Here is a 53148-nt window from a genome sequence, read left to right as displayed (position 1 = left end):
CCCCTGCAACGGCGTGCTGCTGCCGCCGCCGACCGGCGATCAGGGCATGGCCGCACCGCCGCCGGACCAAGGCAGGACACCGGTGCTCAAGCCCGGCGAGGTCCCGGCGCAGCCGCCGAAACCATAGATTGGGGGCATTTGCCGGTCTCGCGCCTGACGTGCCGGCGCCGGCAGGGATTTTTTGCCGTAGGGAGCGGAACATTAGTTATCGCTGAATGTTCATTTCGAAGCAGTCGATATCACCCCCCTCCGGTATCGCTGCTGATCGGGCAAAACCGATCGGCCCGCGCGCTTGGGCGACCAAGATCGCGGGCCACTGCCAGCCAACGCGGCGATCAATTAGTCGCCGCTCACGGAACAAGACGGTTTCGTCAAACGTTGGCTTTTGGGCTGAGTCGTCCCGACTGTGGACAGCAGAGCCCGCAAACCAGACAGGAGAAGACGATGAAAATCCACCTTGTTCCTGCCGCCGCCGGGCTGGCTTTGCTGGCCGGTGTCGGCGTCGCCACCGCAGACCAGGTGATTATCACGCCCGAGCAGCAGACGGTCGTCCGCCAATATGTGGAGAGGCACCCGCTGGCGTCGATCAGCCTCCTGGGCGTGGAACTCAACGTCGGTTCCACCTTGCCCGACACGGTTGAACTTCACGAGGTTCCCGACGTCGAATACAGATATGTAGTCGTCGACGATCGCACCGTGCTGGTCGATCCCGGCACCCGCAGGATCGTGCAGGTCATCGACTGACCTTCACCCGCCGCTCTCCCGGGAAGACGCGGGAAGAGCGGCGGCTCGCCGGCAGGCAGCCGGCTGTGGATCGTCTTCGTGGCGGGACGGAAGGAGCCATTCCATGTTGCCGCATGTCGAATCACGCGATGTGGCCGCATCCGTCGACAAGCTGCTTGCCGAACGGGGCTCTGCCCTGTTGTCGATGAAGGCGTTGATTGCAGCCGTGCGTGAGCAAACCGGAACCGAGCGCTCGGACGCGGATCTGGCGGGGCTGATCACCAAGAAGGCGGCACTCCTCGGGGTCGCGGTCCTGTCCGATTTGGGTGGGCCAGACGCAGGCCGACCTGACCTGGGCCGACCCGACTCTGGCCGACCCGATCTGGGCCGAAGCCCCCAAGACGCCGGTCGAAAATTCAGCTAGAAGTTGTCGCTCACCGATTTGAGCCGAGGAGGCAACAGTGACTGATAACAGGCAGGAACGCATTCGCCGGCGGGCTCACGCGATCTGGGAGCAGGCCGGCCGGCCCGACGGCGCGCATCAGCAGCACTGGGACCAGGCCGCGGCCGAGATCGACGGTGGGGAAAGCCGGCCCAAAGCCAAGACTGCTCGGCCGAAGGCGCCGGTTCGGCCGAAGGCGCCGGCGGCCGGCAAGGTGACCAGTTCAAAGACTGCCCGGCCGCGCAAGGGCTAGCCGCCATCTGATGTAGTGCTCTACGGCGCCCCCCTCTGTCCTGCCGGACACAGGACAGAGGGGCGCGCCTCGCTCTGCCATCAAAAGTTTCGCACATAACGCTTCGGCCGCGGGACGAAGCACTGTCCCGCGGCCGAAGCGCTGGTCCCGAAATCGATTTCGGCTACTGGCCGCAGTGCCTGTCGTTGACGGTGGGTGAAACCGTGCCGGGAGCCTTGTGCGTGGCATCAGGCATCGCGCCCTGCGGGCTTGGCGGGCAGTTCCGGTCGGCATTGGAATTCGTGCCGTCGGGGCCCGCAATGATGCTGCCGGTAATCCCGGTATCGACCGTATCCGGCTCAGCCAGGGTCGGATCGACCGGGGCCGGGTCGATGACGACGCTCCTGCCGCTGCCGGGAGCCATGCCAGCCTCTGTGTCGGCTGGGTCGGCTGTGCTCTGGGCCATCGCAGAGGTGGCCAAGCCGGCGGCGAGCACGCACGCCGCGAGTAACTTCGTAAGCATGGTTTGCCTCCATTTGTCTCCATTTTTTCGGTCGTCGCCGCATCGCGACTACAGAAAAAACCGCTCGGGGGTGGTGAAGGTTCCCATAAAATTCCAGCCTGCGACCAACCGTCGTGATCAGGAGGGGCCGTCGTGATCAGCAGGGCCCGTCGTGATCGGGGAGGCCGTCGCGACCAGCAGGGCAATCTTGCCCGGGATGCCGGGAACCCAAAAGCGTGCCGGCCGCGAGCCGTTGACATGACTTGGCCTATCGCGCTATTGAACAGGACTATACAGGTTTACTGAACAGGTATTCCATGGCGCGTCGCACGACCCTCTCGTCTCCCGGAACCGGCAAGCCCGAACGGATCGCCACTGTCCTCGAGCACGAGATCCGCTCCGGCGTGCTCGGCTTCGGCGACCGCCTGCAGAGCGAGAACGAGCTTGGCCAGCGCTTCTCCGTCAGCCGCAACACCATCCGCAAGGGTCTCGAGGAACTGTCGAGCCGCGGGCTGATCACCACCAAGGTCGGCATCGGCTCGTTCGTCACCTTCGACGGCATGCCGGTCGACGATGCCGTCGGCTGGTCGCGGGCGCTGGCCAATGCCGGCGCCAATGCCGAGACGCGCACGCTCAGGCTCGAAGTCATGCAGGATGGCGAGCTCGCCGCCAGGCTCGGCGTCGAAAGCCCGTTCTTCATCGCCGTCGACCGGGTGCGCTCAAACGCCGATGACGGCCACGCCATCTCGATCGAGCGCAGCCGCCTGCCGCTGTCGCCCGAACTGGAGGACGTGCCGCTGCGCGGCCTGCGCGAGGGATCGCTGCACCAGACGTTGCGCGGCGCGGGGCTTGTCCCCGATCACGGCGAGGAGTGGGTCGATATCGAGATGCTGAGCGCTAAGGACGCGGCCATTCTCGACTGCGCGCCGGGCGCGCCGTTCCTGCGCACGCGGCGCCTGACGCGCACCGCCGACGGCCGCGCCATCGAATATGTCACCAGCCTGCTCAATCCGACGCATTTCGCGCTTCACCTGGAGTTCTGAGCATGGAGATGGCCGCGGCGATCGACCGGGCGATGGGTGCGCTTGTCGGCGGGGCGCTGGGCGATGCGCTCGGCATGCCGACGCAGCTTTTGTCGCCGGCCCGCATCGCCGAGCTCTACGGTCCTGTCGAGGGTTTCGTCGCGCCCGCCGCCGACCATCCGGTGTCGAAGGGCCTGGCTGCCGGCACCGTCACCGACGACACCGAACAGGCGCTGCTGCTCGGCCGCATCCTGGTTGCTTCAGGCGACGGCTTCGACCACACGCGCTGGGTCAAGGCGCTGCTCGACTGGGAGCGCGAGGTCAAGGCGCGCGGCAGCTACGATCTGCTCGGACCGTCGACCAAGCGCGCCATCGACGCCATCAATGACGGCGTGCCGGCCGAGGAGGCAGGGCGCAGCGGCGACACCAATGGCGCGGCGATGCGCATCGCGCCGGTCGGCATCATGATGCCGCTGGAGCCGCTCGACGCGCTGGTCGCCAAGGTTGCGGAAACCTGCCGGGCGACGCACAACACCTCGATCGCCATTGCCGCGGCGGCTGCCGTTGCCGCTGCCGTCAGCTGTGGCGTTGCCGGCGGCGATTGGCGCGCCGCCTCGGATCGCGCGGTCGTGGCGGCAAGGCAGGGCGCAGAACGCGGTCACTGGACGACCGGCGGCGATATCGCCGCGCGCATCGACTGGGCGAGGGGCCTGGTTCGCGGCAAGGCCGTCACCGACGGCATCCGGCTGATCGTCGACCTGATCGGCACCGGCGTCGCCAGCCAGGAATCGGTTCCGGCGGCCTTCGCGGTGCTGGAAATCGCCGGCGGCGATCCCTGGCAGGCGGCCGTCATCAGCGCCAATCTCGGCGGCGACACCGACACGATCGGCGCCATCGCGGCCGGCATGGCAGGCGCCTGCGCCGGCTTTCGCCGATTGCCAAGGGAATACATCGCCCGGCTCAAGGGCCTCGACATTGCGCAGGTGCGCGCGCTCGCCGCCGACCTGGTCGCGGCGCGGATGGCGAAAAGTGGTTCAGGCAAGGACGCGGCGGCATGAGCGGAGCTCAGCCTGACATGAGCGGAGCTCAGCCCGACATGAGCGGAGCTCAGCCTGACATGAGCGGAGCTCAGACTGACATGAGCGGAGCTCAGCCTGACATGAGCCGGCGTCTTGTCCATGTCGGCAGCGCGGTGGTCGACCACGTCTACCGCATCGACGCCCTGCCTGAGCCCGGCACCGAAAAGACCGCATCGAGTTATGCCCAGGTCGCCGGCGGCGGCTTCAACATGATGGTCGCGGCCAGCCGCACCGGCATGAAGGTCGTCTTCGGCGGCCAGCTCGGCAGTGGACCGAATGGCGACTTCCTGCGCACCGCTTTTGCCGCCGAGGGCATCGCAACGCTGACCCCGCCATCACCTGATATGGACAGCGGCAATTGCGTCGCCATGATCAGCGGTGACGCTGAGCGCACCTTCGTGTCATGGCCTGGCACCGAGAGTGTGCTCAGCCTTGGCATGATGGCGCCTGTCCGGGTTGCGCCTGATGATTGGGTGTTCGCCTCCGGCTACACGCTGAGCTATCCCGGCAGCCGCGACGCGCTGGCCGACTGGATCGAGGCGCTGCCGGCGGAGATCCCCCTGGTCTTCGATCCGACGCCGGTCGTCTCGGACATTCCGCGCGTCATTCTCGACCGGGTGCTGGCGCGCACGAACTGGCTGAGCTGCAACACAACGGAAGCGGGCGAGATCGCCGGCCCCGGCGCTGTCGAAGCCATCGCCGCCCGGCTTCTTTCCAATCACTGCCCGACCGCCGAGGCGGTCGTCATCCGCGCCGGAGCAAAAGGTTGTTTCGTGCGGCTGGCGGATGGCGGCGCCAAGGCCATACAAGGTTTCAACGTCGCCGCCGTCGATACCAACGGCGCCGGCGACACCCATATCGGCGCCTTCGTCAGCGCGCTGTCGCGCGGCGTGCCGCCGTTCGAAGCGGCGAACTACGCCAATGCGGCGGCAGCGCTCTCGGTCACCCGCCATGGCGGGTCGTCGGCGCCGACCGCCCACGAGATCCAGGCGTTCCTCAGCCATGACGATCGATCCGCGCATGGCGGCAAGCAAGAGGCCCATTTCCGACAGCAAAAATGACTTAAACAAGCTCGCCAACCGGGCAAACAATGAGAGGAACGAACATGCGCATGCCCAAACTGACTGCTTTTCTGACGGCAACCGCCGTCTTCGCTTCCGCACTGGTCGCCAGCGCCGACGAGGTGCATGTGCTCAACTGGAAGGGCTACGGCGCCGACGAGCCTTGGGCCATTGCCGCTTTCGAGAAGGCGACCGGCAACAAGGTCGTCAACGACTTTTTCAATTCCGAACAGGAAATGCTGACCAAGCTCAGGACCAATCCCGGGCTCTACGACGTTGTCATGATCAACGCCGCCTTCAACGACCAGGCGATGGCGGAAAAGCTGATCCAGCCGATCGACGTCTCGAAAATCCCCAACTATGCCGACATCAGCGCGGACAAGGCAGGCTCGCCGATGCTCGCCCGCGACGGCAAGGTCTATGGCGTGCCATGGGTGTGGGGCTTGACCGCGCTCGCCATCAACGAGAAAGCCTTCGAGACGCCGCCGACCAGCATCGCCGAGATGTGGAACGAGGCGCATAAGGGCCGCGTCACCATCCGCGACGACGCGGTCGAGGCGGTCCAGTTCGGCGCCATCGCCACCGGCCAGAACATCAACGACATCAAGGATATGGAAGCTGTCAAGGCGAAGCTGACCTCGCTGATGCCGCAGATCAAGACGTTCTGGAGCTCGGAAAACGACTGGAACCAGATGGTCGCCTCCAATCAGATCGACATCGGCACTTATTGGAGCGGCTCGGCCGACCGCGCCAAGACGCATTTCAAGCTGCCGGTCTCGCTGGTCATCCCCAGGGAAGGCGCCGTCGCCTGGCTCGACGCCTTTTCCATTCCGGTCGGCGCCAAGAATGTCGCCGGCGCCGAGGCCTTCATCAACACCATGATCGACCCGAAATTCTACGTCGAATGGGTCACCAAGGTCGGCGCGCCGGTGTCGGCCAACGCCAAGGCGGTCGCCGCCCTTCCCGAAGACGCCTTCAACCGCAAGGTGATGGGCGACCCCGACGTCGCCAAGCGCATCCAGTTCCAGGCGCCGATCAGCGACGCGCAGCGCGAGGCTTATCTGGCGCTATGGCAGGAACTGAAGGTCAATGTGAAATAGCGGAAAGCTTTTCGGGAGGAACATATGGCAGGACAGGTCGCGACCGGTGCGAGGAGCGGATTGCGATCGGCTTTGCCCCTGCTTGTGCCCGCCTATCTCTGGTTGACGGTGGCGATCTTCTTGCCGCTGTCGGCCATGGTGTTCTTCTCCTTCATGACCGAGCTGCCGCTGTCGAGAAAGGCGTGGTCGTTCACGCTGGACAATTACGCCAGCTTCTTTGCGCAAGGCCTCTACCGGACGCTGCTGCTGGCCTCGCTCAGGCTCGGGCTCGAGGTGACGCTGTGGTGCGTCGTCATCGGCTATCCCGCGGCCTATGTGCTGGCCAAGGTGTTTAGGGGACGCAGCCGCGAGGCGATCTTCCTGCTCGTCATCCTGCCGTTCTGGTCGAACGGGCTGGTGCGCATCTTCTCCTGGGCGATGGTGCTGCGCGAAGGCGGCATTCTCGACACCGCACTCAACGCCGTGCTGCCGTTCAAGATCAACATCGACCTGATGTATTCCTATCCGGCCGTCATCATCGGCCTGGTCCACTCCTACGTGCCCTACATGGTGCTGACCTGTTATCTGACGCTGCAGGCCATCGACGATTCGCTGATCGAGGCGGGCCGCTCGCTCGGCGCCTCGCGGCTGCAGATGCTGAAACGGGTGATCATTCCGCTGTCGATGCCGGGGCTGGTCGCCGGAGCGGCGCTGATCTTCGTTCCCGTCGTCGGCTCCTTCATGGAACCGCGTATCCTCGGTGGCCGCACCGGCACTTTCTACGGCACGATCATCGAGGACCAGTTCGTCGCCGTGTTCAACTGGCCGCTGGGTGCGGCGCTGTCCTTCATCCTGCTGGCCGTCGTGCTGGTCATCCTGGCATTGGCGTCGCCGGTGTTGAAGAGGGCCGCGTGATGGCGACGACGCGTATCCTGGAATGGTGTGGGCGCCTCTACATCTGGCTGCTGCTCGCCTTCCTCTACCTCCCGATCATCATCATGGCGCTGATGTCGTTCAACGTCTCGCCCTTCTACCAGTTGCCGTTCGAAGGGACGACCGAGTGGTACGCGTCGTTGTGGCAGAACGACCAGCTGATCTCGGCCACCTGGAACAGCATGGAGATCGCCATCATCACCACCATCATCGCCACGGTGCTCGGCTCGGCGGCATCGCTGGCGCTCTATCGCCATGAATTTCGCGGCAAGAAAGTCCTGCAAGCGCTGCTGTTTCCACCGATCGCCATTCCGTGGCTGATCACCGGCACGGCGATGCTGATCTTCTTCTTCGGCGTCGGCATCGGGCGGGGGCTGTTCGCGATCCTGCTCGGCCATGTGGCGCTGGCGCTGCCCTATGTCATCGTCGTCGTCTCGGCCCGGCTGCAGACCTTTGCACCGGAGCTGGAAGAGGCGGCGCGATCGCTCGGCGCCAACCAGTGGCAGGTGACTTCGCGGGTGACGCTGCCCTGGATCATGCCGGGCGTCATCGCCGGCGGGCTGTTCGCCTTCGCCGTGTCGTTCGACCAGTTCGTGGTCTCGTACTTCCTGTCGACGCCGGGCCAGACGACCTTGCCGGTCGAGATCTACGCCGCGATCCGCAAGGGTTTCACGCCGGAGATCAATGCCGTCTCGACGATCATCATCGTCGTCTCGATGGCGCTGATGCTGCTCACGGCAAAATTCTTCAAATTCGGCGGAGAGAAATAATGGCCGGCGTGCAGGTAGCGAATTTGTCGCGCAGTTTTGGCGCGCACAAGGCGCTGGACGATGTCTCGATCGATTTCGCCGACGGCGATTTCTACGCGCTGCTCGGGCCGTCGGGCAGCGGCAAGACCACGCTCCTGCGCCAGATCGCCGGCTTCGATTTCCCCGACTCCGGCCGCATCGCCATCGGCGGCGAGAGCGTCGAGCGGGTGCCGGTCGAGAAGCGGCGCATCGGCATGGTGTTCCAGAACTATGCGCTGTTTCCCAATATGAGCGTCGCCGACAATGTCGCCTTCGGCCTGTCGGTGCGCGGGCAAGCCAAGCCAACGATAGTCAGCGAGGTGCAGCGCGCGCTCGACCTGGTGCAGCTCGGCAAGCTCGGCGACCGCCGCCCGCACCAGCTGTCGGGCGGCCAGCGCCAGCGCGTCGCGCTGGCCCGCGCCATCGTCACCGAACCGCGCGTGCTTTTGCTCGACGAGCCGCTCGGGGCGCTCGACAAGGCGCTGCGCGTCGACATGCAGATCGAGCTGAAACGCATCCAGCGCGAGATCGGCATCACCACCATCTTCGTCACCCACGACCAGGAAGAAGCGCTGACGATGAGCGACCGCATCGGCATCCTGCGTGACGGCAGGCTGGTGCAGGAGGGGCCGCCCGAGGAGATCTACGACAGGCCGAAGAGCGAGTTCGCCGCCACCTTCCTCGGCGACGCCAACATTTTTCGCGGCGAGACCACCGGCGCCGGCATCCGGCTACCGGACGGCACGGCGATCGCCGCCGCGGCAGGCGCGACGCTTGCCGCAGGCGCCAGGGCCAGCTGCGCGGTGCGGCCCGAACGCATCCGCATTGCTACCGATTCGGGGACGTCCGATCCGAACGCCAATATGCTCCGCGGCCAGGTATCCAAGCGCATCTTCGCCGGCAACAACAGCACCTATTTCGTCGATCGCGATGGGCAAACGCTCAAGGTCATCGTGCAGAACACCGGCGTTGAAAGGTTGGCGGAGGGGCAAGAAGTGGTGCTGCGCTGGTCGCCGGAGAGCACGGTGCTGATCGCGGCAAACTGATCTTGCCAGGCGGACCGCAATCAGTGAGAGCATGGTCGGGCATAGTGCGGGAAAGCGGAACACCCGATGACGCTTGAACTCAGTGCGGGCGACCAGTCGATGCTCGACGGCGAGCACGGCCGGGCCGTGGCCGCAGCGATGAAGATACTGGTCGCCTTTTCCAACGCCGTCGGCGCGCGCAAATTGTTGGACATTGCCGGGGCGCATATCGACGGCTGCCTCTATCACGGCCAGGCCAGCCTCGATTTCGTCGAAAGGCTGGTCGAGGGCGGCGGCCGCGTTCGGGTGCCGACGACACTCAATGTCGGTTCCTTCGACCTCATCCATCCCGGGCTGGTGAAGATGCCGCCGGCGCAAGAAGTGCCGGCGCGGCGGCTGATGAAGGCGCATCTAAAACTCGGCTGCCAGGCGACCTTCACCTGCGCGCCCTATCAGACGCGGTTCCGGCCGGGCTTTGGCGAGCAGATCGCCTGGGGCGAGTCCAACGCCATCGTCTTTGCCAATTCGGTGATCGGCGCGCGCACCAATCGCTATGGCGATTTCATCGATCTGTGCTGCGCGATGACCGGGCGCGCGCCGGCCTGGGGACTGCATCTCAGCGAAAACCGGCGCGGCCAGATCCTGTTCGAGCTGAGCGGTTCTTTCGAACCTGCCGATGCCCTGTTCGTCGGCGTCGGGCTTATTGTCGGTCAAAGGAGCGGCGACCGTATTCCTGCGATATCGGGCCTGCCGCAGCCGCGCGACGAGGATCAGTTGAAGGCGCTTGGCGCGGCGGCGGCAACGACGGGTGCAGTGGCGCTGTTTCATGCGGTCGGCATCACGCCGGAAGCAAGGACGCTCGACGAGGCATTTCGCGGCGTGGCGCCGGAAGCGACGATCCGGATCTGTCGTGCCGACATCGACCAGGCGCTGGCGAAACTGTCGAGCGTCCCCGACGGCGCGCCGCTTGCAGCGGTGTCGCTCGGCACGCCGCATTTTTCCCATGACGAGTGGATGCGCCTGCTGGCGATGCTGCGCGAGGTGGTACCGGGCAGGGGCATCCCGATCTACGTCAACACCGGGCGCGCCACTTTCAAGAGATTGCAGGACGAGGGCGAGCTGAATGATGCGCAAAAGTTCAACCTCATTCCGGTTACGGATACCTGCACCTATGTCACCTCTGTGCTCGAGCGTCTCGACGGCGTGGTGATGACCAATTCCGGCAAATGGGCGCATTACGCGCCGGGCAATATCGGCGTGTCGGTGGCCTTCGGCGACCTGGAAGACTGCGTTCGCTCGGCCGCTGCCGGGCGCGTCGTGCGAGGCGCGCGATGAGCCAACAGGACAGTCGAGCCCTGAACAGAGTTGGCACGTTCCAGCTTGCCGGCGAGGCGCAGGGATCGGCGCTGGTGCTGTCGCATGCGCTCAGCTTCTGGGGCGGCGTCGATGCCGAAACGGGCGACATCATCGACCGTTCGCACCCGGGCGGCAACGTCGCCGGCAAGATCCTGGTGATGGCATCCGGGCGCGGGTCGTCGTCCTCGTCGTCGGTCCTGGCGGAGGCGATCCGCAGGGGCACTGCGCCGGCCGGCATCATCCTGCAGCGGCCCGATCCGATACTGGCCGTCGGCGCCATCGTCGCCGAGTTCCTCTACGAAATCAGCATGCCGCTGGTCGTCTGCGACATATCGGGCATTATCTCCGGCGACCGGATCGCGATCGGCATGGCTGAGGGCGCGCAAGCGATGGTGAGCAAGCTCTAGCCAGCCATCAGTCCGCACGGCATCCAGCTCAAGATTACCCTGATCGCCGGCGGCGCCGCAGGCCGCACTTGATGGCGCGGCCTCTGATATCCCTGAGCTTCCGTTCAGATCTCCGGGATGCTTTCCCTGAAGATCACCTGCAGCCTCGGCTGGTGCAATTCGTAGGGCAAGCCCCTGATCGCGTGGGTCAAGGTGTTGAGCGCTTCGCGGGCCTCGACGCGCGGGTTCTGGTCGATCACTGCATCGAGCGTGCCGTCGAGCAAAAGCTCCTTGGTGCCTTCCGTCACTTCATGGCCGAGAAACACGGTCGACAGCGCCCGCCCTCGCTCCTTGAGCGCGCGGGCGATGCCGGTGTTGCCGGCGCCGACATTGTAGATCGCGGCCAGGTCCGGATGCCGGTCCAGCAGGGCGGAGGCCTCCGCATAGGCCTTTTCCCGGTCGTCGAGCATCTCGCGCATCTCGACGATCTGCAGATTGGGCGATTCTTCCGTCAATATGTGGCGGAACCCCATCTCGCGTTCCTCATGGCCGCGATAGGAGAGCGAGCCGGCGAACAGCGCGACCTTGCCCGGACGACCGGCGCCCATGAAGCGGTTGAGCAGATAGCCGGCGAGCCGGCCGGCGGCGCGGTTGTCGATGCCGATATAGGCGACCCTCGGCACGTGCAGGATGTCGGACGCTATGGTGACGACCTTGACGCCGCTGGCCGACAGCGAGCGGATCGCCTCGCGGACCGTCGGGTGATCGAGCGCGATGACGCCGACGCCCTGCGTCTGGCCGCGCAATTCCTGCAGCAGGCGGGCAAGCCGGTCGGGATTGAAGCCTTCGATCGTGGCGACGCGAACATCGAGGTCTGGCCGGGATTGCGCCTGCGCCTCGATGTGCCGGTGCAGCATCTTGATGAAGGAATTGGTGCCGGCGGGCAGGGCGAAGTCGAGCCGTATCACATCGCCGGGCGGTGCGTGGCGCGGGGTCGGGCTGTTCGAATTCTCAGCGATGTAGCCAAGCCGCTGCGCCGTCTCCAGCACGACCTCGCGGGTGCGCGCCCTGACCCCAGCGCGGTTGTTTAGCACACGATCGACCGTCGCGGCTGAAACGCCGGCTTCCCGGGCTATGTCTGTCAGGGTGGACCGCACAGTCGATCACCTCACTGCTTGCGCGCTACCGCGCATCAAAATCGCGCGCTCAATGGTTCGAATGCCGGACGACCGCTTCATGCCATCCGCGATTCTGATGGGAAATGATGTATCCGGCCTTAGCCGCTGCGCAAGCCGGCGCTACACCAAATCGTCGAGCCGCGCTGCCCCTCAAATTCACGCCCCTCAAAATCCAGCAGCGAGTGCGATGGGGCGATGATGATCGACTGCATTTTTCCTCCATTTGCGATGTTGTGATTTGTTTTGATTATTTATGATGTTGACAGCCTTCCCCAGTGCCGTCAATATCCATCATGAGGGCCGTGGAGGAACAAGGCCCCCGAGGGAGGAGTTCCAATGTCTGATATGATCCGCATGTCGCGGCGCCGTCTGCTGGCGTCCGGTGGAAAGGCGGCCGTGTTTGTTGCCGCCGCAGGTATCGCGCCGAAATTCATCCGCCCCAGCCGCGCCTATGCGGCCGATGCGCTGGCGCCGGGCATGACCGGCGGCCCGACCGGCTTCGACGGCTCGGAGCGCTATCAGTATGGTCCCGACACGCCGGAAGGCCGCGCCATCGAGGCGGCCAAAGCGATGAAGGGGGCCGGCAAGGCGCCGGCCAAGATCGTGCTTGGCCTGTCCGACGGCTCGATCGGCCAGCTGACGCAGCCATTTCCCGCCGGCGCGCCCTCGATCAAGGATCTGTGGGAGAAAGAAACCGGCATTCCGCTCGAGATCGTCGGCGTGCCGAACGGCCAGGAATTCACCAAGACGATGCAGGACATCTCCACCAAGGGTGGGGCCTATGACATCTACGCGGTGGAATGGAACCGTCTCGGCGATCTCGCCGAAACCGGCGGCATCCTGAAGCTCGACGACTTCGTCGCCCAGTACAAGCCGGAATGGGACGACCCCGAGCGCGGCTATGTCGACGGCGCCAAGGGCGTCTCGCTGCTCAACCAGTATCGCGGCTCAACCTATGGCGTGTCGCTGGACGGCGATTTCCAGACCTGGGTCTATCGCACCGATCTGTTCGGCGACGCGGCCGAGAAGAAAGCCTTCTCCGACAAGCATGGCTATGAACTGGCGCCGCCGAAGACCTGGAAGCAGCATGACGAGATCGCCGCCTTCTTCCATCGCCCGGACAAGGGTCTGTTCGGTTCGACCGATCTGCGCAACCAGGGCTGGGGCTACACCAATTGGTATCAGCGTTATGTTTCAATGGCTTCGCCCAATCAGTTCCTGTTCGACGATACCGGCAGGCCGCTGATCAATTCGCAGCAAGGCATTGCCGCTGTTAACGAGTACATCGCCTCGCTGGCCCATCATTCGCCGGATGCGATCTCTTGGGGCTGGCCGGAGCAGTACGGCAATTTTGCCAAGGGCGGCGCCGCGATGACCTGCGCCTTCTCCAACCTGCCGAAATTTTTGGACAATGCCGGCAACAAGGATTCAGCCGTCACCGGCAAGATCGGCTCGATGCTGCCGCCCGGCCGCGAGATCGACGGCAAGCTGATCAGCCGCTCGGTGCTGTGGCTCAATCTGTCGGCCTCGGTCTCGTCGCAGGCCAAGAATCCGGAGGCCTGCTACCTGTTCCTGCAGTGGCTGGGTTCGAGCCGTATCTATGCCTGGATGACCGCCAATCCGGGCGGCTATTTCGATCCGTTCCGGTTGTCGGATTTCTCCGACCCGCTGGTCCGCCAGACCTATCACGCCTACCACATGGATGTGGTGCGCGAGACGGTCGCCCGCACCGTGCCGACCATCAACTATCCCGGCGCCACCGCCTTCCACAACGCGCTGGACGAGAACCTCGTCGCCGCACTGACCAAGGCCAAGACCGCCGAGCAGGCGATGGCCGACACCGAGGCGGAATGGAAGAAGATCGCCCGCCGCACCGGCGAGGAGAAGCTTCTCGAAGCCATCAAGACCAACAAGGAGGCCTGGCCCACGGTTCTCGACCCGGTCAGCTGATCCTCCTCCCAGGATCCGAATGGAGGCGAGGAGTTTGCGCTTCGCCCCCGCAAACGACGGTACCAGCAAAGCTGCAAGATGAAGCGTTCCGTTCCCTTCGAAATATTCCGCTATGCAGCGATCCTTGCCGCCATCGCGGTGACGCTGGTGCCGATCCTGTGGATGGTGTCGATGGCCTTCAAGCCGATCGCCGAATGGTCGGCGACCGGCGCCGAGCTGACCTGGTGGCCGAAGGATCCGACACTCAGCAATTTCCGCTTCGTCTTCGGTGAATCGACCAACAACCTGATCGTCGCGCTCGACCGCACCGCCCTGAAGCCGATCCTGTCGTCGCTGCTGTCGGCCTCCTTCGGAACGGCGATCGCCATGTCGGCGGGCACCGCGGCGGCCTACGGGCTGTCGCGCTTCGGCTCGGGCCAGAACCTGCCACTGGCGCTGATCCAGCTCCGCCTGTTTCCGCCGATGGCGGTGATGACCCCGGTGATGATCATGTGGGCCTTCCTCAACTTCACCGACAGCTGGTGGGGGCTGTCGCTGATCTACGGCATCGTCACGCTGCCCTTTGCGTTCTGGCTGATGAAGACCTTCTTCGACGACATGCCGCGCGAGATCGAGGAAGCGGCGCTGGTCGAGGGCTGCTCGCGGCTGCGCGTCTTCACCCGCATCACGCTGCCGATGATGCGCGCGCCGCTGGCCAGTGCAGCGCTGTTCGTCTTCATCCTCAACTGGTCGGACTATCTGATCGCGCTGCTCCTGACGACGCGCGAATGGGTGACGGTACCGGTCTACATGGCCTCGCTGTCGTCCTCGATGACCGGGCAGCTCTATGGCGCCAAGGCAGCTCTCGGCCTGATCGCGGCGGTGCCGCCTGTGATCATGGGCATCGCCATCCAGCGTCATCTGGTGCGCGGGCTGACCTTCGGGGCGCTCAAGCAATGAGCGCCGCGACTGCCGCAATTTCGGAGCAGGCCCCCATCCCGGAAGACAACAGTCACCCGGCCAAGGCAAAGTCGGCATTGCGTGACGAAGGGGCAAAGCTCGGTTTCCGGCTGACCTTGCCGGCGCAGATCCTGGTGCTGTTCATCGCGGTCTTCCCGCTCTTGATGCAGCTCTATATCAGCCTGACCGACTGGTCGCCGCTGTCGGGACTCGGCTGGTGGAGCGCCTGGTCGCTGTGGAACAATTTTGCCAACTACACCGACCTTGCCGCCGACGCTCGGTTCTGGAGCGCGTTGAACCGCACCGTCATCGTGATGATCGTCTGCGTGCCGGCGGAATTCCTGCTCGGCCTGGCGCTCGCCACGCTGTTTGCCGACGAGTTTCCAGGCAAGCGGATCTTTTATTCGATCCTGCTGATGCCGATGATGGTGGTGCCGGCGGTGGCCGGCTACATGTTCTTCATGCTGTTCCAGTCGGGCGGACCGGTCAACGACATCCTGTCGGCGCTATCAGGCTTTCCCGTCACCATCGCCTGGCTGTCGGACCCGACGCTGGCGCTCATCGCCGTCATGGTCGCCGATATCTGGCAGTGGACGCCGCTGATGTTCCTCATCCTGCTTGCCGGCCTGGTCGGCGTGCCCGAAGACCAGATCAAGGCGGCGACGCTGCTCGGCGCCAATCCCTGGCAACGCTTCGTCACCATCGTGCTGCCGAAGATGAAGACGATCATCATCATCGCGCTGGCGATCCGGGTGATCGAGAACTTCAAGATATTCGACACGCTCTACATCATGACCGGCGGCGGCCCCGGCGTCGCCACCGAAACCATCTCGGTCTATATCTACAAGCTCACCACCCAGGACCTGATCTGGGGCTATGTCGCGGCGATCGCGCTGGCCATCCTGATCGTGCTGTCCATCGCCGCGGTGTTTGCCATGAAGCGCATGGCCCGGGCACGCGAGGTGACGGCATGAGCGCCATCCACCTGCAGAACCTGGTCAAGAAGTTCGGCGACTTTACCGCCTTGAAGACGATGGATCTTGCCATCGCCGACGGCGAGTTCATGGCGCTGCTTGGGCCGTCGGGCTGCGGCAAGTCGACGACGATGAACATGATCGCCGGCATGGAAGTGCCGACCAGCGGCAAGATCGTGTTCGGCGAGCGCGACATGGCGGGCGTGCCGATGGGGCGGCGCGGCGTCGGCTTCGTCTTCCAGAACTATGCGATCTTCACCCATATGAGCGTGCGGCAGAACCTCGCCTACGGCCCAAAAATGCGCGGCGCGCCGAGGGCAGAGATCGACCGCCGCGTGGGCGCGATCGCCGAGATGCTGCAACTGACTCCGCTGCTCGACCGCAAGGCCGACAGGCTGTCGGTCAACATATTGCAGCGCGTGGCGATCGGCCGTTCGGCGATCATGGAGCCGGCGATTTTCCTGCTGGACGAGCCGCTGTCCAATGTCGATGCCGCCTTCCGGGCGGTGATGCGGACCGAGCTGAAGCAGCTGCAGCGGCAGTTCCGACAGACCATGGTCTATGTCACCCACGACCAGCTTGAAGCGATGACCATGGCCGACCGCATCACGGTGATGGACCACGGCGTGCTGCAGCAAGTCGGCACGCCGTTAGAGGTCTACAACAATCCGGCCAACGTTTTCGTCGCCGGCTTCATCGGCGCACCGGGCATGAACCTGCTGAGGGGCAGGCCGGCGGAAAGCGACCGGGGCCTGGTCATCGACCTCGGCCCGCTCGGTGTCACGCCGCCGCTGCCGGACAATCTCGCCGCGGCGGTGAGGGCCGCGCGCGGAGATGTGCTCTACGGCTTTCGGCCGGAGCAGGTGATTCTCTCAGACCGCGGCCTGTTGATGCCGGTAACGTTCGTCGAGCGCATCGGCGCGCGCACCATCGTCCATCTCGGCCAGGGCGAGAGCGCGGTGAAGGCGGTGTTCGACAATGATGTCGGGCTGGCGATCGGGCAGACAGCGGTTGTCGCGCCGGCCCAGGCGTCCGTGCGTGTGTTCGACGCCGCCACCGGCCTTGCCATGAAGGCGGGCTGAGACCATGGCCGATATCGTCTTCCGCAATGTGACGAAACGCTATGGCGACACGCTCGCCGTCGATGACGCCTCGTTCACTGTCAATGACAATGAGTTCTTCTGCTTCTTCGGCCCGCCGCTATCCGGCAAATCGACGATACTTCGCCTGGTGCTCGGACTGGAAACCCCCGATAGTGGCGAGATCCTGATCGGCGGCCGGCCGGTCAATACGGTGTCGCCAGCCGAGCGCAATGTCGCCATGGTGTTCCAGAACCTTGCGCTGTTTCCGCATATGAGCGCGCGCGACAATGTCCGCTTTCCCCTGGTCGAACGCCGGGTCGCCGAGGCCGATATCGTAAAACGTGTCGATGACGTCGCGGCCAAGCTGCATATCGGCCACATCCTGCACAAGCCGCCGGCGCAGCTTTCGGGCGGCGAGCGGCAGCGCGTGGCGATTGCCCGGGCGCTGGTGCGCGACCCCAATGCCTATCTGATGGACGATCCGATCTCGGCGCTCGACGCCAGGCTGCGCGAGCAGACTCGCGTCGAGCTGAAGCGCATCCAGCGCGAGCTTGGCAAGACGCTGATTTATGTCACGCACGACCAGGAAGAGGCGATGTCTGTCGCCGACCGCATCGCCATTCTGGAAAACGGCAGGATCAGGCAAACCGGCGCGCCGGCGGAGATCTATGATCGGCCGGCCAGCACCTATGTCGCGCGGCTGCTCGGTTCGCCGATGATGAACATCTTGAAGTCGGTGCGTAGCGCGGAAGGCGTCGAGGCGGCCGAAGGCGCGATCCGTATTGCGGACAAGGCCGCGCCGGCCGATGCCGTCGAGATCGGGCTCAGGCCGGAAGATATCAAGGTCCGGCCCTGGCTGGATGGGGAAATATCGGATGATGGAATGTCGGTTGGGCGCGCGGGCCGCCCGGCGCGAGTGTTCGAGGTCGAGCCGCTCGGCGGCTACACCGTGGTGACACTCGCTGCCGGGCAGGCGCGTCTGCGGGCACTGCTGCGCGGCCAGCCCGATATCAGGCCGGACGCGATGGTGGCGATATCCTGCGAGCCGGGCAGGGTGCATTATTTCGGGCAAAGCGGGGGAGCGCTGGCACGATGACAGCGGTTCTAAGAAACGAGCTTCGGGAGGATCAGATGGCAAGCGGAGTAATGGCGGGCAACGGCTTCGAGCCGGACGTTAAAGTCCGCACCAGGGAATACAGGATCGGCTGCGTCGGCGCCGGCATGATCATAGCCGAATGTCACCTTGCCGCCTACAAGGAAGCTGGTTTTCCCGTGGTGGCGATCGCCTCGCGGACCAAGGCCAGCGCCGAGAAAGTCGCCAGGCGCTGGGATATCCCGACCGTCCACGACACGCCGGAAAAATTGATCGAGAACAAAAACGTCGAGATCATCGACCTTGCGTTTCCGCCGGACCAACAGCCGGCGCTGATCCGCCATGCGCTGAAGCAGCAGCATATCAAGGCGGTCCTGGCGCAGAAGCCGCTGGCGCTGTCGCTCAAGGATGCGATCGAGTTGCGCGACGAGGCAGCCAGGGCCGGCAAGATCCTCTCGGTCAACCAGAACATGCGCTACGACCAGTCGATGCGCGTGCTGAAGCAGATCATCGACAGCGGCGCGCTCGGCGACATCGTCTTCGCGCAGATCGACATGCATGCGATCCCGCACTGGCAGACATTCCTCGAAGACTATGACCGGCTGACGCTCGCCAATATGAGCGTCCACCATCTAGACGTGCTGCGCTTCCTATTCGGCGATCCCGACGAGATCACAACGCTGACCCGCAAGGATCCGCGCACGCGCTTCGACCATTCCGACGGCATCACAGTTTCGACGCTGCGGTTTCCGTCCGGCGTGCTCGCCGTGTCGCTGGAGGATGTCTGGTCCGGCCCGCGCCAGGACGGCTACAAGGACGACCAGCACATCAACTGGCGCGTCGACGGCACCAAGGGCGTCGCCAAGGGCACGATAGGCTGGCCGACGGGTTCGGCCTCGACGCTGACCTATGCCTCGACCGAGACCACCGGCGGTGAATGGGTCACCCCTAGCTGGAGCACGATGTGGTTCCCGCACGCCTTCATCGGCGTGATGGAGCAACTCCAGCATGCGGTCAAGACGGGTGAGCGGCCGGCACTTTCCGTCGCCGACAACGTTAAGACCATGGCGCTGATCGAAGCCGGCTATCGCTCGATCGATGAGGGCCGCACGGTCAAGCTGTCCGAAATCTCGATAAACCCAATCAACTGAATCGCTTACAGGGAGGATTTCATATCATGATGCAGGCAGGTATCTTCACGGGCTATTTCCCGTACGGCCTCAAGGAAACCGCGCAGAAGATCCGCGCGCTCGATTTCAACACGGTGCAGCTCGACCTGCATTTCAGGGATATCGACCTGTCGGTCGGGCAGATCACCAAGGAAAAGGCCAGGACAGTTCGCGACACGTTTCGCGACCATAACCTGCCGGTGTGCTGCGTGTCGGGCTACACCAACATCATTCATCCGGACATGCGCGAGCGCGAGAGGCGCGTCGGCTATCTCAAGGAGATCATCCGCAATGCGCGCGAATTCGGCACCCCTTACGTGATCTCGGAGACCGGCACCTACAACACCGAATCCGACTGGGTGCACCATCCCAAGAACAAGACCGAGGAAGGTTTTGAGGAATGCCGCAAGGTCATCGCCGATCTTGCCCAGACCGCCTACGACCACGGCGCGGTCTTCCTGCTCGAAACCTATGTCAACAATGTCGTCGGCTCGGTCGAGGAGACGGTGAAGATGTTCGCGCAGGTCGACCATCCCGGCCTCGGCCTGTTGATGGATCCGACCAACTATTTCGAGACCCATAACATCGACAGGATGGACCAGATCCTGAACCAGGTATTCGACACCTTGACCGACAAGATCAAAATAGCCCACGCCAAGGACGTCAAGCGCTCGGGCGGCGACAAGTCGGAGAAGCACGCCGATATCGGCGACGAGGACGCGCTTGAAAGCCACACTTTTCGCGGTGTTGGCGAGATCGAGCTGCCGGCGCCCGGCCTCGGTTCGCTGAACTACGACCGCTATCTCAAGCGGCTGTCCGAAAAGCACCCGAACATCCCGGTCATCATCGAGCACCTTTCGGAGGACGACGTGCCGCGCGCCAAGAAATTCCTCGACGAGAAATTCCGCGCCAACGGACTGTGACGGCCACAAAAAAGGGAGGAAGAGAATGTTGAGATTCGTATCGAAAATCGCGGCTGCGGCGACCGTGTTCGCCGGTGTTGCACTGGCTGCACCGGCGCTGGCGCAGGATGCTCAGAAGACGTTCTATCTGCTGTCGCATGGCGGCCCGTCGGACGCCTTCTGGATCGACTGGAATGCCGGCGCGACCAAGGCCTGCGACCAGCTCAAGGTGACCTGCAAGATCTCGTTCAGCGGTGGCGACATGGCGGCGCAGAAGGAGGCCTTCAACTCCGCACTTGCCGCCAAGCCGGACGGCATTGCCACCACCTCGGCGCAGCCCGGCCTGTGGACCGAGGAGGTCAAGGCAGCCAAGGCGGCTGGCATCCCGATCGTGTTCTTCAACACCGACGATCCGGCAACCGGCCGGCAGGCCTATGTCGGCGCCGACCTCAGGCAAGCCGGCGTCATCTGGGCGAAATATCTGGTCGACCACAAGATGGTGAAGCAGGGCGACAAGGTGTTCCTGCCGGTCGAGGTGCCGGGCGCCAGCTATCAGCAGCTCGAGACCGAAGGCATCGCCAGCGTCTTCGATCCGCTCGGCATCAAGTACGACGTGGTCGATTGCGGCACCGATCCGGCCGGCATCATCGCCAAGATGACCGACTACATGGTCGCCAACAATCCGCCGGCAATCATCGCGCTCGGCGATTCCGTGGCGGCCAGCGTCAAGCGGGTGTTCGACGGCGCCGGCGTGCCGGCTGGTAAGATCCCGGTCGTCGGCTGGGGCAATTCCAGGGAAACCGCCGAAGCCGTCAAGACCGGCTTCGTCAACGCGGCTGCCTGGCAGTTCCCGTCGGCGCAGGGCTTCATGCCGGTGGCGCTGCTCGGGCTTGCCGCCGCGGGCGAACCGATCGGCTACGATATCCACACTTTCAGCCTCTACGACGCATCGAGCGTCGAACCGATCCTGAAACTCTACGACAAGTGATTGAAACTGACGCCCGCTGCGCAGGCGGCGGGCGTCAAGCTGAGATATGGTCCAAGCAGTCATGACTATCGCCGCAGAACAGGAAATGCCGCGCTCCAAACGCAGGTCGAGCCTGATCCGCTCGCCGCAATTCTCTTCGCTCGTCATCCTGATTGTCCTGCTGGCGGTGTTCGCGATCGCCGATGCGAACTTCCTGTCGCCGCTCAACATCTCCAACATGATGGCGTTCCTGCCCGAACTCGGCATCATCGCGCTCGGCATGACGCTGCTTCTGACGGCGGGCGAGTTCGACCTTTCGGTCGGCGCCGTGTTCGGCCTTGCGCCGGTCGTCGTCATGCTTTTGGTGCAGAACGGCGGCTTCGATATCGGCATCGCGCTGCTTGCCGGGCTATTGCTGTGCGTGGCGATCGGCGCCATCAACGGGCTGATCGTCACCAAGATCGGTATCTCCTCCTTCCTGGTGACGCTGTCGATGCTGCTCGTCGTGCGAGGGGCGGCGCTCTACATCACGCAAGGCTTTCCGCTGAAATCCTGGGACCAGCCTGGCTTTTTCGTGACACTGCTGGCCGGCAGCTTCAATATCGGAACGTTCCGTTTCTATACCTCGCTGTGGTGGTTCATCGGCCTGTCGCTGCTGGCGATCTACGTGCTGCACTACGCCAAGCTCGGCAACTGGATCAGCGCCATCGGTTCGAACCGCAACGCTGCGGTTGCGCGCGGCGTGCCGGCCGATGCGGTCAAGGTCTGGCTGTTCATCCTGACCTCAGTGCTGGCGGGCCTGGCCGGCATGATCAGTGCGTTCCGCATCTCGGCCGCCTCGCCGGTAGCCGGCACCGGATACGAGCTCGAAGTGATCGCCATGGTGGTGGTCGGAGGCACGGCGCTGACCGGCGGGCGCGGCACCATCCTGGGCACCATCGTCGGCGCGCTGATGCTGCGCAGCATCCGCAACGGCATCGTGCTGATCGGCGTGCCCGGCCTCGCCTACAATATCTTCGTCGGCGTCATCATCCTAGCCATGCTCATCCTGCACGCTTTGCTGCAGAAGAACGCCGCCAGGAGCTGACCATGGGAGTGCTTCGGCTGCACAATCTGCAAAAATCCTTCGGCAGCGTCCGCGCGCTGAAGAGCGCCTCCTTCACGCTCAACGAGGGCGAGGTGGTGGCCTTGCTCGGCGACAACGGCGCCGGCAAATCGACGCTGATCAAGGCGATCTCCGGCGTCTTCCCCGTCGACCGCGGCGAGATCTATGTGCGCGGCCTAAAAGTCTCGATCCGCTCGACGCGCGACGCCATGGATCTCGGCATTGAGACCATTCACCAGGACACGTCGCTGGCGCCGGACCTGAGCATCGCGCGCAACCTCTTTCTCGGTCGCGAGCCGGTCAATCTGAAATGGCTGGGCGTGTTCGCGCCGCTCGACCTCGCCAAATTGCGCGATGCCGCGTCGGCGCTGTTGAAGCGCGTCGGCATCTCGAAAAAACTCGACGCCGATGCGCTGGTCAGCACATTGTCGGGCGGTGAGCGCCAGTCGATCGCCATTTCGCGGGCCATGCAGTTCGCCGCCAAGGTCATCATCCTCGACGAGCCGACCAACAATCTCGGCGTCGAGGAAACGCACGGCGTGCTGCGCTTCGTCAAGGAGGTGCGCGCCGCCGGCCATTCGGTTCTGCTGATCACCCACAACATCCATCACGTCTTCCAGGTCGCCGACCGCATCATCGTCATGCGCCGCGGCGAGATCGTCGCCGAGCTGACAGTCGCTGATACCGACCTGCTGACGGTGGAGAGCATCATCACCGGCGCCGACATGTCGGCCCTGCTCAAGGAGACGAGGGCGAAGTGAAGGAACTGGCCGTCAGATGGTAGAGCTTTACGGCAAGACGCTTTCGCGCAGGCAGGTCTCGGAGCGGTCCGGCATGCTGTCGCAATTCGCCGGCGTGCGGCTGATGACGCTCGGCGACGGGGTGGAGCGCGGCATCCGCATGCTCGAATTCCGCACCGGCTCCGGCCTGCGCTTCACCGCGCTGGTCGACCGGGCGCTCGACATCGCCGATTGCGATTTTAGGGGCCAGGCGATCGGCTGGCATTCGCCGAGCGGCTTTCGCCATCCCGGCCTGCACGAATATGAAGGCGAGGAGGGGCTGGCCTGGGCGCGGTCGTTTTCCGGCCTGCTGCTGACCTGCGGCCTCGACCATATATTGTTCATGAACGAGGTCCCCGCCGACAGCTACAATTATCCGCCGAAGAAGACGGTGCGCCATTCGCTGCATGGCCGCGTCAGCACCATCCCGGCGCGATTGACCGGCTATGGCGAGACATGGGACGGCGACCGCTGCGTGCTGTGGGCCGAAGGTATCGTCCAGCAGTCGACGGTGTTCGGCGAGGATCTGCATCTGCTGCGGCGGATCGAGGCCGATGTCGGCGGCAACGAGATCCGGCTTTCGGACCGCGTCGTCAATCACGGTTTTAGCCGCACGCCGCATATGTACTTTTATCACATCAATGTCAGCCATCCGGTGCTCGACGAGGGCTCCCGCTACCTGGCGCCGATCCGCGACGTCGTCTGGGCGGGCCATGCCGGCGAGCGCTATGAAGCGCAGAAGGTCGGCTACCGCACGGCGCCGGCACCGCAACTGGGCTTCACGGAACAGGTCTGGCAGCACGAACTCGGCGCCGACGCCAACGGCGACGTGCCGGTGGCGGTGGTCAACGACCGTCTCGGCCTCGGTCTCGAAGTCGTCACGCGCAAGCACCAGTTGCCTTGCGCCTATGAGTGGCAGAATTTCCAGGCTGGGCATTATGCGCTCGGCATCGAGCCGTCGACGCATCATGTGCTGGGCAATCTGGCAGCGCGCGAGCGCGGCGAGATGATCTGGCTGGAGCACGGCGAAAGCCGTTCGTACGAAGCGGTGTTCCGGGTTCTCGACGGCGCCGGCGAGATCGCCGCCGCCGAGAGCCGGATCGCAGCGATTGCCAGGCAGCCGCGGGAGGATTATCCGCGGCCATCGGGTCGTTTTCCTGTTCTCGGAGGCAGGTCGTGACAATGGCGAAGGCGATGCGAAACATCAGTTGGAAGGCTGGCCTTGGCCGGAGTGGAGAGGGCTCGCGGCCGTTCGGAAGTTGGAGGTCACAATGGCTGGCAAGGTGAAGCGCGATTACAGCCTGGTCGGCGAAAGCACGCGGATTGCGATCGAGACCGGGCTAGCCTCGGCGGAGTGGTACCATACCGATGTGCCGCGCAAGACGATGAAGGAGCTGATGCAACGCTCCGACAGTCCGGCAATCCGCGACACGGCCATCTGGCTGGGCGCCATCCTGGTCTCCGCCGCCGGCGGCGTTTACTTCTGGGGCACCTGGTGGTGCGTGCCGTTGTTCTTCGTCTATGGCGTGCTCTATGCCTCGGCCAGTGATTCGCGCTGGCACGAATGCGGCCACGGCACGGCTTTCCGCACGCGCTGGATGAATGATGTCGTCTACCAGATTGCCAGCTTCATGCTGATGCGCAATCCGGTGACCTGGCGCTGGAGCCATGCCCGCCACCACACCGACACCATCATCGTCGGACGCGATGCCGAGATCGCCGTGATGCGCCCGCCGGACCTGCTGCGCACCGCACTCGCCTTCACCGGTATCCTCGACTTTCGCTATTCGCTTCCGGCACTGGCACGCCAGGCGTTCGGCAAGCTGACGCCGGACGAGAAAAGCTACGTGCCCGAGATGGAACAGCACAAGGCCGTCATCGCCGCGCGCTGGCATGTCGCCATCTACATCGCCACGATCGCGCTCGCGGTTTTCATGCAGTCATGGATACCGCTGGTGCTGATCGGCGGGCCGCGCCTCTACGGCACCTGGCACATGGTGCTGACCGGCCTGCTGCAGCACATCGGCTTGGCCGACAATGTCATCGATCACCGGCTCAATTCCAGGACCGTCTATATGAACCCGATCAGCCGGTTCATCTACTGGAACATGAACTACCACGTCGAGCATCACATGTTCCCGATGGTGCCCTATCACGCGCTGCCCAGGCTGCACGATTTGATCAAGCACGATCTGCCGGAGCCGAACCCATCGATGTGGCATGCCTATCGCGAGGTTTGGCCGGTCCTGCTCAGGCAGCTCAAATATGAGGACTATTTCCTCAAGCGCGAACTGCCGCCGACGGCACGGCCCTATCGTGGCGAGTTCCACGAAGGGAACATGTCGGCAGCAGCTGAATAGCACTGTGCAGCACAGCAAGGCGAAATTTCGGGAGAAATAGAGATGGCCGATTGGGTCGAGGCGTGCGCTGTGGACGGTGTCGACGAAGAGGATGTCATCCGCTTCGATCATGACGGCCGCAGCTTCGCGATCTACCGTTCGCCGGATGACGAATTCTTCGCCACCGACGGCTTTTGCACACATGAAAAGGCGCATCTGGCCGATGGGCTTGTCATGGACGACATCATCGAATGCCCCAAGCACAATGGCCGCTTCAACTACAAGACCGGCCAGGCCAAGGGCGCTCCGGTCTGCGTCAATCTGCAGACCTATCCGGTGAAGGTCGAAGCTGGCAAGGTGATGATCCAGATCTAAAGCATGATCCCGAAAAGTGGGAACTGGTTTTTGCTGCGCTGACCTTCGGTTCGGAAAAGATCATGCAAATTGAATCATGACCGGCCTTCCATTCACGTAGCATAGGGGACCAGAATCGATGAGCCGGAAAAGACCGACGGTGGCAGACCTGCGCGCCATGAAGGGCAAGCGGCAATTGACCATGCTGCGGGTGCTGACGATGGACGAGGCCGAGGCCGCCGAACGAGCCGGGGTCGACATAGTCTCGGTGCCGCCGGAACTGGTGCTCGATCCGCAATACCGCGATGCCGCACCCAGCCTGTTTACCATGCCGGGCGACAATTTCTACGAGATCGGCACAGCCGACGATTTCGTCCGCTGGGCGTTCCGGCTCTACAAGGCGAGCGCCGACGCGGTTTATTGCAGCGCCGGCTTTGCCACTGTCAAACGGCTGGCCGATGACAATATCCCGGTGATCGGCCATGTCGGCCTGATTCCGTCGCGCGCCACCTGGACCGGCGGCTTCAAGGCTGTCGGCAAAACCGCCGACAGCGCCATGCAGATTTTCGAGGCAGTCAAGCAATACGAAGCGGCCGGCGCGATCGGCGCCGAGATCGAAGTGGTGCCGGTCGAGGTGGCCAAGGCGATTTCGGAGCGAACCTCGCTGATCATGCTGTCGATGGGGGCCGGCACCGGCTGCGACGCGCAATATCTGTTCGCCGACGACATTCTTGGCCAGAACCGTGGCCACATACCGCGCCATTCCAAGGTCTATCGCAATTTTGCCGCCGAATATGACCGCCTGCAGGCGGAACGCATCGCTGCTTTTTCCGAATATGTCGCCGACGTCAACAGCCTGGCCTATCCCGAAGACAAGCATGTGGTGCATATGGACCCGGATCAGCTCGGCCAGTTCATGGAGAAGATCGACGCCGGATGAGATGTGCCGGCCAAGACCTGCTGTGACCTTCTCCCACAACAAGGGGAGAAGGAAAGGGCGCTGCTCGCTACACCGGCCGATAAACCTTCTCTGCCGTGACTGGTCGCGAAACGACACGAAAGTTTGTTGGGCCGTGTCTGGACGTCGTCACCCAAATGCTGTTCAAACCGGTGCGTCATCGATTTGCCGGACAATCGCCTGGTTCCCAGTGGCGCGGGAAAAACTTTCGTACAGTTCTGCGCATGACCGCCATTCCCGAAAACAAAGCCTTGCCCGAAACCGCGACGGCGGCGCGGCAGGCGCGGCGCGTGGCATTGATCGTCGCCGTCGCCTTCTTCATGCAGCTTCTGGATTCGACGATCATCTCGACATCGCTGCCGCAGATGGGAGAATCCTTCGGCGTGCCGGCAATGGCGATGAGCATCGGCATCACCGTCTATATGCTGACCATGGCGGTGTTCGTGCCGCTGTCCGGCTGGCTCGCCGACCGCTTCGGCGCGCGCAACATCTTCCTCGTGGCGATCGCCCTGTTCACGCTGGCCTCGATCGCCTGCGGCATCTCGCAGAACCTGACCCAGTTCGTCGCCGCGCGTGCCGTGGAGGGCCTGGGCAGTGCGTTAATGACACCGGTCGGCCGCATCCTGGTGCTGCGCAACGCCTCGAAGTCCGAGCTTCTCAACGCCACCGCGCTGATCACATGGCCGGCGCTGTTTGCGCCGGTGATCGGGCCGGTGCTTGGCGGCTTCATCACCACCTATCTGTCCTGGCACTGGAATTTCTTCATCAACATTCCGCTCGGCGCGGCCGGCCTGGCGCTGGTCGCCCGCTTCATTCCCGGCGACCGCGCTTCCGAAACCAGGCCGCTCGACTGGCCAGGCTTCCTTGTGACCTCGGTCGGGCTCGCCTCGATGCTCTACGGCCTCGAGCGCATCGCCCATCCGCAAGACGGCGCATTGCCGACCGTGGCGCTGCTTGGCGCGGGCGTCCTGATCGGCTGGCTGGCCGTGCGGCACCTGGCGCGCGCCAAAAATCCGCTGCTCGACCTTGCTGCATTCAAGGTGCAGACTTTCGCCATATCGACGCTGTCGGCCGGCACCATTTTCCGGGTCTCCATCAACGCCACGCCGTTCCTGCTGCCGCTGCTGTTCCAGGTCGGATTCGGCCTGAGACCCGTCGATGCCGGCATGCTGATCCTAGCTTATTTCCTCGGCAATCTCGGCATGAAGACGGTGACGACGCCGACGCTGAAGCGCTTCGGTTTCCGTTCGGTGCTGGTCGTCAACGGCGTGATCGCATCGCTATCGATCATGGCCTGCGCCGCGATATCGCCGCAGACCTCGCAAGCGCTGGTGGTGGCGCTGATGCTGATTGCCGGACTGACGCGGTCGATGCAGTTCACCGCGCTCAACACGCTGGCCTTCGCCGATATCGCTTCGGCGCAGCGCAGCTCCGCGGCGACGCTGTCCAGCATGCTGCAGCAGGTGGCGATGCTGTTCGGCGTGGCGGTCGCCGCGGCGCTGCTCAACCTGTCGCAGATCGCCAGGGCCGGGGCGGCGCCCGACCTCGTCGATTTCCGCCTCGCCTTCCTGGCGATCGGCGCCATCGGGCTCGTGGCCTCGTTCCGCTTCCTGGCGCTGCCGCGGGCCGCCGGCGCCGAGGTTTCGGGCCATCGGCGTGACCTTCTCCCACAAGGGTGTTTGGAAGGGGGGCAGCGCGTCACACCGGCCGATATACCTTCTCCGCTGTGTTCCAAAAAATGTCCGCCTCTGCCGCCGCACCATGCCTGGCCACCGCCTCCCGGTGCTTCTTGATCAGTTCGGCGTGGCTGGTCCACAGCTTTTCGATCGGGAAGTTGGAGCCGAACATCAGGCGGTCGCTGCCGAGGATGTCGATTGCGTTGTCGACGATGTAGGCGGTCAGCGCCGGGTCGTTGCGGTGGACGAAGGTGCCGAGGCCGGACAGCTTGGCGTAGAGGTTTGGCGCTGCTGAAAGCGTGCGCAGGCCGGCCTTCCAGGCTTGCGTGGTTTCCTCCGACATGTCGGTCAGCATGCCGGCATGGGTGAGGATGAAATTGGTTTCAGGATTTTCGCCGACAAGCGTCAGCCCGTCCTTCATCTGAGCCGGGAAAAGCTGCAGGTCGAAGGTCAGACCATAGTCCTTCAGCCGCGCCACATTGGCCCGCACCTTCGGGTCGACGACCTGGTCGGCGGAGGCGGCAAAGCGGAAGGCCGGCGTTTCATGCCAGTGGAGCTGCATGCGCACGCCGCGCAGCAGGGGGTATTTGATCAGACGGTCGACCTGATGGCGCACATCGCCCACCGTCATGTCGGCATAGCCGACGATGGCATGCGGCCAACCGGTTTCGTTAGCCGTCGTCTGCAGGAAGGCGACTTCTTTCTCGAAATCCTCCTTGGCCCAGTTGGTCTGGACGTAGACCGCCTTCTCGACGCCAGAGCCTTGCTGGTCGGCGAGGAATTCCTCGATCGGGTAGTCGCGGCGGATCGGCTCGTAGGGCCCAAAAATGCGCGGCACCATCGGCCCGCGCAGCCAGGGCTGGTCCTTTCGGCGCCAGATGTGGAAATGCGCGTCTATCGCCTTCTGCATCATGAAACCCTTTTCCAGATTGCTACTGCCGCCGGAGCGGGGCGGGCGAGCGACAGGATGAAATCGCTGAGACCCGAGATCGATGAGCCGTCGACGAGATCGTCGAGCACCGGCAGGATGGCGCGAAGTGCTGCCGTGGCCGGCTGAAAGCGCGGGTCGCCGGCCAGCGGCGTCGCCAGCGAAAGCCGGAAGGCGCGTGCGCTCAGCCGGCGCATCGCCATTTCCAGCTCGGCATGATCGCCGCGCTCCAGCGCATCCGACAGGATGATGACCGCCGCCCCGCGCGCGAATGCGGAAAAGCGCGGCACCGACAGGAAGGCGAGCAGCGTCGGTCCCATTCGGGTGCCGCCGTCCCAGTCGTCGACCAGTGCTGCCACCCGCGCCAGCGCCTGGTCGCGGTCGCGAATGCGCAGCGCCGCGGTGATGCGGGTCAGCCGCGTGCCGAAGGTGAAAATTTCGGCCCGGTCCGCGCCTTGCACCGCTGCATGCGCCAGCTTGAGATAGTCCGATGTGTAGAGCTTCATCGAGCCGGACACGTCGATCAGCAGCAAAAGCTTGCGCGGCACGGTCTGCCGGCGGCGCAGCAGCGGCGACGGTATATCGCCGTCGGCACTGACGATTTCGCGCAGTGAGCGGCGCAGATCGAGCTTGCCGCGCGCGTGCGTGCGCACAGTGCGGAAGGAGCGGCGGGCGGGCAGGGCGGTAGCGAGCTTGCGGCGGAAAGCGGCAAGCCCGTCGCCGTCGCGCTCGAAGACGCGGGCGCTCAACTGTTCGGCGCCGGACGATAGCGCACCACCTTCCTCCTGGCGCGCCACCTCGTTCTCCTCGTGGCTGGCGCCGCCGTCATCCTTGATGCGGGTTGCCTCGTCGGCCTCGCCTCCGACTACGGCAACCGTGTTGCCGTAGAAATAACTTTGGAAATGCGCGTCGAATTCGTCGCGGCGGTCGGGCGGCGGCGCCAGTGTGGCAAGCGCGGCCTCGTGGATATCGGCCATCGAGCGGGGCCCGAGCAGCGTCACCGCCTGCATAAAGCCTGACACCTGCTCGGGCGCCAGCGGAAAGCCATAGCGGCGCAGCAGCCGGCCAAAACCGAGGAGAGGTGCTGCGGCGCGGGGCAAGCTTTCTTTCCGCATCATTCCTTCGCGGGCGCTGTCCCGCCAGCGGTGAGGTCGATCGGTATTCGGCCGCCCCGCCGTGAACGGGGAGAAGGGGTCGTTGACGTCGCGTGTCACGCCAATGCCTCTTTGACGATCCGGCCAAGCTCGGGCGCGATATAGGACAGGTCCTCCTCGTCCTTGATCAGCACGCCGATGGCGCGGCGGAACGCTTCCGGCCACGGGCTACCGCCCTTTTCGAGGATCGTCGCGGCGTTGGCCCACTCGACCGCTTCGGCTATGCCCGGCGGCTTGGCTAGCGGGCGGGCGCGGATGTCGCGCACGGCCATAGCCACGGCGCGCGCCGTGGCTATGGCGACGTCGCCGGCGCGCAGCATGATGATGGCGGCCTCGCGCTCGGCGTCGGGATAGGTGATCCAGTGGTAGACGCAGCGCCGCCGCAGCGCCTCCGCCAGCTCGCGGGTGCGGTTCGAGGTCAGGATGACGATCGGCTGCGCTTTGGCGCGGATGGTGCCGCGCTCGGGAATGCTGATCTGGAAGTCGGACAGGAATTCCAGCAGCAGCGCTTCGAACTCATGGTCGGAACGGTCGATCTCGTCGACCAGCAGCACGCGCTTTTCCGGCGCCTTCAGCACCTGCAGCAGCGGCCGTGCGATCAAAAAACGGTCGTCATAGATGTCGACCTCATGCTCGCCGGCATGGCGGATGGCGAGCAACTGGCGCTGGTAGTTCCATTCGTAGAGCGCGTGTGCTGCGTCGATGCCTTCGTAGCATTGCAGCCGCACCAGGTCGCGCCCGAGCAGTTCGGCTATCGCCTTGGCCGCTTCGGTCTTGCCGACGCCCGGCGCGCCTTCGAGCAGCAGCGGCTTGCCCAGCCGGATCGCCAGGAAAATGGCGGTGGCCAGGCTTTCATCGGCCAGATAGCGCGAGGCGGCGAGGCGCGATGCCACCGCCTCCGGCGAGATCACGACAGTGTCGGCGCTTCTAGCCCGGGCGCTTCTTTTGGGCATTTCCAGCACTCAGTTCGAGGCTTGCGCCTTCAGCGCCCGCAGGATGCGTTCCGGCGTGATCGGCAGCGTGTCGATGCGCACGCCGACGGCGTCGAAGACCGCGTTGGCGACCGCCGGGATTTGCGGGTTGGCGCACATTTCGCCCGGCCCCTTGGCGCCAAAGGGTCCGTCGGCCGAGGGCCTCTCCAGCACGATGATCTCGGTTTGCGCAAGATCACCTGGTCCCGGCATCAGATACTGGTTGAAGTCGGTGCCGCCATGATCGCGGTCGGGGTAATAGGGTTCCGTCGTCTCGTAGAGCGCGTGGCTGATGCCCATCCACGAGCCGCCGACGAGCTGCTGCTCGACCATTTTCGGGTTCAGCGCGCGGCCGATCTCGAAGACATTCTTCACCGTCAGCACGGTGACCTCGCCGGTCTCGTCGTCGACCTCGACCTCGGCCACGGTGCAGGCATGGGCATAGCAGGTCGACGGTTTCATCGCGCCAGTCTCCTTCTCCGGATAAGAGCGCGGGATGAGAAACATGCCGCGGCCGGAAATCGAGCGGCCGCGCTTGAAATGCGCCGACAGCGCGACATCGAAGATCGAGATCGATCTTTGCGGCGCACCCTTGACCAGGATGTTGCCCTGGCCGTCGGTCTCGAGGTCCGAGGCGTTCACTTCCAGTTCCTCGGCCGCCACTTCCAGCATCACCTGGCGGGCTTCCCTGGCCGCCTGGATGACGGCGTTGCCGGCGCGATGTGTGCCGCGCGAGGCGAAGGTGCCCATGCAGTGCGGGCCGGTGTCGGTGTCGGCGGTGTCGACAACAACGCGGTCGGTCGGCACGCCGATCGTCTCGGCACAAATCTGCGCCATGATCTGCTTCATGCCCTGGCCGAGATCGACGCTCGACAGCGTTACCATGAAATTGCCGGTCGGCGTCGAATGGACCAGCGCCTGGGTCGGGTCGCCGCCGAGGTTCATGCCTGTCGGATAGTTGATCGCGGCGACGCCGCGCCCGCGCCTGATCGCCATTTCAAGCTCCCTTCGCGTAGGACGACATCGCCATGAATTTTTCCGCCACCGGCCAGTTGGCGGCGCGCGAGGCTTCCTGCATGCACTCGATTAGAGCCGCGCCCTCGGTCGGCTGGCGGTGCGCCTTCATGTCGCCGTCGCGGTAGGCGTTGATGAAGCGGAATTCTAGCGGGTCCATGCCGATCAGCCGGGCGAGCTTGTCCATCTGCACCTCAAGCGCGAAATCGCCGATGGTGACGCCGAAGCCGCGCATGGCGGAGGAGGGAGTGCGGTTGGTGTAGACGCAGTAGGTGTCGATCCAGACATTCGGGATGGTGTAAGGGCCGGGATAGTGGCCGGCGCCCTTCTGCGCGCCATAGGGCGAGTGGCGCGAATAGGCCCCGGCATCGGTGTAGCCGGTGACTTTTCTGGCGACGATGCGGCCATCCTTCATGACGCCGTCCTTGATGACGACCTTTTCGGCGGCGCGCGGCGAGGAAATCTGCATCTCCTCCTCGCGGCTGTAGATGAAGGAGACCGGCCGCCCGGTCAGCTTGGCGCCGAGGATGGCGATCGGCTCGACGATGACGTCGACCTTGCCGCCAAAGCCGCCGCCGACGGTGCCGCCGACGAAATGCAGTCTGTTGCCGGGCATCTGCAGGATGATCGAGGCGTTGTCGAGGGTGAAGAACATCGCCTGCGTATTGGTGTAGCAGGTGAAGCGGTCGCCGCCCTCCGGCGCGACGATGCAGCCGGTCGTCTCGGTAGGCGCGTGCTCGATCGGCGACGATTGATAGGTCTGTTCGAGCACGTGATCGGCGCCGACAAAACCGGCCTCGACATCACCGAAGCGCACCTTGCGGCATTCGCCGCTGTCATAAAGGTAATAATTCCGGCCGTGATATTCGTTGACAACAGGCGCGCCGGGCTTCAGCGCTTCTTCCATGTCGAAAACGGCCGGCAGCACCTCGTAGTCGACCTTGACCTTGGCCGCCGCTTCCTGGGCGGCACGCTCGGTCTCGGCCAGCACCGCCACCACGGCTTCTCCCTTCCAGCGCACCTTGCCGTCGGCCAGCACCGTCTCGTCCTCCGGGCCGATCTGGATCAGGATCAGGATGGTGTAGACATTGTGCGGCACGTCCTTGGCGGTCAGGATTTTCACCACGCCCGGATGCTTTTCCGCCTCTGAAGTGTCGATGCTGCGGATGCGGGCGTGATGATGCGGGCTGCGCACCATCTTCAGATGCAGCATGCCTGGAAAATTGCGGTCGGCGAAATAGGCGGTCTTGCCGGTGACATGACCGGGCGAATCGGAGCGCGGTCGTGGCTGTCCGATCTCGTGCAGATCGTCCTTGCGCTGGTCGGCGAAATAGCTCTTGCGGAGTTCCATCTTTTCGACTCCCCTCAAGCCGCGTTCTGCGAATTGGACCGCGCGGCGGTCAGCACCGCCTGGATGATCGGCTCGTAGCCGGTGCAGCGGCAGATATTGCCCGACAGCGCCTCGACCACATCGTCGCGGCTGGGGTCCGGCGTGTGATCGAGCAGCACCTTGGCGGCCATGATCATGCCCGGCGTGCAGAAGCCGCATTGCGTGGCGAAGGCGTCGAGGAAGGCGCGCTGCAAAGGATGCAGCACGCCGCCTTGCGAAAGCCCCGATGTCGTGGTGATCGCCGCACCGTTGCAGGTTTCGGCCAGCGTCAGGCAGGACAGCCGCAACTCGCCGTCGATGATGATCGAGCAGGCGCCGCATGTGCCCTGATGGCAGCCGCCTTTCGGCGAGGTGTCGCCGACCTTGTCGCGCAGCGCATTGAGCAGCGTCGTGCCGCTATCGATGAATTCGGCCTTCTCCGCGCCGTTGAGCGTGAACTGAACCGGGATCTTTGCCATCTTTTGCTCCTTGCGCCGCAGCCAGACGGACATGCGCCATCGGCCTTCAGGCGAGCAGAAGCCGGCCGAGATGGACCGGCAGGACTTCGTTGCGATACCAGGCAGTGGCGACCGCATCGGTAATCGGCGAGGTGCCGTCGCTCGCGACGGCCAGCGCCGGCGCGATGCCATCGCTGGTGAGTTTCCTGCCGAGCAGCGCCTTCTCCGCCGCCTTGGCGCGCATCGGCCGGTCGGCCAGGCAGCCAAGCGCGATGTGCGCCGATGACACGGTTCCGTCCGGCGCTTGTTCCAGCACGGCGGCGATGCTTAGCACCGAGACGCCCTTCGGCTTGACCCTCGATATTTTCAGGAAGCGAAAGCCGCCTTCCAGTGGCAAGCTGAAGCCGACCGAAGTGACGATGGCGTGATTGTCTTCGCGTTTTGCCAGGAAGGTTTCGATCGGCACCTCGCCGTCATCGGTACCGACGGTTGCGCCCAATGCCAGCAGCGCGACGGTGAAATCGCCATAGGGCGCCGGGGCGAAGAGATTGCCGCCGACGGTCGCCATGTTGCGGATCGCCGGGCCGCCGACGGCGCGCGCGGCGCGGGCAAGGGAAGACAGATCCGGGTGACGGGCGATCGCCGCCATGGTCACCGAGGCGCCGATGCGAACATTGCCGCCGGAAACGGTGATGGCCGACAGCGCCGGCTCAGTCGACCTGATGAGGCCGGAGACCGAAACGTCGCCTTCATTGGCGGCGCGCACGACCAGCGTGCCGCCGCCGAGATAGCGGGTGCCGGCGGCTTTCAGCGCCGCGTTGGCGTCCTTGACCGTCGAGAAAGTCTGCAGTGCAAGCGCCATGGAACGCTCCTTTTTGTGAGCCCCATTCGGCTCAACCCTGGCCGGCGAAATGGGTCTTCAGGGCGTTAAAGCCGCCGTGGAAGACATTGGCGCCCATGCCCTCGGCCAGCTTGTCGGCTTCCTCTGGAGCCGCGTCGAAGCTGGCGGTCCATTCGGCATAGGTGCGGTCGCCATCGGTCACCCGACGCAGCTGCAGCGTCGCCTGGTGGTTGGTCAGCGGTTGCGGCGTCTCCAGGATGGAGTAGCTGACGAGGAAATTGTCGTCGGAGAAGTCGAGCAGCTTCTCGCGGATGCGGGCGCCGCTGGCGAGCTGGAAATTGCGCACGCAGCCGATCGCTCCGGCTTCGATGCCGTCCTCGATATGGCTCTCGACCATGCGCGGGTGCCAGTTCGGCAGCCCGTTGAAATCGCGTATGCGCGCCCAGACCTTTTCGACCGGTGCGTCGATGACGCTGGAGACGGTGACTTTCGCCATATGATGCTTCCCTTGCAGATAGCTGTGCCGCGAGGGTAGGGCGGCGAGCCCGGCAGCACTTATCAATGCGTCTTGAACGCCTATCAATAAGTCTGAAAAAAACGGGCAGTGTGAAAATGGCTCAGGAAATGGCCCGCGCCGCCTCGCGATAGAGTGTCGGGGGAACGCCGACATGGTCGCGGAAGAAGCGCGAGAAATTGCCCTGCGTGGTGAAGCCGAGATTGCAGGCGACCGAGATCAGCGGTTCCTGCGACCACTGCAACTGCCGCACAGCTTCCTCCATGCGCAGCGTGTTCCAGTAGACATTGGGCGTCAGATTGGTCTGCTCCTTGAACAGCGCGAAGAAGTGCGGCCGCGACAGGCCGACGCTGCGCGCCACCTCGTCGAAGCAGATGCGTTCGCAGACATTGGCCTTCATCAGCTGGATCGCCTTGCGGACACGGAAATCCTGCACGCTGTGGACGCGGGCGCGCGCCACTTGTGGCGCCGAGGCGTCGGCGGCGTCGAGCACGCTGTCGATGAAGCGCTCGATCTCGTAATTGGCGATGTCGTCGATGCTCTCATTGTCGCTGAGATGATCGAGAAGATTGGCTGCCGCCTTGTGCAGCCACGGCTCCAGCGTGATCGCCGGTGCCGAAAACAGCGGCGCGGTCGACGGCAGGTCGCGGCGCCGGCGCGCCCAGTCCGGATCGATGTAGAAGGCGAGGAACAGGCCGGGCCGGCCGTCGCGGGACAAAGCGTGGCTGTGCGGCTGGAAGGAATTGATGCCGGCGGCGGTGCCGGGCCCAAGCCGCACCGTCTCGCGGCCGATGGTCATCTCGCCGGCCGTGCCTTCCAGCCAGATGATGATATGCGCCTCGACATGGGCATGGGTGACGAAGTCGCTGGCGACGTTCAGGACAGAAACATGTCCGAACCGGCCCCAGTAGAGCCTGATCGCTTCCGTCATGGGTATATCCTCCCGCAGGCGCTGGCCTCCCTTCGCCTGCAATCGGGATAGTGCGGCTCAGTCCGGGCCTGCGTCAAGGCGCATGTGCGCGCCTGGCGCCGGCCACGCGGCGTGCCGGCCGATTTTCAGACTGAGCGATAGCAACGACAACGAATTGCGCGCGTGACCTGCGGCCTATTCGTTGCGCCGGAAATTGCGGAGCCGGTCGAACAGGACCGCCATCAGAATGGCACCGCCGATGAACACCCCCTGCCAGAAGGCGTTGATGCCGAGCAGGCCAAGGCTGTTGCGGATCACTTCGATCAGCGCCGCGCCGACGACGGCGCCAAAGGCCGTGCCCATGCCGCCGGCCAGGTTGGCGCCGCCGATGACGGTGGCGGCGATGACCTGAAGCTCCATGCCGTTGCCGAGATTGGTGGTGACGGCGCCCAGCCAGCCGGTCTGGATGATGCCGGCAAGGCCTGCCGCCAGCGCCGAGATCATGTAGACCGCGACCTTGATCTGGCGCACCGGAACGCCGGTCAGCGTCGCCGCATGCTCGTTGCCGCCGATGGCGAAGATGTGCCGGCCGAATTTCGTCCAGCGCAGGACGAAGCCGGTGATCAGCGCCAGAACGATCATGTAGAGCACCGGATTGGCGATGCCGAACACAAAGGCGCCGCCGCCCAGCGCCAGAAGCTTGTCGTGGTCAGGCCCGAACTGGAAGACGACGGTGTTGTTGGAGGCGACCATGGCCAGGCTGCGCGCGATCGACAGCATGCCGAGCGTCACCACGAAGGGCGGAAACCCGAGATAGGCGATCAGGATGCCGTTGAAGGCGCCGATGATCAGCGCCGTCGCGATCGCAGCGGCAATGCCGACCTCGATGCCGTAGCCGGCATGCATGGTCACGGCGAGCACCATCGAACACAGGCAAAGCACCGAGCCGACCGACAGGTCGATGCCGCCGGTGATGATGACGAAGGTCATGCCGAGCGCGACGATGGCGACGAAGGTGATGTTGCGGGTGATGTTGTAGAGGTTCTTCGTCGTGGCGAAGGAATCGGTGGCGACGGACAGGAACAGGCAGGCGAGGATGACCGCGATCACCACCCAGAAGGTCTGGCTGGCAAACACCCTGGTCAGCAAAGTGTGCTGTTTCTGCGCGATCGTCTGGTCAAGAGTTACTGCCATCGTCGACCTTTATCTGCTTGCGTGGTGAAACCGGCTGGCATCAAACCTGTTCGATGGCGCCGGTGATGAGCCCGGTGACTTCCTCGGGCGAACTCGACGCGATCGTCTTGTCGGCGACCTTGCGGCCGCGCCGCATGACGATGACGCGGTCGGCAACGTCAAAGACGTCGGGCATGCGGTGGCTGATCAGCACGACGGCAATGCCCTGGTCGCGCAAATGGCGGATCAGGTTCAGCACCTCGGCGACCTGCCGGACCGAGATCGCCGCCGTCGGCTCATCCATCAGCACGATCTTGGCCTGCGAAAGCATGGTGCGGGCGATCGCCACCGCCTGGCGCTGGCCGCCCGACATCTGCTTGACCAGATCGCGCGGGCGGGTTTCGGATTTCAGCACGGCAAAGATCTGGCCGGCGCGCTTGTACATGGCGGCGTAGTCGAGGATGCGAAACGGCCCGACGCCGCGGCGCAGCTCGCGGCCGAGATAGACATTGGCGGCGGCCGTCAGATTGTTGCACAACGCCAGATCCTGATGGACGATCTCGATGCCGTGCTGGCGCGCTTCCACCGGCTTGTGCAGGATCAGCTCCTTGCCGTCCATCTGCATCGTGCCATGGCTTGGGCGGAAGTTGCCGGCGATCATCTTGACCAGCGTCGACTTGCCGGCGCCGTTGTCGCCCATCAGCCCGACCACCTGTCCGGCCTCGATCGACAGCGAAACGTCGTTGACGGCCTGGATGGCGCCGAAATGTTTTGAGATGTTGGCGAGTTCGAGAACCGGCACCAGTCTGCTTCCTCCGTGCTTTCGGCCTGCGATCCTGTCGCGGCCTCGTTCTTCCCAGCTCCTCCCGGGAACCGCGCTTTCGCCCATTTACGCATATGCCCCCTTGCCGTCAACAGCGGCTTCTTTCGAAAAATCCGTTTTGTAGGACAAATAGCAATTGACGTCCGTCGCAAGCCGATATTAGCTAGGCGTCGGAGGAGATTATGCCGATCTCCTGCCCCGGTTCGCCGGGGCTGAGCAGGCGGAGGTTTATCGGTCGAGGATCTGGCAGCGTCCCTATCGCGCTGGTCTGCAACCGCATCTGGAAATTCTTATCGGCCCGGCTTGACGACACGAGCGCTCGCGAAACGAACCTCTGTCATCGCGCATCCGGGCTGGTCTGTGTGGCGGGCACGCCGTGTCCGTCTGTTTCAAGGGAGGACTGAAATGAGGAAGTCACTATTGCTCGCTGCCGTCGCCATGCTGGCGCTGGGCGCCGGGCCGGCTTTGGCCAAGAAACAGCTCGTCATCGTGGTCAAGGGGCTCGACAATCCGTTCTTCGAGGCCATCAACCAGGGTTGCCAGAAATGGAACAAGGAAAACGCCGACTCGGAGTATGAGTGCTTTTACACCGGTCCGGCATCGACCTCGGACGAGGCCGGCGAAGCCCAGATCGTCCAGGACATGCTGAGCAAGCCGGACACGGTGGCGATGGCGATTTCGCCGTCCAACGCACCGCTGATCGCGCAGACGATCAAGAGCGCCAATCCGTCGATCCCGATCATGACGCTCGACGCCGACCTCAGCAAGGAAGATGCGGCGCTGCGCAAGACCTATCTCGGCACCGACAACTACCTGATGGGCTACAAGATCGGCGAGTACATCAAGAAGGCCAAGCCCGACGGTGGCAAGATCTGCACCATCCAGGGCAATCCCGCGGCCGACAACATCCTGCGCCGCGCCCAAGGCATGCGTGACGCGCTTACAGGCCAGAAGGATCTGCCGGCGCTCGCCGGCGAGGGCGGCTGGACCGAGGTCGCCGGCTGCCCGGTGTTCACCAATGACGACGGTGCCAAGGGCGTGCAGGCGATGACCGATATCCTCGCCGCCAATCCCGATCTCGACGCCTTCGGCATCATGGGCGGCTGGCCGCTGTTCGGCGCGCCGCAGCCCTATCGCGACCTGTTCAAGCCGATGGCCGACAAGATCGCCAAGAACGAGTTCGTCATCGGCGCCGCCGATACGATCGGTGAGGAAGTGGCCATTGCCAAGGAGGGCCTGGTGACCGCATTGGTCGGCCAGCGGCCGTTCGAGATGGGCTACAAGGCGCCCTCGGTGATGATCGACCTGGTCGAAGGCAAGCCCGTCGCCGATCCGGTCTTCACCGGTCTCGACGAGTGCACCAAGGATACGGTCGATACCTGCATCCAGAAGTAGGTTCGCATTTTCGGGGCGTCCGCTCGACGGGCGCCCCGTCACGCCGGTTCACGAAAATCTACGAGGTGACGTGGCTGGGGCGAACCGCTCCTGCTTTGCCGCGCCTTGAGTTCAGCCTGTGCCGGGGAACATGGATGTCGGACGCCAGATCGAAAAAGCGACTTATCACGGTCAAGGGACGGGCTACGGTCAAGGCACGGGCCAAGGTCAAGGCACGGGCCAAGGTCAAGCCGCCGGTCGCCCGCCCGGCCGGCGCCCGCCGGACCGACGCGGCGCTGATCCCCGGATCGAGCGTGCATGCGTCGCTGGCCAACGAGATCGGACTCAGGATCGTGCGCGGCGACTATCCGCCGGGAACCATCCTGCCCAACGAGGCCAAATGGTCGGAGACTTTCGACGTCAGCCGCTCGGCGGTGCGCGAAGCGATCAAGATGCTGATGGCCAAGAGCCTGCTGGCCTCACGTCCCAAGATCGGCAGCTGGGTCGAGCCGAAAGAGCGCTGGAACCTGCTCGATCGCGACGTGCTGGCCTGGTATGCGACGGCGCCAGATCGCGAAATGTTCCTGCGCACGGTCCAGGAGTTCCGTCACATCATCGAGCCGGAAGCCAGCGCCTTTGCGGCGATCCGGCGCAGCGACGAGCAGATGGCCGAGATCAGCCAGGCCTGCCGGGAGATGGGCGAGGCGGCGACGCTGCCGGAGCGCACCCGCGCCGACACGCGTTTTCACCTGGCCATCCTGCGCGCCTCTGGCAATGACCTCCTGGTGCCGCTCGGCGTGCTGATCGAATCGGCGCTCGATCATCTCTTCGTTTTCGTCACGCGCGAGACCAGCGACCAGCCTCGGGCGCAGGCGCTGCATGAGGCGATCGAGAAGAACATCCGCCTCCGGCGGCCGGCGGCAGCCCGCACCGCGGTGCACCGACTGCTCGCCAACACCGACGAGGTTATCGGGCGGTCGCGGCGGTAAGGTCAAACGCAATCGCTCTGAACGGCCAGGGAGCGGCGACTTGGAAGACTCACGTCGGGCCTGAAACCCCATATGCTTCGTTGACCTCGTCAGAGCGAGGAACGAACCCATTTGCCAGCACTCTTGCTGAGGAGTATCCTTTTGCGCAAAGCTGGCGGTGAGTGTCGGTTGAGAGGGGGAGCATGGCCAGACTTGTCGCACTCTACAAGACTCCGAAAGACGTGGCCGCCTTCGACCGTTACTATGTTTCGACCCACATTCCTCTGGCCAAAGCCATTCCCGGCTTGAGGAAATACGAAATCAGTGATGGCGGCGTCCATTCGCCGGGTGGGGCCTCAGGCTATCATCTTGTTGCTACGCTCTACTTCGATTCCGTTGCGGATATTCAAGCGGCCTTAGCGTCCCCCGAGGGTCGGGCCACGGCGGCTGATCTTGGCAATTTTGCAGATGGCGGAGTGGAGCTAATACTCTTTGAGACTAGGGAAGTCTGAACCTCGCACAATCCGACCCCAGCAAAGTTTCAACGGCTACCACTATCCGTTCCCGGGCGTTGGCCAAGTCGTGAAGGAGGGCGATGGCTTTCGCTGCCTGCCGGCGGACTGGGTCTGGGATAGAGAAACCTGACCTGTTTGCGTTTCCTGGGCGATCTGCTGTCGGCGGATGTCACGCCTAAATGTCGATTGACACGGATCGCGGTTCTCAACGACGTCCCGTGGAAAAGCCACTGTCACCAACCGATCCGCCATCAAGTGGCCGTCAAGGCGGGACTGGAAATCCGCTGGGGCGCGTGAGCCATCGAAGAGGGCTTCTGAAGCATTGATGGCGTTTTCCGAGCGCCCACTTGGTGTATTAGATGTCGGATGTCATCTGCAGTATGACCGTAGATTGCCATGATCGTCAGGATGATCGGCTCGCTCAGGAGATCGTCAAGCGTAGGTTCACGCTCTCGCGTCATGGGTCGCCTCAAAATTCTTGTTTATTCCCGCACCTTCTCCTCGAACGATGACAGTGAGACGGCGTTCGGGGAACTCCTCAAAAAGAGGTAGTCTGCATCGTCATTGTCGACGACTGATATGGGTGCAGGTTGCCGCCATCAACGGCTGGAGCTTGTCCCTTCTCCCCGTTTTCCACGGGGAGAAGGTTGCGGCAGCCGGATGAGGGGCAGCGCCAACCTGACCAGATACAGCGAGCCGAGCGCCTCAAATCGTCTGTTTCTTCCCATCCTTCGTCGGCGTCAAATCGACGCCGTTGACCTTGCCGATATGCGTCGCCAGCATCGGCACATATTGATCGGCGGGCCCAGCGGCGAATGCGCCGGCGAAGGCGTTCTTGGTGGCATTGCCGAGCGGGTTGGCGATGCCGGCGGCACCGGCCATCGATTCGAGATAGGTGAGGTCCTTGAAGGCGTTGGCGATGGTGAATTTGTGCGCGTCGCGGTCGCCTTCAAGCGTCCAGCACATAAAAGTCTGGTAGAAGCCGCAATCCATGCGGCCGTTGCGGATGACGCTGTCGAAGCGCGGCGGCGAGATGCCGACCTTTTCGGCCAGCGCCAGCGCCTCGGAATAGATCGCCGCATAGCCCAGCGAGATGAAATTGTTGAGCAGCTTCATGCGGTGGCCGTCGCCGGTGTCACCGATATGGACGATGCGTCCGGCCCAGGTGTCGAGCACTGGCTTCAGCCGGGCAAAGACCGCGTCGGATGCACCGACCATGGCGTCGAGCGTGCCTTCCCAGGCCTCCTTCGGCGTGCGGCTGAGCGGGGCATCGACATAGTCGACGCCGAGCCCCTTGAGTTCGGCGGCAAGCGCCACCGTCGAGGTCGGGTCGGAGGTCGAGCAATCGACGATCACCGAACCCTTGTTCAGGCCCTCCTTGAGGCCGCCCGGCCCGCGGATGATGGCCTCGACCTCGCGCGAGCCGGTGACGCAGATGAAGACGATATCGGATGCCACTGCCACCTCGCGCGAGGTCGCGGCTTCCTTCGCACCGCGGTCGAGCATGTCTTGCGCCGGTGCGCGGTTCTTGCGGCCGAGAAACGTCAGGGAATAGCCCTTGTCGACGATGTTCTTGGCGATCCCGTGTCCCATCAGGCCAAGGCCGATGAAGCCGATCTTTTCGCTCGCGGCGGTGGTGTTCATGGCGTGTAATCCTGTGTTGCGGTCTCGATGACGGCGCCGCACTTCGGCAGGCGAATTGTTGAAGCGGGTTTTTGCCGCAAGCGGTTGGCAGACGATTGCAGAGTTCGATATTGTCTGACAATACACATGAATCCTGGAGAATGTGGAGAGCAAAATGACGAAGCGGATCATGTTCACCGGCGGCAGCGGCAAGGCCGGGCGTCATGTCGTGCAGTATCTGGTCGAGCAGGGCTGCCAGGTGCTCAACATCGACACCAAGCCGCTCGACAATCCCAAGGTGCGCACCTTGATCACCGACATCACCGACAGCGGGCAGGTGTTCAATGCGCTGTCGAGCTATATAGGCCTGCATGAATTCGACCCGTCGCTGCGCGCGCAGCCGGTCGATGCCGTGGTGCATTTCGCGGCGATCCCGCGCATCATGATCACGCCCGACAACGAGGTGTTCCGCATCAACGCGCTCGGCACCTACAATGTCATCGAGGCGGCGGCAAAACTCGGCATCCGCAAGGTGGTGATCGCCTCCAGCGAGACGACCTATGGGCTGGTCTTCGCCAACGAGCCGCGCGACCCGACACATTTCCCGCTCGACGAGGATTATGACGTCGATCCAATGGACAGCTATGCGCTGTCGAAGATCGTCAACGAGAAGACGGCGCGCGCCTTCGCGCTGCGCAGCGGCATCGACATCTACGCCTTGCGCATCGGCAACGTCATCGAGCCGCATGAATATTCGCTGTTCCCGAAATGGTTCGCCGATCCAGGTTTCCGCAAGCGGATCGCCTGGAGCTATATCGACGCGCGCGACCTCGGCCAGATCACGCTGCGCGCCATCGAGACGGACGGGCTCGGCTATCAGGTGTTCAACGCCGCCAATGACGACACCTCGTCCGACCTGCCGACGGCCGAACTGTTGAAGCGGTTTTATCCCGGCGTGCCGGTCAAGGGTGAGCTCGGCGAATACGAGACGCTGCTTTCCAACCGCAAGGCGCGGGATATGCTCGGCTTCCGCCCGGAACACAGCTGGCGGAAATACGTCAGGACGGCGTGACGAGGCCGACGCATCCCGGCTGATCTGTGCACAGAAGCAGGCTTTGCCGCCCGAGGCTGTTGCGGTGCTTGACAGCTTTCGCAATCCGGACTTTGTGAACGCATGCGGGACGGCAAGCCGAATAAGCCAAAAACACCGGCCAGGGCGGCTTCGGCCGAGCGCCCGGCTGTCGTTCGCCGTGCCGATACGGCGCGCATGCCTGGGGCGAGCGTGCATGCGTCGCTGGCCAACGAAATCGGTCTCAGGATCGTGCGCGGCGACTATCCGCCGGGAACCATCCTGCCCAACGAAGCCAAATGGTCCGAAACCTTCGACGTCAGCCGCTCGGCGGTGCGCGAAGCGATCAAGATGCTGATGGCCAAGAGCCTTTTGGCCTCACGCCCCAAGATCGGCAGCTGGGTCGAGCCGAAAGAGCGCTGGAACCTGCTCGACCGCGACGTGCTGGCCTGGTACGCGACCTCGCCCGACCGCGAGGTGTTCCTGAACACGGTGCAGGAGTTCCGCCACATCATCGAGCCGGAAGCGACCGCGTTTGCCGCGATGCGGCGCACAGACGAGCAGATGGCCGAGATCAGCCGGGCCTGCCGGGAGATGGGCGCGGCGGCGACGCTGCAGGAGCGGACCCGTGCCGACACCCGTTTTCATCTGGCGATCCTGCGCGCCTCCGGCAACGACCTCCTGGTGCCGCTCGGCGTGCTGATCGAATCGGCGTTCGATCATCTGTTCGCCTATACGACGCGGGAACTGGACGATCTGCAGCACGCGCAGAAGCTGCACGAGGCGATCGAAAAGAACATCCGCCTGCAGCGGCCGGATGCGGCACGCAACGCGGTGCGCAAGCTGTTGGCCAATACCGACAGCGTCATCAAGTCGCGCTGATATAGCGCGGGACCACTGCAGCGCTTCATCTCGATCTTTCTTCGCCGTCCGCAATCTCCCCGTCCGCAATCTCGTTGTCGGCATCGGCCAGCGCACCGGTCAAAAACCAGGCTTCGGTTTCAGCCATTCCCTTAAGGGCGATGCTGCCGCGGCGCTCGAAGGCGAAGCGATGGTCGACCATCGCCATCAATTGAGCCGAGACCTGAATGCGGCCGGGCTCGCCATGAGCCTCCATGCGCTGAGCGACATTCACCGCGTCGCCCCAAACGTCGTAGGAGACGCGCAGGTCACCGATCACCCCGGCGACAACCACGCCGTTGTGGATGCCGATCCGCAAGGAGAGCCGGTGGCCTCCCAATGCCTTGTGCCGGCTCATTTCATGCTGCATCTCGAGCGCTAGCCGGCAGATCGCGACGGCGCCGCGTTGAGCGTCGCCGTCGAGGCCGCCGACGGCCATATAGCTGTCGCCGATCGTCTTGATCTTATCGACGCCGTTGCTTGTGCAGAGTCCGTCGAAGCTGCAGAACAGCTCGTCCAGCCATCCGACCAGCTCATCGGGTCCGACTGCATTGGCCGCGGCTGTGAAGCCTGCGAGGTCGGCAAACATGATGCTCGCCGACGGTACTTTGTCGGCGATGCGCGGTTCTTCTCCGCGTTTGAGGCGCGCCACTATCGCCCGGGGCAATATCACGTCGATCAGCGATTCCGAGCGGGCGAATTCCTGTGAAAGCTCGATCTCGGCACGGCGCAGCGCTGTGAGGGCGTAGGCGATCAACAGGAGGTTGATGATCATCGTGTTTATGAGCGCCTGAACCGCCAGCGTTTCCCGAAAACCGGCCTGTTGGGGCATTACGAAGCCAGTCGGGCGCCCGAAATAAAGCGTCGCGACCAAGGCCAGGAACGCCGCTGCGTAGAAGATCAAGAACTGCCGCCACTGCTCGATGCCGAAAATGAACAGCAGGAAAGCGGCAAGCGTAAAGTAGATCTGAAGGCCGCTGTCCAGACCGAGCGCCAGAACCACATAAGTGTGGCCGCCGATGGTCAAGGTCGACAGGGCGATCGCTCCAAGATTCTCACCATAGCGTTGCAGCCGGTGCAGCCGGTGCACGGACAGGGCAAGAACGGTCACCACCGCATTGTAAATATGCAGCGGCATCAAATCCCAGGGGAAGAGGACGGCATTCAGCAGCAGATGCGAAAAGGCGTTGAGCGCGATGGCGAATGCGCCGATATTGGTGAAAATCTGCCGCCGGCGGATATCGGGATCTTCAGCCGTGACACCCAATTGGACAAGGCGCGAAATCCAGGGCGGGGTCTGACGCCGGCGCGATCGGCTCTTCGGGGTTAGCTCGTGCAGCCCGGCCATCGTCAGGCATTCATCGCAACCGAGATACGCCGGTTGAGTTCCGCCGGGTTTGTAAGAACGAGCGCACCGCGCGCCTTCGCAATTAGCCCGTCCCGGACAAGCGCCGATAATTCGCGTGACACCACCTCACGGCGAGAACCTATGCGCGCGGCGAGGTCGTTCTGCAGTGGCGGTGGCGTTATGATCCGCTCACCGCTGCTGCCGCTTCGCAGCCGCGACAGGCGCAGCAATTCGCACAAAAGCCTCGGCCTCACCTGCAGGAACGAATATTCCGCAAGGCGCGTGTTCAGGCTGCGTATCCTATCGGCCAGCAGCGCGAGGAAATGCAGGGCGAACGCCGGATTGTCGTGGAGCAACCCTGAAAAGAACGGAGCAGGCATCACCACCAGATCTGAACGGTGGAGTGCGGTGACATTGGCAGCGCGCGGCCGGCCGTCGATGGCCGCCAGTTCGCCGAAACATCCACCCACTCCCAACTCGCCAAGGATCACCTCTTTGCCGACTGGAGAGCGATAGAGAATGAGGACCCGGCCCGACACCAGGAAATAGACATCGGTGCTCGGATCCTCGAAATCGATGATCATCTGATTGGCGTCGACGCTCATCCGTCTGCAGCGCTGCGAAATACGCACGCGCGTATCGGCGTCGAGTGTCTCGAACACTGGAATGGCATCCAGATCGGTCATCTTCCCAACCCGCCACCGCAAAAAAGTGACGCTGGCCCTTCCGGGACATAGTGGCCGCGTCGTGGCGGACTGGCAAGCAAAGAGCGCCCAGCTTGATGATGTGACCGAATGCACATCGTAAAAGTTCGGGGCACGGCATGATCATCTCCATCGAAGGACGATTGGCGCTCTTCGCGAAACCCAGGGAGGAACGAACATGACCAGCAAACTTATCGGCATCGCAACAGCAGCCACCATCGCCATCGCAGCGCTCGCATCGACGGCTTCCGCAGCACCATTGGCGGCCTTCGGCAATACACCATCGGCGGCCTTCGGCAACACTGGGCAGCAGAGCCAGGCTGCCGGCGATTTTGTCGTCAAGATCGGCCATCGCAGCCATCGTCATGGCCACGGTCACGGCCACCGCTGGCACAAGCGTTTCGGCTTCTACGACTATTATCCCGTCTATGATTATCCCGGCTATAGCTGCTGGACCAAGAAGAAGATTTTCACCAAGCATGGCATTTTCTGGAAGAAGATCTGGATTTGCGGTTGAACCATAGCTTGGACACACCGAGGCCCGGCCAATTGCTGCCGGGCCTCTTTTGTATTTGGCTGCCGTGGCCCCCCTATGCCTTCGTCATCCTGCAGGCGTCTCAGTGTTCTCTCGGGCGGCCAAACGCGGCGCGCAGTTCGTCCTTGGCATCCTCCAGCACTTTCTTCTGCTTGGCCGGCAGGTTCGTGCCGGCGCGGTTGATGTAGAAATTCAGCATCGACATGGCGGACTGGAACGGCTCGGCCTTGCGCCGGTCGCTGTGCTCGGCCGATCGCTTCAACGAGGCTGCGATCTTCTTGGGGTCGTGGGATTCGAAGATATGGTCCTCGAGGTCCAGCGCATCGCTGTGCTCGGTGACCTCGGCCGACCATTTCCTTTTCGCGGTCATGACAAACTCCTTCTTCCTTCTATTGGCCTATTGGCGAGTTTGATGAAAAACTCCGGGAAGGCGGCCACCGTTCCACTGCAGCTCAAATCTCTGGAGCCACGCAATTGCGCGATGTGGCGCTGCACGGCGCCGCCAATCCTGCCGATAGTGGTGTCGAACCCGTCGACTTGCGCACAACCGCGGACAGGAAACGCCTTGACCACAACCGCCTCCAGCCGGCCGAGCAGCCCCGGCATAGACAGCGCCTATGCCTGGCTGCGGCTCGGCATCTCGATGCTGCTGGCGACGATCGGCGGTGTCGGCATGTGGGCGGTGGTCGTGGTGCTGCCCGCCATGCAGGCCGAATTCGGCGTCGATCGCGCCGCCGCTTCGATGCCCTATACCGCGACCATGGCCGGTTTCGCCGTCGGCAATGTGCTGGTCGGCCGCGCCATCGACCGCATCGGCTACTGGATACCGGCGCTCATTGCCTCGGTGACGCTCGGTACCGGGTTCCTGCTGGCGTCGCTGACCACTTCGATCCTGCAGTTCACCCTTGTCCAGGGACTTTTGATCGGCGTCGGCACGTCGGCGATTTTCGGGCCGCTGATCGCCGACATCTCGCACTGGTTCAACCGCCGCCGCGGCGTCGCGGTGACGGCTGCCGCCGCCGGCAGCTATCTCGCCGGGGTGATCTGGCCGTTGGCAATGCCCTACGTCATACAGAGCGAGGGTTGGCGCTTCACCTATGCCGCAATCGGCGTCGTCTGCCTCGCCACCATGCCGCCGCTGATCATGCTGCTCAGGCGCGGCGCACCACATGCCGCCGCTCCCGGTTCACCCGGCAGCCGGCCGGTCCAGCCGATCACGCTGTCACCGGCAGCGCTGCAGGTGTTGCTCGTCGTCGCCGGCCTTGGCTGCTGCGTGGCGATGTCGATGCCGCAAGTCCATATCGTCGCCTATTGCATGGATCTCGGCTACGGCGTGGCGCGAGGCGCCGACATGCTGTCGATCATGATGGCGGCGGGCGTCGTCAGCCGGCTGGCGTCCGGCTTCCTTGCCGATCGCATCGGCGGCGTGAAAACCCTGCTGATCGGCTCGGTGCTGCAAGCCCTGTCGCTGTTGTTCTACATCCCCTTCGACGGGCTCGCGTCGCTTTACGTCGTCTCGCTGGTCTTCGGCCTGTCGCAGGGCGGCATCGTGCCTTGCTATGCCATCATCGTGCGCGAATACATGCCCGCCAAAGAGGCCGGCCAGCGCGTCGGCATCGTCATCATGGCAACTATCTTCGGCATGGCAATCGGCGGCTGGATGTCGGGCTGGATCTACGATCTGACCGGCTCCTACGCCGCCGCGTTCCTCAACGGCATCGCCTGGAACCTGCTGAACATAGCGGCCATGGTGCTGCTGTTGTGGAAGGCGCGGCGCAGCGCCGCGGCGATGGCCTGAGCACCGACCCCGCTGGCCAGAGCGATGGCAGCGACATGGGGTAGGCCCCCGTGACGCGGAGCCCGGTCCAGGTTCCTGCTTGACGTACACATATCTCGGCGGTTATTGGTTTTCAATAGCCAGAGAGTTATCGATCGCCATGTCACAGCCCCACGAGATCCTCTTCAAAACGCTTGCCGATCCGACGCGACGGGCCATCTTCGAGCGGCTGTGTCGCGACGGAGACCAGACCGTCGCGGCCCTGACCGCTCGGGCCGGGGTCTCACAACCGGCCGTGTCAAAACATCTTGGGGTGCTGAAGCAGGCCGGGTTGGTGCGCGACCGGCACGAAGGCCGCAACACGCACTACAGCGCGGAGTTCGGCGCCCTGGCGCCGCTGATCGACTGGACAAACCAAATGGCTGGGTTCTGGCAAAGCCGGTTCGACAACCTCGAAGATCTGCTCAAAAGGATGGACCAATGACCAATACCGAGACCGAAACGCGCGCCGTCATTGTTGAACGGGAGGTCGCTTTTCCGCCGGAAAAGATCTGGCGCGCGCTGACCCAATCACACCTGATCGAGGAGTGGCTGATGAAGAACGATTTCAAGCCAGACGAGGGGCACCGTTTCAATCTGAGCGCGGACTGGGGGACGGTCGACTGTCAGGTCCAGGCAGTCGAGCCCAACAAGATGCTGTCTTACACGTGGGATACCAAGGATCTCAGAAGTGTCGTCACGTGGACGCTCACCCCTACGAGCACAGGGACCCATCTGCGCATGGAGCAGTTGGGCTTCCGGCCGGACCAGCAGCAGTACTATCAGGGCGCCCAACACGGATGGCAGCGGTTCTTTGCGAAGCTGGAGCAGGTCCTGGCGCGAATAGAATAGGCGTGCCGGCGCCATAGGCATCTGCGGGCGAAACGCAATGCCCAACAAGAAATCTGTCAACGAAACAAGGTAGCAAAAAAAGCCGCCAAGCGGGTCGCCCGATCCGCTTCAACTCGTCTTCAGAGGAGGTCCCAAATGAACTGGAACACGTGGATCCGGCAATTCCACCGCTGGCTGTCGGTCATTTTTACGGCGGTCGTCGCTGCCATCTTCATCACCTTGGGCGTAGGTGTCGAGCCGGCCTATTGGGTATATCTCATGCCGCTGATCCCGCTCGGCCTGCTCATGCTCAGCGGTCTCTATCTGTTCGCGTTGCCCTATGCCACGAACTGGCGCAGCGGACGACGCACGGCGTAGAAGACCGAGCACGGTGGACGACAAGACGCCCGCTCACCACCCACAGCCGAAATTCAAACAGTGGCGCTACCCGAGTTCGGGTAGCTGTCTTGCCCGGTTCGCTTGACAATGGGGTAAGGCTGCGCGACGCCAGACGGGTGTGGCAAGTCGGGTGTGGCAAGTCGGGTGCGGCAAGTCGGGTTGGCATGGCGACAGTGGCAAAGACGCTGAACAGCATTTCGCGGCCGCGCTTCGGCGAGGGCGCCGCGTTCGGGACCAGGCTATGACCAAACCGCGCTCGCGCCGTGGCGGCGGCCGTCCGACGATCGCCGATGTCGCGCGCAAGGCCGGCGTCGGCGCTATTACCGTCTCCCGTGCCTTGCGCGAGCCGGAGCGCGTTTCGGAGGATCTGCGCCGCCAGATCCAGGCTGCTGTCGATGAGCTCGGCTATCTGCCCGATCCGAATGCGCGAGCATTGGCTTCGGCGCGCGCCGAGGTCTTTGGCGTGCTGGTGCCGTCGCTCACCAACAGCGTCTTTGCCGAAGTGCTGCGCGGCATCTATGACAGCCTGTCGGACAGCTCCTGCCGCATCCAGTTCGGCAACACCCATTATTCCGGCCTCGAGGAGGAACGGCTGCTGCAGGTGTTCGGCCCGCAGCGCCCGGCGGCGCTGATCGTGGCGGGCATCGACCAGACGCCAGTTTCGCGAAGACTGCTCGAGACGGCCGGCTGCCCGGTGGTGCAGGTCATGGAGACCGGGCCCGATCCGGTCGACATGATGGTCGGCTTCTCGCATTTCGACGGCGGCAGGGCGGCGACTGAGCACATGATCGAAATGGGCTATCGCCGCATCGGCTTCATCGGCGCGCGCATGGACCCGCGCTCGCAGCGGCGTCTGGCCGGGTATCGCGCGGCGATGGAGGCGGCCGGCCTGTTCGACGCGCGGCTTGTCACCACCACGCCGGTGCCGTCCAGCGTGACGCTCGGGCGCGAATTGTTTCGCGACGCGCTGGCCAAGATGCCGTCGCTGGACGGGGTTTTCTGCAACAATGACGACATCGCGCTCGGCGCGCTGTTCGAGTGCCACCGCGCCTCGATCGCCGTGCCGAAGACGATCGGCATCACAGGCTTCAACGATCTCGACATGATGGAAGTGGCTTTCCCCTCGGTCACCAGCATCCGGACGCCTCGCTACGAGATCGGCCGGCTGTCGGTCGCCATGGCGCTCGCGGCGATTGCAGGCAAGCGGCCGCAACAGCCGGTCGTCGATCTCGGCTTCGAACTCAAGCGCCGTGAGAGCACTTCCCGCTGAAAGCACTTCCCGCTGAAAGCACTGGGCGCTGAAAGGACTTGCAGGCATCGCGAAATGCCGCTTTACTCTACGTCATGGTAGCGCTACCAGTTTTATCCAGGCGAAAGCTCGCGAAACAGCGAAAGTCTGTTTATTATATATAAGCGACAGCTGATGCTTGTTTATTATGTATAATATGATAGTTTTTATTCCGGTTTACTGAGCTACGAGGGAGGAGATCGGGTTGGCATTCGGCCACCCTGAAAGCGCGACGGCAAGGCAGGAGGTGCCGAGCCAGGCACGCGAGACGCGTAAGAACAATCAGAAACTGCAACTGGGAGGAATATCGATGATCAAGTCACTCGTAGGTGGCGTCGTCGCCGCCACTGCATTCGTCATGCTGAGTTCGTCGGCGCTCGCCGAACCCGAAATCGTCGCAGGCCCATCCGCCGAGCCGGAATGCTTCGCGCCATGGGCCGCCGACACGCAGTTCTTCAAGTTTCCCAAGAAGGAAGGCCCGTACCGCGTCGCGCTCGCCAATGGCTATATCGCCAACACCTGGCGCATCCAGATGGTGCAGACGGCAAAAGCCTATGCGGCGCAGCCGGAGGTCGCGGCCAAGCTCAAGGAATTCAAGGTCGTCTCGACCGGCGAAGACGTGCCGGCGCAGATATCGGCGATCAACAATTTCATCGATTCCGGCTATGACGCGGTCGTCGTCAACGCGCAGAATCCGACGGCGTTCGGTCCGGTCATCAAGCGCGCCAAGCAAGCCGGCGTCGTGCTGGTCGCCTTCGACAACATCCTCGACACCAAGGACGCCATCAACGTCAATGTCGACCAGAAAGGCCTTGGCGAGTTGTGGGCCAACTGGCTGATCAAGCATATCCCCAATGGCGGCAAGCTCCTCGAGGTGCGCGGCGTTGCCGGCACGTCGGTCGACACCGACCGCCACAACGGCATCCATGAGGCCCTCGACGCTTCGGGCAAGAAGTGGGAGGTCACCGAAGTCGTCGGCAAATGGGACGATGGCGTCGCGCAAAAGGCTACGGCCGACGCGATCGCCACCAACGGTCCCTTCGACGGCGTCACCGGGCAGGGCGGCGACACCGGCATCGTCCAGGCGATGATCGACGCCAAGCATCCGTTCGTGCCGTTCGGCGGCGAAACGGAGAATGGCTTTCGCAAATTCTGCGCCAAGTTTGCCTCAGAAGGGCTGAAATGCTCGTCGGCCGGAACCGGACCCGCCCAGGTGGCGGTCGCCGTCAAGACGGCGATCGCCGCGCTCGAAGGCCAGGTCGTCCCGCAGGCGGTGAAGCTGCCGCTGGCGATCGTCGAGGATCCGAACCTCAAGGAGGGCGAGGACTATTTCCCCGACCAGTCCGACAATTTCTTCGTCGGCAATTCCTTCCCGACCTGCGGCATCAATTTCACCGCGCAGGAAATCATGGGCCAGAGCAAGGAGAACCAGTAGGCTGATCGCTCGGCGCCGCGGGTATTACGCGGCGCCGGTCCCGAAGAACAAGCGCCTTGGGAGGGGCCGATGGACGGTGCGGTTCCGCTCTTCCG

Annotated in this window: 58 protein-coding genes (2 of these 58 running past the window's edge); 41 read left to right on the top strand and 17 right to left on the bottom strand. The window is 63.8% G+C overall.

What is annotated here, in order from left to right; all coding sequences use genetic code 11:
- The 4 genes from AC0L18_RS19250 to AC0L18_RS19235 all read left to right on the top strand — a co-directional run.
- A protein-coding gene (locus AC0L18_RS19250; protein ID WP_473493755.1) for a hypothetical protein crosses the window boundary here: on the top strand, window positions 1-127 show its final stretch. It extends 197 nt beyond the left edge of the window; only the last 127 of its 324 coding nucleotides appear in the window; its start codon lies off the left edge, out of view; its stop codon occupies window positions 125-127.
- Between the two features lie 317 nt (window positions 128-444).
- Window positions 445-744 carry a DUF1236 domain-containing protein gene (locus AC0L18_RS19245; protein ID WP_091599078.1) on the top strand — a complete coding sequence of 100 codons (300 nt, stop codon included), beginning with the start codon at window positions 445-447 and terminating at the stop codon, window positions 742-744.
- A 103-nt stretch (window positions 745-847) separates the two neighbouring features.
- On the top strand, window positions 848-1147 hold the full coding sequence (locus tag AC0L18_RS19240; RefSeq protein WP_473493754.1) for a hypothetical protein: 300 nt from the start codon (window positions 848-850) through the stop codon (window positions 1145-1147).
- Window positions 1148-1184: 37 nt separating this feature from the next.
- Window positions 1185-1418 carry a DUF2934 domain-containing protein gene (locus AC0L18_RS19235; RefSeq protein ID WP_473493753.1) on the top strand — a complete coding sequence of 78 codons (234 nt, stop codon included), beginning with the start codon at window positions 1185-1187 and terminating at the stop codon, window positions 1416-1418.
- Window positions 1419-1581: 163 nt separating this feature from the next.
- Here AC0L18_RS19235 and AC0L18_RS19230 read toward each other — a convergent pair whose 3' ends face one another.
- A complete protein-coding gene (locus AC0L18_RS19230) occupies window positions 1582-1920 on the bottom strand; it encodes a hypothetical protein (RefSeq protein ID WP_473493752.1) in 339 nt (112 codons plus the stop codon).
- Between the two features lie 296 nt (window positions 1921-2216).
- On the opposite strand from AC0L18_RS19230, the gene AC0L18_RS19225 reads away from it, so the two are divergent.
- From AC0L18_RS19225 to AC0L18_RS19185, 9 genes are all read left to right on the top strand, one after another.
- Window positions 2217-2942, top strand: a complete 726-nt coding sequence (locus tag AC0L18_RS19225; RefSeq protein ID WP_473493751.1) for a GntR family transcriptional regulator — start codon at window positions 2217-2219, stop codon at window positions 2940-2942.
- A gap of 2 nt (window positions 2943-2944) precedes the next feature.
- On the top strand, window positions 2945-3979 hold the full coding sequence (locus AC0L18_RS19220) for an ADP-ribosylglycohydrolase family protein (RefSeq protein WP_473493750.1): 1035 nt from the start codon (window positions 2945-2947) through the stop codon (window positions 3977-3979).
- A gap of 101 nt (window positions 3980-4080) precedes the next feature.
- The gene (locus AC0L18_RS19215) at window positions 4081-5061 is read left to right on the top strand and encodes a PfkB family carbohydrate kinase (RefSeq protein WP_473493749.1); all 981 of its coding nucleotides are present in this window, start codon (window positions 4081-4083) and stop codon (window positions 5059-5061) included.
- Window positions 5062-5105: 44 nt separating this feature from the next.
- The gene (locus AC0L18_RS19210; RefSeq protein WP_473493748.1) at window positions 5106-6161 is read left to right on the top strand and encodes an ABC transporter substrate-binding protein; all 1056 of its coding nucleotides are present in this window, start codon (window positions 5106-5108) and stop codon (window positions 6159-6161) included.
- 24 nt (window positions 6162-6185) lie between these two features.
- Window positions 6186-7055, top strand: a complete 870-nt coding sequence (locus tag AC0L18_RS19205; RefSeq protein ID WP_473493747.1) for an ABC transporter permease — start codon at window positions 6186-6188, stop codon at window positions 7053-7055.
- Window positions 7055-7843: an ABC transporter permease gene (locus AC0L18_RS19200; RefSeq protein ID WP_473493746.1), complete on the top strand. Its 789-nt coding sequence runs from the start codon at window positions 7055-7057 to the stop codon at window positions 7841-7843. Before AC0L18_RS19205 ends, AC0L18_RS19200 begins: the two co-directional genes overlap by 1 nt.
- Window positions 7843-8907: an ABC transporter ATP-binding protein gene (locus AC0L18_RS19195; RefSeq protein ID WP_473493745.1), complete on the top strand. Its 1065-nt coding sequence runs from the start codon at window positions 7843-7845 to the stop codon at window positions 8905-8907. Before AC0L18_RS19200 ends, AC0L18_RS19195 begins: the two co-directional genes overlap by 1 nt.
- A 66-nt stretch (window positions 8908-8973) precedes the next feature.
- Entirely contained in the window at window positions 8974-10221 is a 1248-nt protein-coding gene (locus tag AC0L18_RS19190) for an aconitase X (RefSeq protein WP_473493744.1), read from the top strand.
- Entirely contained in the window at window positions 10218-10649 is a 432-nt protein-coding gene (locus tag AC0L18_RS19185; RefSeq protein WP_473493743.1) for an aconitase X swivel domain-containing protein, read from the top strand. Before AC0L18_RS19190 ends, AC0L18_RS19185 begins: the two co-directional genes overlap by 4 nt.
- A gap of 104 nt (window positions 10650-10753) precedes the next feature.
- On the opposite strand, the gene AC0L18_RS19180 is transcribed toward AC0L18_RS19185, so the two are convergent.
- The gene (locus AC0L18_RS19180; RefSeq protein WP_287307680.1) at window positions 10754-11785 is read right to left on the bottom strand and encodes a LacI family DNA-binding transcriptional regulator; all 1032 of its coding nucleotides are present in this window, start codon (window positions 11783-11785) and stop codon (window positions 10754-10756) included.
- 357 nt (window positions 11786-12142) lie between these two features.
- On the opposite strand from AC0L18_RS19180, the gene AC0L18_RS19175 reads away from it, so the two are divergent.
- The 15 genes from AC0L18_RS19175 (at window position 12143) to AC0L18_RS19105 (ending at window position 28210) form a co-directional block, all read left to right on the top strand.
- Window positions 12143-13756, top strand: coding sequence for an extracellular solute-binding protein (locus AC0L18_RS19175; RefSeq protein ID WP_473493742.1), 1614 nt, complete (start codon window positions 12143-12145; stop codon window positions 13754-13756).
- 78 nt (window positions 13757-13834) lie between these two features.
- A complete protein-coding gene (locus AC0L18_RS19170; protein WP_292527148.1) occupies window positions 13835-14695 on the top strand; it encodes a carbohydrate ABC transporter permease in 861 nt (286 codons plus the stop codon).
- Window positions 14692-15669, top strand: a complete 978-nt coding sequence (locus tag AC0L18_RS19165) for a carbohydrate ABC transporter permease (RefSeq protein WP_473493741.1) — start codon at window positions 14692-14694, stop codon at window positions 15667-15669. Before AC0L18_RS19170 ends, AC0L18_RS19165 begins: the two co-directional genes overlap by 4 nt.
- Window positions 15666-16751, top strand: coding sequence for an ABC transporter ATP-binding protein (locus AC0L18_RS19160; protein WP_473493740.1), 1086 nt, complete (start codon window positions 15666-15668; stop codon window positions 16749-16751). The genes AC0L18_RS19165 and AC0L18_RS19160 overlap by 4 nt, the downstream gene beginning before the upstream one ends.
- A gap of 4 nt (window positions 16752-16755) precedes the next feature.
- On the top strand, window positions 16756-17847 hold the full coding sequence (locus tag AC0L18_RS19155) for an ABC transporter ATP-binding protein (RefSeq protein ID WP_473493739.1): 1092 nt from the start codon (window positions 16756-16758) through the stop codon (window positions 17845-17847).
- 50 nt (window positions 17848-17897) lie between these two features.
- Window positions 17898-18995, top strand: coding sequence for a Gfo/Idh/MocA family protein (locus tag AC0L18_RS19150; protein ID WP_473493768.1), 1098 nt, complete (start codon window positions 17898-17900; stop codon window positions 18993-18995).
- Window positions 18996-19021: 26 nt separating this feature from the next.
- On the top strand, window positions 19022-19936 hold the full coding sequence (locus tag AC0L18_RS19145; protein ID WP_473493738.1) for a sugar phosphate isomerase/epimerase family protein: 915 nt from the start codon (window positions 19022-19024) through the stop codon (window positions 19934-19936).
- A gap of 25 nt (window positions 19937-19961) precedes the next feature.
- Window positions 19962-20903, top strand: a complete 942-nt coding sequence (locus AC0L18_RS19140; protein ID WP_473493737.1) for a sugar ABC transporter substrate-binding protein — start codon at window positions 19962-19964, stop codon at window positions 20901-20903.
- Window positions 20904-20964: 61 nt separating this feature from the next.
- The gene (locus AC0L18_RS19135; protein ID WP_473493736.1) at window positions 20965-21969 is read left to right on the top strand and encodes an ABC transporter permease; all 1005 of its coding nucleotides are present in this window, start codon (window positions 20965-20967) and stop codon (window positions 21967-21969) included.
- A complete protein-coding gene (locus tag AC0L18_RS19130; protein ID WP_473493767.1) occupies window positions 21966-22748 on the top strand; it encodes an ATP-binding cassette domain-containing protein in 783 nt (260 codons plus the stop codon). The genes AC0L18_RS19135 and AC0L18_RS19130 overlap by 4 nt, the downstream gene beginning before the upstream one ends.
- A gap of 16 nt (window positions 22749-22764) precedes the next feature.
- Entirely contained in the window at window positions 22765-23946 is a 1182-nt protein-coding gene (locus AC0L18_RS19125; RefSeq protein WP_473493735.1) for an aldose 1-epimerase family protein, read from the top strand.
- Window positions 23947-24037: 91 nt separating this feature from the next.
- Window positions 24038-25126 carry a fatty acid desaturase family protein gene (locus AC0L18_RS19120; RefSeq protein ID WP_473493734.1) on the top strand — a complete coding sequence of 363 codons (1089 nt, stop codon included), beginning with the start codon at window positions 24038-24040 and terminating at the stop codon, window positions 25124-25126.
- Window positions 25127-25168: 42 nt separating this feature from the next.
- Window positions 25169-25480 carry a MocE family 2Fe-2S type ferredoxin gene (locus AC0L18_RS19115; protein ID WP_473493733.1) on the top strand — a complete coding sequence of 104 codons (312 nt, stop codon included), beginning with the start codon at window positions 25169-25171 and terminating at the stop codon, window positions 25478-25480.
- Window positions 25481-25598: 118 nt separating this feature from the next.
- Window positions 25599-26399, top strand: a complete 801-nt coding sequence (locus tag AC0L18_RS19110) for a 3-methyl-2-oxobutanoate hydroxymethyltransferase (RefSeq protein ID WP_473493732.1) — start codon at window positions 25599-25601, stop codon at window positions 26397-26399.
- Window positions 26400-26641: 242 nt separating this feature from the next.
- Window positions 26642-28210: a DHA2 family efflux MFS transporter permease subunit gene (locus AC0L18_RS19105; protein ID WP_473493731.1), complete on the top strand. Its 1569-nt coding sequence runs from the start codon at window positions 26642-26644 to the stop codon at window positions 28208-28210.
- On the opposite strand, the gene AC0L18_RS19100 is transcribed toward AC0L18_RS19105, so the two are convergent.
- The 11 genes from AC0L18_RS19100 to AC0L18_RS19050 all read right to left on the bottom strand — a co-directional run bounded on the left by AC0L18_RS19100 (window position 28116) and on the right by AC0L18_RS19050 (window position 38227).
- Window positions 28116-29003, bottom strand: coding sequence for an amidohydrolase family protein (locus tag AC0L18_RS19100; RefSeq protein WP_473493766.1), 888 nt, complete (start codon window positions 29001-29003; stop codon window positions 28116-28118). The two genes, AC0L18_RS19105 and AC0L18_RS19100, sit on opposite strands and share 95 nt — an antisense overlap.
- Window positions 29003-30139 carry a vWA domain-containing protein gene (locus AC0L18_RS19095; RefSeq protein WP_473493765.1) on the bottom strand — a complete coding sequence of 379 codons (1137 nt, stop codon included), beginning with the start codon at window positions 30137-30139 and terminating at the stop codon, window positions 29003-29005. Before AC0L18_RS19095 ends, AC0L18_RS19100 begins: the two co-directional genes overlap by 1 nt.
- A 92-nt stretch (window positions 30140-30231) precedes the next feature.
- On the bottom strand, window positions 30232-31128 hold the full coding sequence (locus tag AC0L18_RS19090) for an AAA family ATPase (RefSeq protein WP_473493730.1): 897 nt from the start codon (window positions 31126-31128) through the stop codon (window positions 30232-30234).
- 9 nt (window positions 31129-31137) lie between these two features.
- The gene (locus tag AC0L18_RS19085) at window positions 31138-32142 is read right to left on the bottom strand and encodes a xanthine dehydrogenase family protein molybdopterin-binding subunit (protein ID WP_077382919.1); all 1005 of its coding nucleotides are present in this window, start codon (window positions 32140-32142) and stop codon (window positions 31138-31140) included.
- 1 nt (window position 32143) lies between these two features.
- Window positions 32144-33511, bottom strand: coding sequence for a xanthine dehydrogenase family protein molybdopterin-binding subunit (locus AC0L18_RS19080; protein WP_473493729.1), 1368 nt, complete (start codon window positions 33509-33511; stop codon window positions 32144-32146).
- A 14-nt stretch (window positions 33512-33525) separates the two neighbouring features.
- Window positions 33526-34008, bottom strand: a complete 483-nt coding sequence (locus AC0L18_RS19075; protein WP_473493728.1) for a (2Fe-2S)-binding protein — start codon at window positions 34006-34008, stop codon at window positions 33526-33528.
- Window positions 34009-34054: 46 nt separating this feature from the next.
- Complete coding sequence (locus tag AC0L18_RS19070; protein ID WP_473493727.1) at window positions 34055-34849, bottom strand: FAD binding domain-containing protein; 795 nt, start codon at window positions 34847-34849, stop codon at window positions 34055-34057.
- A 31-nt stretch (window positions 34850-34880) separates the two neighbouring features.
- Complete coding sequence (locus AC0L18_RS19065) at window positions 34881-35324, bottom strand: SRPBCC family protein (RefSeq protein WP_473493726.1); 444 nt, start codon at window positions 35322-35324, stop codon at window positions 34881-34883.
- 121 nt (window positions 35325-35445) lie between these two features.
- A complete protein-coding gene (locus AC0L18_RS19060) occupies window positions 35446-36273 on the bottom strand; it encodes an AraC family transcriptional regulator (protein WP_287121277.1) in 828 nt (275 codons plus the stop codon).
- A 174-nt stretch (window positions 36274-36447) separates the two neighbouring features.
- Window positions 36448-37446, bottom strand: a complete 999-nt coding sequence (locus AC0L18_RS19055) for an ABC transporter permease (protein WP_128175099.1) — start codon at window positions 37444-37446, stop codon at window positions 36448-36450.
- 40 nt (window positions 37447-37486) lie between these two features.
- Window positions 37487-38227, bottom strand: coding sequence for an ATP-binding cassette domain-containing protein (locus AC0L18_RS19050; protein WP_027154335.1), 741 nt, complete (start codon window positions 38225-38227; stop codon window positions 37487-37489).
- A 426-nt stretch (window positions 38228-38653) separates the two neighbouring features.
- On the opposite strand from AC0L18_RS19050, the gene AC0L18_RS19045 reads away from it, so the two are divergent.
- From AC0L18_RS19045 to AC0L18_RS19035, 3 genes are all read left to right on the top strand, one after another.
- The gene (locus AC0L18_RS19045; protein WP_473493725.1) at window positions 38654-39643 is read left to right on the top strand and encodes a sugar-binding protein; all 990 of its coding nucleotides are present in this window, start codon (window positions 38654-38656) and stop codon (window positions 39641-39643) included.
- Window positions 39644-39777: 134 nt separating this feature from the next.
- Entirely contained in the window at window positions 39778-40611 is an 834-nt protein-coding gene (locus tag AC0L18_RS19040) for a FadR/GntR family transcriptional regulator (protein WP_473493724.1), read from the top strand.
- A 182-nt stretch (window positions 40612-40793) separates the two neighbouring features.
- On the top strand, window positions 40794-41102 hold the full coding sequence (locus AC0L18_RS19035) for an EthD family reductase (RefSeq protein ID WP_473493723.1): 309 nt from the start codon (window positions 40794-40796) through the stop codon (window positions 41100-41102).
- Window positions 41103-41810: 708 nt separating this feature from the next.
- Here the strand turns inward: AC0L18_RS19035 and AC0L18_RS19030 are convergent.
- Complete coding sequence (locus AC0L18_RS19030) at window positions 41811-42749, bottom strand: NAD(P)-dependent oxidoreductase (protein WP_473493722.1); 939 nt, start codon at window positions 42747-42749, stop codon at window positions 41811-41813.
- A 154-nt stretch (window positions 42750-42903) separates the two neighbouring features.
- Between AC0L18_RS19030 and AC0L18_RS19025 the strand changes: the two genes are divergently transcribed.
- Window positions 42904-43800: an NAD-dependent epimerase/dehydratase family protein gene (locus AC0L18_RS19025; RefSeq protein WP_473493721.1), complete on the top strand. Its 897-nt coding sequence runs from the start codon at window positions 42904-42906 to the stop codon at window positions 43798-43800.
- Window positions 43801-43902: 102 nt separating this feature from the next.
- On the top strand, window positions 43903-44679 hold the full coding sequence (locus AC0L18_RS19020) for a FadR/GntR family transcriptional regulator (protein WP_473493720.1): 777 nt from the start codon (window positions 43903-43905) through the stop codon (window positions 44677-44679).
- A gap of 25 nt (window positions 44680-44704) precedes the next feature.
- Here AC0L18_RS19020 and AC0L18_RS19015 read toward each other — a convergent pair whose 3' ends face one another.
- Together AC0L18_RS19015 and AC0L18_RS19010 are read right to left on the bottom strand one after the other, a co-directional pair.
- Window positions 44705-46045 carry an adenylate/guanylate cyclase domain-containing protein gene (locus AC0L18_RS19015; RefSeq protein WP_473493719.1) on the bottom strand — a complete coding sequence of 447 codons (1341 nt, stop codon included), beginning with the start codon at window positions 46043-46045 and terminating at the stop codon, window positions 44705-44707.
- Between the two features lie 2 nt (window positions 46046-46047).
- Window positions 46048-46650, bottom strand: coding sequence for a Crp/Fnr family transcriptional regulator (locus tag AC0L18_RS19010; protein WP_473493718.1), 603 nt, complete (start codon window positions 46648-46650; stop codon window positions 46048-46050).
- Window positions 46651-46927: 277 nt separating this feature from the next.
- Between AC0L18_RS19010 and AC0L18_RS19005 the strand changes: the two genes are divergently transcribed.
- On the top strand, window positions 46928-47266 hold the full coding sequence (locus AC0L18_RS19005; protein WP_473493717.1) for a hypothetical protein: 339 nt from the start codon (window positions 46928-46930) through the stop codon (window positions 47264-47266).
- Window positions 47267-47366: 100 nt separating this feature from the next.
- Here AC0L18_RS19005 and AC0L18_RS19000 read toward each other — a convergent pair whose 3' ends face one another.
- On the bottom strand, window positions 47367-47654 hold the full coding sequence (locus tag AC0L18_RS19000) for a DUF3175 domain-containing protein (RefSeq protein WP_023798654.1): 288 nt from the start codon (window positions 47652-47654) through the stop codon (window positions 47367-47369).
- Between the two features lie 195 nt (window positions 47655-47849).
- Between AC0L18_RS19000 and AC0L18_RS18995 the strand changes: the two genes are divergently transcribed.
- From AC0L18_RS18995 to AC0L18_RS18965, 7 genes are all read left to right on the top strand, one after another.
- The gene (locus AC0L18_RS18995) at window positions 47850-49082 is read left to right on the top strand and encodes an MFS transporter (RefSeq protein ID WP_473493716.1); all 1233 of its coding nucleotides are present in this window, start codon (window positions 47850-47852) and stop codon (window positions 49080-49082) included.
- 139 nt (window positions 49083-49221) lie between these two features.
- Window positions 49222-49545, top strand: a complete 324-nt coding sequence (locus AC0L18_RS18990; protein WP_128175152.1) for an ArsR/SmtB family transcription factor — start codon at window positions 49222-49224, stop codon at window positions 49543-49545.
- Complete coding sequence (locus AC0L18_RS18985; RefSeq protein ID WP_473493715.1) at window positions 49542-49952, top strand: SRPBCC family protein; 411 nt, start codon at window positions 49542-49544, stop codon at window positions 49950-49952. The genes AC0L18_RS18990 and AC0L18_RS18985 overlap by 4 nt, the downstream gene beginning before the upstream one ends.
- Before the next feature lie 135 nt (window positions 49953-50087).
- Complete coding sequence (locus tag AC0L18_RS18980) at window positions 50088-50309, top strand: hypothetical protein (protein ID WP_473493714.1); 222 nt, start codon at window positions 50088-50090, stop codon at window positions 50307-50309.
- A 262-nt stretch (window positions 50310-50571) separates the two neighbouring features.
- On the top strand, window positions 50572-51600 hold the full coding sequence (gene gntR / locus AC0L18_RS18975) for an HTH-type transcriptional regulator GntR (RefSeq protein WP_473493713.1): 1029 nt from the start codon (window positions 50572-50574) through the stop codon (window positions 51598-51600).
- Window positions 51601-51928: 328 nt separating this feature from the next.
- Window positions 51929-53053 (top strand): sugar ABC transporter substrate-binding protein, encoded by a 1125-nt coding sequence (locus AC0L18_RS18970; protein ID WP_473493764.1) that lies wholly within the window; start codon window positions 51929-51931, stop codon window positions 53051-53053.
- A 69-nt stretch (window positions 53054-53122) separates the two neighbouring features.
- Window positions 53123-53148: the 5' end (the start) of a sugar ABC transporter ATP-binding protein gene (locus AC0L18_RS18965; RefSeq protein WP_473493712.1), read on the top strand. 1543 nt of this gene lie beyond the right edge of the window; 26 of the gene's 1569 nt are visible here — the first part of the coding sequence; it begins with the start codon at window positions 53123-53125; its stop codon lies beyond the right edge, outside the window.

Source organism: Mesorhizobium sp. WSM4819 (assembly GCF_055811215.1).
The sequence above is the reverse complement of the archived record's forward strand: the minus strand, read 5'-3'. Positions and strand labels throughout refer to the sequence as shown.

Excerpts from the sequence above, each read along its gene's own strand:
- AC0L18_RS19105 (WP_473493731.1), top strand. The coding sequence starts at position 26,642 with ATGACCGCCATTCCCGAAAACAAAGCCTTGCCCGAAACCGCGACGGCG.
- AC0L18_RS19125 (WP_473493735.1), top strand. The coding sequence starts at position 22,765 with ATGGTAGAGCTTTACGGCAAGACGCTTTCGCGCAGGCAGGTCTCGGAG.
- AC0L18_RS19145 (WP_473493738.1), top strand. The coding sequence starts at position 19,022 with ATGATGCAGGCAGGTATCTTCACGGGCTATTTCCCGTACGGCCTCAAG.
- AC0L18_RS18980 (WP_473493714.1), top strand. The coding sequence starts at position 50,088 with ATGAACTGGAACACGTGGATCCGGCAATTCCACCGCTGGCTGTCGGTC.
- AC0L18_RS19005 (WP_473493717.1), top strand. The coding sequence starts at position 46,928 with ATGACCAGCAAACTTATCGGCATCGCAACAGCAGCCACCATCGCCATC.
- AC0L18_RS19020 (WP_473493720.1), top strand. The coding sequence starts at position 43,903 with ATGCGGGACGGCAAGCCGAATAAGCCAAAAACACCGGCCAGGGCGGCT.
- AC0L18_RS19150 (WP_473493768.1), top strand. The coding sequence starts at position 17,898 with ATGGCGGGCAACGGCTTCGAGCCGGACGTTAAAGTCCGCACCAGGGAA.
- AC0L18_RS19195 (WP_473493745.1), top strand. The coding sequence starts at position 7,843 with ATGGCCGGCGTGCAGGTAGCGAATTTGTCGCGCAGTTTTGGCGCGCAC.
- AC0L18_RS19225 (WP_473493751.1), top strand. The coding sequence starts at position 2,217 with ATGGCGCGTCGCACGACCCTCTCGTCTCCCGGAACCGGCAAGCCCGAA.
- AC0L18_RS19100 (WP_473493766.1), bottom strand. The coding sequence starts at position 29,003 with ATGCAGAAGGCGATAGACGCGCATTTCCACATCTGGCGCCGAAAGGAC.
- AC0L18_RS19155 (WP_473493739.1), top strand. The coding sequence starts at position 16,756 with ATGGCCGATATCGTCTTCCGCAATGTGACGAAACGCTATGGCGACACG.
- AC0L18_RS19030 (WP_473493722.1), bottom strand. The coding sequence starts at position 42,749 with ATGAACACCACCGCCGCGAGCGAAAAGATCGGCTTCATCGGCCTTGGC.
- AC0L18_RS18985 (WP_473493715.1), top strand. The coding sequence starts at position 49,542 with ATGACCAATACCGAGACCGAAACGCGCGCCGTCATTGTTGAACGGGAG.
- AC0L18_RS19075 (WP_473493728.1), bottom strand. The coding sequence starts at position 34,008 with ATGGCAAAGATCCCGGTTCAGTTCACGCTCAACGGCGCGGAGAAGGCC.
- AC0L18_RS19095 (WP_473493765.1), bottom strand. The coding sequence starts at position 30,139 with ATGATGCGGAAAGAAAGCTTGCCCCGCGCCGCAGCACCTCTCCTCGGT.
- AC0L18_RS19010 (WP_473493718.1), bottom strand. The coding sequence starts at position 46,650 with ATGAGCGTCGACGCCAATCAGATGATCATCGATTTCGAGGATCCGAGC.
- AC0L18_RS19160 (WP_473493740.1), top strand. The coding sequence starts at position 15,666 with ATGAGCGCCATCCACCTGCAGAACCTGGTCAAGAAGTTCGGCGACTTT.
- AC0L18_RS19210 (WP_473493748.1), top strand. The coding sequence starts at position 5,106 with ATGCGCATGCCCAAACTGACTGCTTTTCTGACGGCAACCGCCGTCTTC.
- AC0L18_RS19080 (WP_473493729.1), bottom strand. The coding sequence starts at position 33,511 with ATGGAACTCCGCAAGAGCTATTTCGCCGACCAGCGCAAGGACGATCTG.
- AC0L18_RS18970 (WP_473493764.1), top strand. The coding sequence starts at position 51,929 with ATGATCAAGTCACTCGTAGGTGGCGTCGTCGCCGCCACTGCATTCGTC.
- AC0L18_RS19215 (WP_473493749.1), top strand. The coding sequence starts at position 4,081 with ATGAGCCGGCGTCTTGTCCATGTCGGCAGCGCGGTGGTCGACCACGTC.
- AC0L18_RS19170 (WP_292527148.1), top strand. The coding sequence starts at position 13,835 with ATGAAGCGTTCCGTTCCCTTCGAAATATTCCGCTATGCAGCGATCCTT.
- AC0L18_RS19120 (WP_473493734.1), top strand. The coding sequence starts at position 24,038 with ATGGCTGGCAAGGTGAAGCGCGATTACAGCCTGGTCGGCGAAAGCACG.
- AC0L18_RS19205 (WP_473493747.1), top strand. The coding sequence starts at position 6,186 with ATGGCAGGACAGGTCGCGACCGGTGCGAGGAGCGGATTGCGATCGGCT.
- AC0L18_RS19000 (WP_023798654.1), bottom strand. The coding sequence starts at position 47,654 with ATGACCGCGAAAAGGAAATGGTCGGCCGAGGTCACCGAGCACAGCGAT.
- AC0L18_RS19015 (WP_473493719.1), bottom strand. The coding sequence starts at position 46,045 with ATGGCCGGGCTGCACGAGCTAACCCCGAAGAGCCGATCGCGCCGGCGT.
- AC0L18_RS19060 (WP_287121277.1), bottom strand. The coding sequence starts at position 36,273 with ATGACGGAAGCGATCAGGCTCTACTGGGGCCGGTTCGGACATGTTTCT.
- AC0L18_RS19040 (WP_473493724.1), top strand. The coding sequence starts at position 39,778 with ATGTCGGACGCCAGATCGAAAAAGCGACTTATCACGGTCAAGGGACGG.
- AC0L18_RS19035 (WP_473493723.1), top strand. The coding sequence starts at position 40,794 with ATGGCCAGACTTGTCGCACTCTACAAGACTCCGAAAGACGTGGCCGCC.
- AC0L18_RS19230 (WP_473493752.1), bottom strand. The coding sequence starts at position 1,920 with ATGCTTACGAAGTTACTCGCGGCGTGCGTGCTCGCCGCCGGCTTGGCC.
- AC0L18_RS19200 (WP_473493746.1), top strand. The coding sequence starts at position 7,055 with ATGGCGACGACGCGTATCCTGGAATGGTGTGGGCGCCTCTACATCTGG.
- AC0L18_RS19090 (WP_473493730.1), bottom strand. The coding sequence starts at position 31,128 with ATGCCCAAAAGAAGCGCCCGGGCTAGAAGCGCCGACACTGTCGTGATC.
- AC0L18_RS19190 (WP_473493744.1), top strand. The coding sequence starts at position 8,974 with ATGACGCTTGAACTCAGTGCGGGCGACCAGTCGATGCTCGACGGCGAG.
- AC0L18_RS19045 (WP_473493725.1), top strand. The coding sequence starts at position 38,654 with ATGAGGAAGTCACTATTGCTCGCTGCCGTCGCCATGCTGGCGCTGGGC.
- AC0L18_RS18990 (WP_128175152.1), top strand. The coding sequence starts at position 49,222 with ATGTCACAGCCCCACGAGATCCTCTTCAAAACGCTTGCCGATCCGACG.
- AC0L18_RS19085 (WP_077382919.1), bottom strand. The coding sequence starts at position 32,142 with ATGGCGATCAGGCGCGGGCGCGGCGTCGCCGCGATCAACTATCCGACA.
- AC0L18_RS19065 (WP_473493726.1), bottom strand. The coding sequence starts at position 35,324 with ATGGCGAAAGTCACCGTCTCCAGCGTCATCGACGCACCGGTCGAAAAG.
- gntR (WP_473493713.1), top strand. The coding sequence starts at position 50,572 with ATGACCAAACCGCGCTCGCGCCGTGGCGGCGGCCGTCCGACGATCGCC.
- AC0L18_RS19025 (WP_473493721.1), top strand. The coding sequence starts at position 42,904 with ATGACGAAGCGGATCATGTTCACCGGCGGCAGCGGCAAGGCCGGGCGT.
- AC0L18_RS19140 (WP_473493737.1), top strand. The coding sequence starts at position 19,962 with ATGTTGAGATTCGTATCGAAAATCGCGGCTGCGGCGACCGTGTTCGCC.
- AC0L18_RS19185 (WP_473493743.1), top strand. The coding sequence starts at position 10,218 with ATGAGCCAACAGGACAGTCGAGCCCTGAACAGAGTTGGCACGTTCCAG.
- AC0L18_RS19110 (WP_473493732.1), top strand. The coding sequence starts at position 25,599 with ATGAGCCGGAAAAGACCGACGGTGGCAGACCTGCGCGCCATGAAGGGC.
- AC0L18_RS19175 (WP_473493742.1), top strand. The coding sequence starts at position 12,143 with ATGTCTGATATGATCCGCATGTCGCGGCGCCGTCTGCTGGCGTCCGGT.
- AC0L18_RS19220 (WP_473493750.1), top strand. The coding sequence starts at position 2,945 with ATGGAGATGGCCGCGGCGATCGACCGGGCGATGGGTGCGCTTGTCGGC.
- AC0L18_RS19115 (WP_473493733.1), top strand. The coding sequence starts at position 25,169 with ATGGCCGATTGGGTCGAGGCGTGCGCTGTGGACGGTGTCGACGAAGAG.
- AC0L18_RS19240 (WP_473493754.1), top strand. The coding sequence starts at position 848 with ATGTTGCCGCATGTCGAATCACGCGATGTGGCCGCATCCGTCGACAAG.
- AC0L18_RS19165 (WP_473493741.1), top strand. The coding sequence starts at position 14,692 with ATGAGCGCCGCGACTGCCGCAATTTCGGAGCAGGCCCCCATCCCGGAA.
- AC0L18_RS19135 (WP_473493736.1), top strand. The coding sequence starts at position 20,965 with ATGACTATCGCCGCAGAACAGGAAATGCCGCGCTCCAAACGCAGGTCG.
- AC0L18_RS19245 (WP_091599078.1), top strand. The coding sequence starts at position 445 with ATGAAAATCCACCTTGTTCCTGCCGCCGCCGGGCTGGCTTTGCTGGCC.
- AC0L18_RS19055 (WP_128175099.1), bottom strand. The coding sequence starts at position 37,446 with ATGGCAGTAACTCTTGACCAGACGATCGCGCAGAAACAGCACACTTTG.
- AC0L18_RS19070 (WP_473493727.1), bottom strand. The coding sequence starts at position 34,849 with ATGGCGCTTGCACTGCAGACTTTCTCGACGGTCAAGGACGCCAACGCG.